This is a genomic window from Amycolatopsis sp. NPDC104587, from assembly GCF_055583645.1.
In genome coordinates this window covers 1-46569 of sequence record NZ_JBVJNO010000029.1, presented here as the reverse complement: position 1 = coordinate 46569, position 46569 = coordinate 1, and the positions used below count along the sequence as shown (strand labels likewise).

General features: G+C 71.9%; 47 protein-coding genes and 1 pseudogene. 31 read left to right on the top strand and 17 right to left on the bottom strand.

Features of this window, described 5'->3' with window-relative positions; genetic code table 11:
• Positions 1-198 precede the first annotated feature (198 nt).
• Positions 199-1512: an MFS transporter gene (locus tag ACZ61C_RS47475; RefSeq protein WP_465314595.1), complete on the top strand. Its 1314-nt coding sequence runs from the start codon at positions 199-201 to the stop codon at positions 1510-1512.
• Positions 1513-1524: 12 nt separating this feature from the next.
• On the opposite strand, the gene ACZ61C_RS47470 is transcribed toward ACZ61C_RS47475, so the two are convergent.
• Positions 1525-2013: a MarR family winged helix-turn-helix transcriptional regulator gene (locus ACZ61C_RS47470; RefSeq protein ID WP_465314594.1), complete on the bottom strand. Its 489-nt coding sequence runs from the start codon at positions 2011-2013 to the stop codon at positions 1525-1527.
• A gap of 62 nt (positions 2014-2075) precedes the next feature.
• Here ACZ61C_RS47470 and ACZ61C_RS47465 point away from each other — a divergent pair, with 62 nt between their 5' ends.
• Positions 2076-2453, top strand: a complete 378-nt coding sequence (locus ACZ61C_RS47465; RefSeq protein ID WP_465314593.1) for a DUF6069 family protein — start codon at positions 2076-2078, stop codon at positions 2451-2453.
• Here ACZ61C_RS47465 and ACZ61C_RS47460 read toward each other — a convergent pair.
• Positions 2450-3091 (bottom strand): TetR/AcrR family transcriptional regulator, encoded by a 642-nt coding sequence (locus tag ACZ61C_RS47460; protein WP_465314592.1) that lies wholly within the window; start codon positions 3089-3091, stop codon positions 2450-2452. The genes ACZ61C_RS47465 and ACZ61C_RS47460 overlap by 4 nt on opposite strands.
• Before the next feature lie 149 nt (positions 3092-3240).
• Here ACZ61C_RS47460 and ACZ61C_RS47455 point away from each other — a divergent pair, with 149 nt between their 5' ends.
• The 3 genes from ACZ61C_RS47455 to ACZ61C_RS47445 all read left to right on the top strand — a co-directional run bounded on the left by ACZ61C_RS47455 (position 3241) and on the right by ACZ61C_RS47445 (position 6032).
• The gene (locus ACZ61C_RS47455) at positions 3241-4473 is read left to right on the top strand and encodes an oxygenase MpaB family protein (RefSeq protein WP_465314591.1); all 1233 of its coding nucleotides are present in this window, start codon (positions 3241-3243) and stop codon (positions 4471-4473) included.
• Positions 4474-4596: 123 nt separating this feature from the next.
• Complete coding sequence (locus ACZ61C_RS47450) at positions 4597-5430, top strand: alpha/beta fold hydrolase (protein WP_465314590.1); 834 nt, start codon at positions 4597-4599, stop codon at positions 5428-5430.
• A gap of 29 nt (positions 5431-5459) precedes the next feature.
• Positions 5460-6032, top strand: a complete 573-nt coding sequence (locus tag ACZ61C_RS47445; RefSeq protein WP_465314589.1) for a TetR/AcrR family transcriptional regulator — start codon at positions 5460-5462, stop codon at positions 6030-6032.
• 6 nt (positions 6033-6038) lie between these two features.
• Here the strand turns inward: ACZ61C_RS47445 and ACZ61C_RS47440 are convergent, their stop codons facing one another.
• The 3 genes from ACZ61C_RS47440 to ACZ61C_RS47430 are packed head-to-tail and all read right to left on the bottom strand — an operon-like array spanning position 6039 to position 9356.
• Positions 6039-7397 carry an MFS transporter gene (locus ACZ61C_RS47440; protein WP_465314588.1) on the bottom strand — a complete coding sequence of 453 codons (1359 nt, stop codon included), beginning with the start codon at positions 7395-7397 and terminating at the stop codon, positions 6039-6041.
• Between the two features lie 28 nt (positions 7398-7425).
• Positions 7426-8334, bottom strand: coding sequence for an amidohydrolase family protein (locus ACZ61C_RS47435; RefSeq protein ID WP_465314587.1), 909 nt, complete (start codon positions 8332-8334; stop codon positions 7426-7428).
• Positions 8331-9356 carry an amidohydrolase family protein gene (locus ACZ61C_RS47430; protein ID WP_465314586.1) on the bottom strand — a complete coding sequence of 342 codons (1026 nt, stop codon included), beginning with the start codon at positions 9354-9356 and terminating at the stop codon, positions 8331-8333. The genes ACZ61C_RS47435 and ACZ61C_RS47430 overlap by 4 nt, the downstream gene beginning before the upstream one ends.
• A 692-nt stretch (positions 9357-10048) precedes the next feature.
• Here ACZ61C_RS47430 and ACZ61C_RS47425 point away from each other — a divergent pair.
• The 9 genes from ACZ61C_RS47425 to ACZ61C_RS47385 all read left to right on the top strand — a co-directional run bounded on the left by ACZ61C_RS47425 (position 10049) and on the right by ACZ61C_RS47385 (position 20977).
• Positions 10049-10495 (top strand): peptidase inhibitor family I36 protein, encoded by a 447-nt coding sequence (locus tag ACZ61C_RS47425; RefSeq protein WP_465314585.1) that lies wholly within the window; start codon positions 10049-10051, stop codon positions 10493-10495.
• 4 nt (positions 10496-10499) lie between these two features.
• On the top strand, positions 10500-11375 hold the full coding sequence (locus ACZ61C_RS47420) for a hypothetical protein (protein WP_465314584.1): 876 nt from the start codon (positions 10500-10502) through the stop codon (positions 11373-11375).
• Between the two features lie 294 nt (positions 11376-11669).
• Positions 11670-12830, top strand: coding sequence for a carbohydrate-binding protein (locus ACZ61C_RS47415; RefSeq protein WP_465314583.1), 1161 nt, complete (start codon positions 11670-11672; stop codon positions 12828-12830).
• 88 nt (positions 12831-12918) lie between these two features.
• Positions 12919-14208: an extracellular solute-binding protein gene (locus ACZ61C_RS47410; RefSeq protein ID WP_465314582.1), complete on the top strand. Its 1290-nt coding sequence runs from the start codon at positions 12919-12921 to the stop codon at positions 14206-14208.
• 72 nt (positions 14209-14280) lie between these two features.
• A complete protein-coding gene (locus ACZ61C_RS47405; RefSeq protein WP_465314596.1) occupies positions 14281-15222 on the top strand; it encodes a carbohydrate ABC transporter permease in 942 nt (313 codons plus the stop codon).
• Positions 15219-16037 (top strand): carbohydrate ABC transporter permease, encoded by an 819-nt coding sequence (locus ACZ61C_RS47400; protein ID WP_465314581.1) that lies wholly within the window; start codon positions 15219-15221, stop codon positions 16035-16037. Before ACZ61C_RS47405 ends, ACZ61C_RS47400 begins: the two co-directional genes overlap by 4 nt.
• Positions 16037-17536 carry a beta-N-acetylhexosaminidase gene (locus tag ACZ61C_RS47395; RefSeq protein WP_465314580.1) on the top strand — a complete coding sequence of 500 codons (1500 nt, stop codon included), beginning with the start codon at positions 16037-16039 and terminating at the stop codon, positions 17534-17536. Before ACZ61C_RS47400 ends, ACZ61C_RS47395 begins: the two co-directional genes overlap by 1 nt.
• 20 nt (positions 17537-17556) lie before the next feature.
• Positions 17557-18288: a GntR family transcriptional regulator gene (locus ACZ61C_RS47390; protein ID WP_465314579.1), complete on the top strand. Its 732-nt coding sequence runs from the start codon at positions 17557-17559 to the stop codon at positions 18286-18288.
• 304 nt (positions 18289-18592) lie between these two features.
• The gene (locus ACZ61C_RS47385) at positions 18593-20977 is read left to right on the top strand and encodes a DUF7617 domain-containing protein (RefSeq protein ID WP_465314578.1); all 2385 of its coding nucleotides are present in this window, start codon (positions 18593-18595) and stop codon (positions 20975-20977) included.
• A 67-nt stretch (positions 20978-21044) separates the two neighbouring features.
• On the opposite strand, the gene ACZ61C_RS47380 is transcribed toward ACZ61C_RS47385, so the two are convergent.
• The 4 genes from ACZ61C_RS47380 to ACZ61C_RS47365 are packed head-to-tail and all read right to left on the bottom strand — an operon-like array spanning position 21045 to position 25550.
• The gene (locus ACZ61C_RS47380; protein WP_465314577.1) at positions 21045-21818 is read right to left on the bottom strand and encodes an MHYT domain-containing protein; all 774 of its coding nucleotides are present in this window, start codon (positions 21816-21818) and stop codon (positions 21045-21047) included.
• A gap of 11 nt (positions 21819-21829) precedes the next feature.
• A complete protein-coding gene (locus ACZ61C_RS47375) occupies positions 21830-22222 on the bottom strand; it encodes a DUF742 domain-containing protein (protein WP_465314576.1) in 393 nt (130 codons plus the stop codon).
• The gene (locus ACZ61C_RS47370; RefSeq protein WP_465314575.1) at positions 22219-22716 is read right to left on the bottom strand and encodes a roadblock/LC7 domain-containing protein; all 498 of its coding nucleotides are present in this window, start codon (positions 22714-22716) and stop codon (positions 22219-22221) included. Before ACZ61C_RS47370 ends, ACZ61C_RS47375 begins: the two co-directional genes overlap by 4 nt.
• The gene (locus ACZ61C_RS47365; RefSeq protein ID WP_465314574.1) at positions 22713-25550 is read right to left on the bottom strand and encodes a sensor histidine kinase; all 2838 of its coding nucleotides are present in this window, start codon (positions 25548-25550) and stop codon (positions 22713-22715) included. Before ACZ61C_RS47365 ends, ACZ61C_RS47370 begins: the two co-directional genes overlap by 4 nt.
• A 482-nt stretch (positions 25551-26032) precedes the next feature.
• On the opposite strand from ACZ61C_RS47365, the gene ACZ61C_RS47360 reads away from it, so the two are divergent.
• Together ACZ61C_RS47360 and ACZ61C_RS47355 are read left to right on the top strand one after the other, a co-directional pair.
• Positions 26033-27295 carry a low temperature requirement protein A gene (locus ACZ61C_RS47360; protein ID WP_465314573.1) on the top strand — a complete coding sequence of 421 codons (1263 nt, stop codon included), beginning with the start codon at positions 26033-26035 and terminating at the stop codon, positions 27293-27295.
• Positions 27296-27347: 52 nt separating this feature from the next.
• Complete coding sequence (locus ACZ61C_RS47355) at positions 27348-27614, top strand: hypothetical protein (RefSeq protein WP_465314572.1); 267 nt, start codon at positions 27348-27350, stop codon at positions 27612-27614.
• A 6-nt stretch (positions 27615-27620) separates the two neighbouring features.
• Here ACZ61C_RS47355 and ACZ61C_RS47350 read toward each other — a convergent pair whose 3' ends face one another.
• Positions 27621-28046: an STAS domain-containing protein gene (locus tag ACZ61C_RS47350; RefSeq protein WP_465314571.1), complete on the bottom strand. Its 426-nt coding sequence runs from the start codon at positions 28044-28046 to the stop codon at positions 27621-27623.
• 365 nt (positions 28047-28411) lie between these two features.
• Between ACZ61C_RS47350 and ACZ61C_RS47345 the strand changes: the two genes are divergently transcribed.
• The 6 genes from ACZ61C_RS47345 to ACZ61C_RS47320 are packed head-to-tail and all read left to right on the top strand — an operon-like array spanning position 28412 to position 34721.
• A complete protein-coding gene (locus tag ACZ61C_RS47345; protein WP_465314570.1) occupies positions 28412-29968 on the top strand; it encodes an acyl-CoA synthetase in 1557 nt (518 codons plus the stop codon).
• Complete coding sequence (locus tag ACZ61C_RS47340; protein ID WP_465314569.1) at positions 29965-30741, top strand: crotonase/enoyl-CoA hydratase family protein; 777 nt, start codon at positions 29965-29967, stop codon at positions 30739-30741. Before ACZ61C_RS47345 ends, ACZ61C_RS47340 begins: the two co-directional genes overlap by 4 nt.
• Complete coding sequence (locus tag ACZ61C_RS47335; RefSeq protein ID WP_465314568.1) at positions 30738-32720, top strand: acetoacetate--CoA ligase; 1983 nt, start codon at positions 30738-30740, stop codon at positions 32718-32720. The genes ACZ61C_RS47340 and ACZ61C_RS47335 overlap by 4 nt, the downstream gene beginning before the upstream one ends.
• On the top strand, positions 32717-33604 hold the full coding sequence (locus ACZ61C_RS47330) for a 3-hydroxyacyl-CoA dehydrogenase NAD-binding domain-containing protein (RefSeq protein WP_465314567.1): 888 nt from the start codon (positions 32717-32719) through the stop codon (positions 33602-33604). The genes ACZ61C_RS47335 and ACZ61C_RS47330 overlap by 4 nt, the downstream gene beginning before the upstream one ends.
• Positions 33605-33617: 13 nt before the next feature.
• Positions 33618-34484 (top strand): 4-hydroxyphenyl-beta-ketoacyl-CoA hydrolase, encoded by an 867-nt coding sequence (couO, locus tag ACZ61C_RS47325; RefSeq protein ID WP_465314566.1) that lies wholly within the window; start codon positions 33618-33620, stop codon positions 34482-34484.
• A 36-nt stretch (positions 34485-34520) separates the two neighbouring features.
• Positions 34521-34721, top strand: coding sequence for a DUF2188 domain-containing protein (locus ACZ61C_RS47320; RefSeq protein WP_465314565.1), 201 nt, complete (start codon positions 34521-34523; stop codon positions 34719-34721).
• On the opposite strand, the gene ACZ61C_RS47315 is transcribed toward ACZ61C_RS47320, so the two are convergent.
• The 4 genes from ACZ61C_RS47315 to ACZ61C_RS47300 all read right to left on the bottom strand — a co-directional run bounded on the left by ACZ61C_RS47315 (position 34712) and on the right by ACZ61C_RS47300 (position 37484).
• Positions 34712-35125, bottom strand: a complete 414-nt coding sequence (locus tag ACZ61C_RS47315; protein WP_465314564.1) for a hypothetical protein — start codon at positions 35123-35125, stop codon at positions 34712-34714. The genes ACZ61C_RS47320 and ACZ61C_RS47315 overlap by 10 nt on opposite strands.
• Positions 35126-35302: 177 nt before the next feature.
• Entirely contained in the window at positions 35303-36025 is a 723-nt protein-coding gene (locus tag ACZ61C_RS47310) for an ATP-binding protein (RefSeq protein ID WP_465314563.1), read from the bottom strand.
• Positions 36026-36364: 339 nt separating this feature from the next.
• Positions 36365-36982 carry a class I SAM-dependent methyltransferase gene (locus ACZ61C_RS47305; RefSeq protein ID WP_465314562.1) on the bottom strand — a complete coding sequence of 206 codons (618 nt, stop codon included), beginning with the start codon at positions 36980-36982 and terminating at the stop codon, positions 36365-36367.
• A 28-nt stretch (positions 36983-37010) separates the two neighbouring features.
• On the bottom strand, positions 37011-37484 hold the full coding sequence (locus ACZ61C_RS47300) for a carboxymuconolactone decarboxylase family protein (protein ID WP_465314561.1): 474 nt from the start codon (positions 37482-37484) through the stop codon (positions 37011-37013).
• A gap of 146 nt (positions 37485-37630) precedes the next feature.
• Between ACZ61C_RS47300 and ACZ61C_RS47295 the strand changes: the two genes are divergently transcribed.
• The gene (locus ACZ61C_RS47295; RefSeq protein ID WP_465314560.1) at positions 37631-38509 is read left to right on the top strand and encodes an RNA polymerase sigma-70 factor; all 879 of its coding nucleotides are present in this window, start codon (positions 37631-37633) and stop codon (positions 38507-38509) included.
• On the opposite strand, the gene ACZ61C_RS47290 is transcribed toward ACZ61C_RS47295, so the two are convergent.
• Positions 38498-39565 carry a WD40 repeat domain-containing protein gene (locus ACZ61C_RS47290; protein WP_465314559.1) on the bottom strand — a complete coding sequence of 356 codons (1068 nt, stop codon included), beginning with the start codon at positions 39563-39565 and terminating at the stop codon, positions 38498-38500. The two genes, ACZ61C_RS47295 and ACZ61C_RS47290, sit on opposite strands and share 12 nt — an antisense overlap.
• A gap of 9 nt (positions 39566-39574) precedes the next feature.
• Positions 39575-39739, bottom strand: a complete 165-nt coding sequence (locus ACZ61C_RS47285) for a hypothetical protein (protein WP_465314558.1) — start codon at positions 39737-39739, stop codon at positions 39575-39577.
• Between the two features lie 9 nt (positions 39740-39748).
• Here ACZ61C_RS47285 and ACZ61C_RS47280 point away from each other — a divergent pair, with 9 nt between their 5' ends.
• From ACZ61C_RS47280 to ACZ61C_RS47265, 4 genes and pseudogenes are all read left to right on the top strand, one after another.
• Entirely contained in the window at positions 39749-39886 is a 138-nt protein-coding gene (locus ACZ61C_RS47280; protein ID WP_465314557.1) for a hypothetical protein, read from the top strand.
• Positions 39883-39987 (top strand): annotated as a pseudogene (locus tag ACZ61C_RS47275) (enoyl-CoA hydratase/isomerase family protein); the annotation flags it as partial. The gene ACZ61C_RS47280 and the pseudogene ACZ61C_RS47275, both read left to right, overlap by 4 nt.
• A gap of 79 nt (positions 39988-40066) precedes the next feature.
• A complete protein-coding gene (locus tag ACZ61C_RS47270) occupies positions 40067-40357 on the top strand; it encodes an enoyl-CoA hydratase/isomerase family protein (RefSeq protein ID WP_465314556.1) in 291 nt (96 codons plus the stop codon).
• Positions 40312-40719, top strand: a complete 408-nt coding sequence (locus tag ACZ61C_RS47265) for a DUF6892 domain-containing protein (protein ID WP_465314555.1) — start codon at positions 40312-40314, stop codon at positions 40717-40719. Before ACZ61C_RS47270 ends, ACZ61C_RS47265 begins: the two co-directional genes overlap by 46 nt.
• 6 nt (positions 40720-40725) lie before the next feature.
• Here the strand turns inward: ACZ61C_RS47265 and ACZ61C_RS47260 are convergent, their stop codons facing one another.
• Positions 40726-41430, bottom strand: a complete 705-nt coding sequence (locus ACZ61C_RS47260; RefSeq protein ID WP_465314554.1) for an alpha/beta fold hydrolase — start codon at positions 41428-41430, stop codon at positions 40726-40728.
• 121 nt (positions 41431-41551) lie between these two features.
• Between ACZ61C_RS47260 and ACZ61C_RS47255 the strand changes: the two genes are divergently transcribed.
• From ACZ61C_RS47255 to ACZ61C_RS47240, 4 genes are all read left to right on the top strand, one after another.
• Positions 41552-42109, top strand: coding sequence for a TetR/AcrR family transcriptional regulator (locus tag ACZ61C_RS47255; RefSeq protein ID WP_465314553.1), 558 nt, complete (start codon positions 41552-41554; stop codon positions 42107-42109).
• Positions 42110-42194: 85 nt separating this feature from the next.
• Positions 42195-44165: a DNA ligase D gene (ligD, locus tag ACZ61C_RS47250; RefSeq protein WP_465314552.1), complete on the top strand. Its 1971-nt coding sequence runs from the start codon at positions 42195-42197 to the stop codon at positions 44163-44165.
• A 286-nt stretch (positions 44166-44451) separates the two neighbouring features.
• On the top strand, positions 44452-45303 hold the full coding sequence (locus ACZ61C_RS47245; protein ID WP_465314551.1) for a geranyl diphosphate 2-C-methyltransferase: 852 nt from the start codon (positions 44452-44454) through the stop codon (positions 45301-45303).
• A gap of 29 nt (positions 45304-45332) precedes the next feature.
• Positions 45333-46448 (top strand): family 2 encapsulin nanocompartment cargo protein terpene cyclase, encoded by a 1116-nt coding sequence (locus ACZ61C_RS47240; RefSeq protein WP_465314550.1) that lies wholly within the window; start codon positions 45333-45335, stop codon positions 46446-46448.
• The last annotated feature ends 121 nt before the right edge of the window (positions 46449-46569 follow it).

Sequence of the window (46569 nt, the reverse complement as noted above, 5' to 3'; positions counted from 1 at the left end):
GATCACCGCCCACGCCTTCTCCGTCAACTCACCCCGACCAACCACGCCGCAATTCAACCGGACCGCAGCTAGATCACTTACAGGACACTCCCTAACCGACCCACAAGATTGTTAACAATCTTGCAGTGAGTCTTGTGTTCAATATCTCAGCCGATGTAGTTTCAGACACCTTCGCACCCCCGGACGAAAGGGACGAAGATGTCCGCAGGAGTCACCGGCGGCCCCGCCGCCGCATCGGTCCGGCTGTCCCTCCGGGTGACCGCGTTGTGCTGGGTCCTCGTCCTGCTCGACGGGCTCGACCTGTTCGCCTACGGGGCGACCCTGCCGGGCGTGCTGGCCGACAAAGACTTCGGCCTGACCCCGGTCAGCGGCGGCACCATCGGCAGCCTGACGACGTTCGGGATGATGCTCGGTGCCCTGACCTCCGGCATCATCACCGACCGCGTCGGCCGCCGGAAGATCATCATCACCGGCGTCACCGTCTTCTCGCTCGCCGCAGCCGCCTGCGCCGCCGCCCCCACGGTCGACTTCTTCGGCGCGGCCCGGTTCGTCGCCGGCCTCGGCCTCGGCGGCCTGCTGCCGTCGGCGATCGCGATGGTCATGGAGTACGCGCCGGCTTGGCGCAAGAACCTCGCCGTCACCACGGTGATGACCGCCCACCAGGCAGGCGGTGCACTGGCCGGCGCGCTCGGCATGACGCTCGTCCAGTCGCTGGGCTGGCGTTCGGTGTACTGGCTCGGCGCGCTGCTGCTCGTCCCGGTCCTCCCGGCGATCGCCTTCCTGCTCCCGGAGTCGCTGACGTTCCTGCTGGCCAAGGGAAAAACCGGACGCGCACAGGCGATCGCGGCCAAGTTCGCGGTGCCGCTCGAGGCGTTCGCGCCGGAGCCGGCCGTCGACCGCCGCGGCGGCCTGCGCGGCCTGTTCACCCCGGCCGTCCGGCTGACGACGCTGCTGTTCTGGATCGCCTCCTTCGCCGGGCTGTTGCTGGTCTACGGCGTCAACACGTGGCTGCCGACGATGATGCGCGGCAACGGCTACAACCTCGGCTCCGCGATCAGCTTCCTGCTGGTGATCAACCTCGGCGGCATCGCGGGCATGCTCGTCGCGGGCCGGCTCGCGGACCGCTTCGGCGCGCGGCCGGTCGCGATCATCTGGTTCGCGCTGACCGCGTGCGGGGTCGGCCTGCTGGCGCTGCGCATGCCGCTCGCCGTGACGTACGTGGTCGTGTTCCTCACCGGCGCCTGGCTGTTCAGCGCGCAGACGCTGATCTACGCGGCGGTGGGCGCCTACTACCCCGCCGACAGCCGGGCCACGGCGCTGGGCTGGGTGTCCGGGGTGGGCCGGCTGGGCGCGGTGTTCGGGCCGTGGCTGGGCGGCGTCCTGGTCGCGAGTGGACTGTCCACTTTGGGCTTCGCCGTCTTCTCGGTCGCCGGTCTGCTTGGCGCGGTGATGGTGGCCCTGGTGCGCCAGAAGGCCCACCGCAGCCACGTCCCGGCAACGCAGAACGCTTGACCGCGCCGAAAACTACTGCCGCAGGAACTTCGTCGGCAACCCGAGCGCCTCGACGACCCGCTCGATGGCGCCCCCGAACTGCTCGAAGTCCTCCCCCAGCGGCTCGACGACCAGCCGGCGCACGTTCGCCACGTGCGCCGGCGCCGACGCGTCGAGGTGCGCGCGCCCGGCGTCAGTCAGTTTCGCCACGGTGAAGCGACGCCCCTGGCCGGTGCGCACCGTCCGCGTCACCCAGCCCCGGTCCTCGAGCCGCGCGACCGCGTGCGAAATCCGCGGGAGCGACCCGTTCGCCATCTCCGCGACTTCGCTCATCCGCAGTGTTTCTTCGGGCACGACCGCCAGGCGGGCCAGGATCATGTACCCGAGCAGCGTGAGGTCGGCGTCGCGCAGAAGCTGGCTTTCCAGCGCCCCGGGCAGGTTGAGCAGGACCTTCGCCAGGTTGACCCACACCCGTTCCTGCCGGCTGTCGAGCCACTCGACCTGCTGTTGTCCGTTGTCCACCGCTTGACTTTAACACGCAACCCAACCTATCTTGGGTTTAACACGCAACCCAAGGAGGAGCGATGACCACCGCTGCCACACCCACCTCGGCCGTCGCCCTCCGGCTCGGCGTCGCCGCGCTGGCGGCCCTCGCCGTGAACACCGCCATCTACCTGGTGGCCGCCGCGCTCGACGACGGCGGCATCGGCATGGGCCTCTCCCCTGCCTCGTACCTGCCGGCCACGGTCGTCGGGGTCCTGCTCGGCGCGGCCGGCTGGACGCTGATCGCCCGGCGCGCGCCGAAGGCCCTGCGCGTGGTCGTGCCCGCGGTGCTCGCCCTCACCTGGATCCCGGACGTCCTGCTCCTGACGGCGGGCGCGACGGCGGCCAACGTCGTCGGGCTGATGCTGATGCACCTCGTCGTCGCGACCGCGGTCGTCACCGCGATGCGCCGCGCCTAGTCCGCTTCCAGCATCGGCACCAGGAACTTCCGGGCCAGCGCCCGCACCTGCTCGTCGTCGTCGAGGTCGACGACGTGGCTCGGCGTCACCAGGAACGACGCCGAAACGCGGGCCATCAGCTCCGCGACGAGCTCCACGTCCACCTCGGCGGAGACGGTTCCCGCGGCCTGCTCGCGGTGGAGCTGACCCGCGACGAACCGCTGCACCGCGGCGAGGGTGTGCCCGCCGTCGCTGATCATCGCCGGCACCAGCACGTCCGGCTCGACCGCCATCAGCCCGCCGATCAGGCGGTTGTTCCGAATCGCGCGCAGCGCGCTGGCGAATCCCAGCACGACCCGGTCGGCGGCGGTCGTGGCCTGCTCGATGTCGACCAGGAACTGGTCGAAGTACCGGCGGAACTCCCGCCGCACGACGCGTTCCACCAACGCGTCCTTGGTGGCGAAGCGCCGGTAGACCGTGATGCGGGAAACCCCGGCGCGCTTGGCGACGTCTTCCATCGTCGAGCGCCGGATCCCCATGCGGCAGAACTGTTCGAAGGCGCCGTCGAGCACGCGCTCGGTCATCTCGTCGTGGTCGCCGGCGGGGCCGACGGCTTCGGCGAGCGCGCGTTCCAGCAGTGATTCCGGGCCCGGTGTCATCCCGCCGGATCGTACCGGTTCCACCGTCACCCCCGTTTGGTCCTGTCCTGCCGGGTCGGCCTGTGCTCTCCTGGTGAAGATACGCGATTACGTCTCGCGTATCACCGTATCATCCAGGATCATCGCAGACTCGAAGAGGAGCTCGGCGCATGGACGGACTCAGTCGGCGGAAGATGTTGATCGCGGGCGGCGGGGCGCTGGGCGCGCTGGCCTCGCTGGGCGCCGCGGCCCCGGTCCGGGCGTTGGCGGACTGGACATGGGGACCGGCCGGCTCGGTCGCGGGCTCGGGCACCGGCGCCGATCCGCGCTGGGTGTGGGACGAGAAAGCGGACCCCCTGGTGGCGTCGATCATCGAGCGGGGTGACGTCGTCCGGGTCAACGCGCTGCTGAGGACGTGGAACCGCAACGACCAGCCGCTGCCGGCGGGACTGCCGGAAGACCTGCGGGCGTTCATCGAGAACGCGCGTCAGCTGCCCGCGTGGGCCGACCGCGCGAAACTGGCCCGGGCGGCCGGTTTCACCCAGACCAAGGGCACCTACCTCCTGCTCGGGTACGGACTGGGCAGCGGGATGATGAGCACCGCCATCCCCGGCGAGGCCCGCGCCGTCTACTACTCCAAGGGCGGCGCGGACATGAAGGACCGCATCGCGAAGACGACCAAGCTCGGCGTCGACCTCCACGAGCTGAACGCCTACCAGCCCGACGGCCACGTCATGGTGACGGCGGTCAAGACGCGGCTGGTGCACGCCGCGGTCCGGCACCTGCTGCCGCAGTCCCCCGGCTGGTCGAGCACCGGCGGTGGGCGGATCCCGATCAGCCAGAACGAAATCCTCGTCACCTGGCACAGCCTGCCGACGTTCGTCATGCGCAAGCTCGCCGCGTGGCGGGTGCCGGTCAGCGCCGCGGAGTCCGCCGCTTTCCTGCACCTGTGGCAGGTCAACGCGCACCTGCTCGGCGTCCTCGACGAGTACATCCCGGCGTCGTGGGAGGCGGCCGAGGCGCAGTCCCGGCAGATCCTCGACCCGGTCATGGGCCCGACGCCGGAAGGCATCTCGCTGGCGGACACGCTCCTCACGATGGCGAGCCAGGCGGCCGGGCCCGGCGCACCCCTGGCCCGGCCCCTGCTCAACGCGCTGACCCGCTACGTGGCCGGCGACCAGGTCGCCGACTGGGTGAAGGTGCCGCGCGAGCCGGTCTGGGACCCGTTGATCCGCAGCGGTTTCCCGCAGTTCGTGGCCCTGCGCGAAAAGCTCGTCCCACTGCCGCTGATCCCGCCGATCGCCTGGACGATCGACGAAGCGGTCCGGCAGCTCCTGATGTTCTACCTGTCCGAAGGGAAACCGGTGAGCATCGAGATCCCGGACACCAACCGGCCCGCGTGACCCACGCACCCGGCGAGCAGGACGACCGCTCGCCGGGTCGCCCTGTTCCCTGCGTCACCTCGCTTGACGCCGTTAAGACGACCGGTCATATTAAATGACATCAGGTCAGGGAAGGACGAGGACATGAGCGAGATCAAGCCCCGGTTCCGCAGCATCGACGGGTTGTCCATCCGCTACGCCGAGAGTGACGGGCCGCGCGAGGCCGAGGCCCTGCTGCTGAGCCCGTGGCCGGAAAGCCTGTTCGCCTACGACGCGAGCTGGGCGCGGCTGGCCGAGCACGCCCACCTGGTCGCCGTGGACCTGCCCGGCTTCGGGCACTCCGAGCTGCGCGAAGACCTGCTGTCGCCCCGCGCGATGGGCGAGTTCGTCGTGCGGATCGCCGACGAGCTCGGGCTGGCGAAGCCGCACGTCGTGGGCCCGGACGTCGGCACCGGCGCCGTCCTGTTCGCCGCCGCCGCGCATCCCGGCCGGTTCCGCAGCGTCACCGTCGGCTCCGGCGGGACGTCGGTTCCGCTGAACCTCGGCGGTGTGCTGGACGAGTGGGTCCGCGCGGAGAACCTGGCGCCCTACCGCGCGCTGGGCCCGAAGGACGTCGTGAAGGTCGCCCTCGACAACATCGAGGGCTACGCGCTGCCGGAGGTCGTGCGCGAGGACTACCTCGCGGCCTACTGGGGGCAGCGGTTCGTCGACCAGATGCCCTACGTCCGGGCCTACCCGGCCGAGCTGCCCGTCCTGGGCGAGCTGCTGCCCGGCATCAAGACGCCGGTCCAGATCCTCGCCGGGAAGAACGATCCCGTGGTGCCGCCGGCCAACGCCGAGTACCTGCACGAGCGGCTGCCCCACAGCCGGCTCGACCTCATCGACGCGGGTCACTTCGCGTGGGAAGAGAACGCGGACGGTTACGCTCGCGCGATCACCGCCTGGTGGCAGGCGAACGCGCCGGTCCCGTCGGCTTGACCGGCGCGGCGGCGGAAGAGGAGATCCGGATGGCCAGGGCCAGCGTGCGCGAACAGATCGTGGACGCCGCGTACGAGCAGTTCCACCGGCACGGCTACAACGCCTGCGGGGTCAAGCTCATCACCGACAGCGCGGGCGTGCCGAAGGGCTCGTTCTACAACCACTTCGCCAGCAAGGAAGCGCTCGCGCTGGTCGTGATGGAGCGCTACGGCGCCACCCGGCGCGTGCCGGAGCTGGCGGACCAGTCCGTCGCGCCGCTGGCCCGGCTGCGCGCCCACTTCGAGTTCCTGGCCGCGGACATCGAGAAGTACGGCTACGAGCGCGGATGTGTGTTCGGGAACTTCAGCACCGAAACCGCCGACCACAGCCCCGCCATCCGCGACGGCCTCTTGACGAGCTTCGAGAGCTGGACGGTCGCCGTGGCCGACGCCATCCGGGAGGCGCAGGCCGACGGGTCCGTGACGACGGCCCAGGACCCGGAGATCCTGGGCCGGTTCCTCGTCAACGCCTGGGAAGGCGCCATCGTCGGCGAACGCACCGCCAAGGACGGCTCGGCCTTCGCCGCGTTCTTCACGACCGTGTTCGGCACGCTCCTGCGCTGAACCGGCTCACGGTGCGGTCGGCACCGCCTCCGAAGCCGCGGGCTTGAGTCGCGCCTGCCGGGTCCGCGGCCCGAAGATCGCCAGCACGACCGCGCCGACCAGCCAGGTCCCGGCGATGAACAGGAACACGCTCTGGTAGCCGCTCCCGTTGTACAGCGCGGCGACCACCAACGGTCCGGCGGCGTTCGACAGCCGGCCGAGGCCGTAGGACACGCCCGTCCCGAGCGACCGGCCCCGCGTGTCGAACAGCTCCGGCGAGTACGCGTACCCGAGCGCCGTGTACCCGCGCTCGAACAGGTTCACCAGGAAGCCGAAGACGACGATCAAGACCGGGTTGAACGTCAGCCCGTAGAACAGCCCGCACAACGCGATGACCGTGCCGAACGCGACCAGGCACCACTTGCGCTCGAACCGGTCGGTGACCAGGGCCGCGAGGTAGGACCCGAGCGGCGCGCCGACCGTCGTGAGGGCGACGTAGAAGACCGACTTCTCGACGCTGAAGCCCTCCTTGGCCAGCAGGGTCGGCGCCCAGCTCGAATAACCGAAGAAGCCGATCGTCTGCGTCACCCAGAGGACGGTCAGCAGCAGCGTCGGGTACAGGTACTTCTTCTGCAGCAGCAACCGCAGCGGCGCCTTGCCCACCGGGGCTTCCTCGATCGGTGGCGCCGGCTCGGGCAGCGGGCCCTTCTCCGCCGCGACCTGCTCCTCGATCTCGCGCAGCACCGCGTCGGCCTTCGCGTGCTCGCCGCGGCTTTCGTACCAGCGCGGGGACTCCTTCAGGTGCCGTGTGAACAGCACGAGCAGGACACCGAGCGCGCCCCACAGGTACACCAGCCGCCACGACCAGGAGTTGATCGGCACCACCGCGCTGGCGATCAGGTTGGTCACCGGCGTGCCGCAGATGCCGATCACGATCGCGTACGCCTGGTACTTGCCGCGGCTCGCCGCCGGGTACAGCTCGCTGACGTAGATGACCGCGACGACCGTCATCGCCGACAGGCCCGCCGACGTCAGGATCCGAAAAACGCCGAGGGACACGATGTCCCACGAGAACACCGCGGCGAAGGAGAAGACGCCGAACCAGACGGTCGTCCACATCAGCGCGTTCTTGCGGCCCCAGCGGTCGGCGAGCTTGCTCGCGATGACGGAGCCGAAGAACATGCCGACGAACGACAACGAGGTGACGTAGGCGACCTGGTCGACCGTCACACCCCAGAGCTTGATCAGCTTCGGCGCCGTGGTGGCGAAGCTGTTGATGTCCGCGAACTCGAAGAAGTAGGCGAACGAGACGGCGAGCAGGGTGATCTTGTGGAACCGCGAGATCGGCAACCGGTTCAGCCGGTTCAGCGCGTTGGCGTGCTGCATTGCATGCCCTTCAAGGGTTTCAGGGGTTTCAGGCGGTTTCGCCGGGCCAGTAGAGGCGCATCGGGTTGTCGACGAGCAGTTTTCGTTGTTGCTCGGCGGTTTCGGCGATCTGCGGGACGTAGTCGACCAGCAGGCCGTCGTCGGGCATGTGGTCCTTCAGGTTCGGGTGCGGCCAGTCGGTGCCCCACAGCACCCGGTCCGGGAACTCGGTCACGACGCGCCGGGCGAACGGGACGACGTCGGTGTAGGCGTGCCGTTCGCCGTCGAGCGCCGGCGGGCCGGTCACCGTGAGCCGCTCGGGACAGCTCACCTTGACCCAGACGTCGTTGCGGTCGACGAACTCCAGGAACCTCGCGAACTCCGGGCCGTCGACGGGTTTCGTGACGTCGGGGCGTCCCATGTGGTCGATCACGAGCGGTGTGGGAAGCTCACCGAAGAAGTCCTCGAGGTCAGACAGGTCGGGGGCCTCGAAGTAGAGGACGACGTGCCAGCCCAGCGGGGCGATCTTCTTCGCGATCGTCGTCAGGTCTTCATGGGGCGAGGCGTCGACGAGCCGTTTGACGAAGTTGAACCGGACACCGCGGACGCCTTGGGCGTCGAGTTCGCGAAGTTCTCTTTCGGCCACTTCGGGCCGGACGGTCGCGATGCCGCGCGCCCGGCCGTCCGCCGCCCGGACGGCGTCGAGCATGGCGGAGTTGTCGGCGCCGTGGCAGGTGGCCTGCACGATGACGTTGCGGGCGACACCGAGGTGGTCGCGCAGGCCGAAGAGCTGGTCCTTGCTCGCGTCGCAGGGCGTGTACTTGCGCTCCGGCGCGAACGGGAACTCCTGCTGTGGGCCGAAGACGTGGCAGTGCGCGTCGACGGCGCCGAACGGCAGCTCGAAATCCGGTGTGGACGGATCGGCGTGCCAGTCCAGCCAGCCGGGAGTCTTGGTCATCGACCTTGTCCCTTCAGGAGGGCGTCCAGCCGTGGGTAGACGGCGCGGGCGTTGTGCTCCCGGATCGCGGCCCAGTCCTCTTCGGACAGTTTCGCGGCTTCGGCGTACCGGCGGGTGTCGTCGAAGTGGTGGCCGGTGCGCGGGTCGACGCTGCGGACGGCGCCGACCATTTCGGACGCGAACAGGATGTTGCGCGCCGGGATGACGTCGAAGAGCAGGTCCGAGCCCGGCTGGTGGTAGACGCAGGTGTCGAAGAAGACGTTGCCCAGCAGGTGCTCTTCGAGCTCCGGCTTGCCCAGCGCCATCGCGAGGCCGCGGAAGCGGCCCCAGTGGTACGGGACCGCGCCGCCGCCGTGCGGGATGACCAGCCGCAGCGTCGGGAATTCGGCGAAGAGGTCACCCTGCACGAGCTGCATGAACGCGGTCGTGTCGGCGTTGAGGTAGTGCGCGCCGGTGGTGTGGAAGGCGGGGTTGACGCTCGTGCTGACGTGCACCATCGCCGGGATGTCGTACTCGACCATCTTTTCGTAGATCGGGTACCAGGACCGGTCGGTGAGCGGCGGGGCCGTCCAGTGGCCGCCGCTCGGGTCGGGGTTGAGGTTCAGCGCGACGGTGCCGTACTCCTCCACGCAGCGGGTCAGCTCGGGGAGGCAGGTGGCGGGGTCGACCCCGGGCGACTGCGGGAGCATCGCGGCGGGGACGAACCGGTCCGGGTAGAGCGTGCTGACGCGGTGGCAGAGCTCGTTGCAGATCGACGCCCACTGCGCCGAGGTCTCGAAGCCGCCGACGTGGTGGGCCATGAACGACGCCCGCGGCGAGAAGATGGTGAGGTCGATGCCGCGCTCGTCCATGAGCCGCAGCTGGTTCGGCTCGACGGTTTCGCGCAGCTCGTCGTCGCTGATCCGCAGGTCGGCCCGGGCGGGCGCGGGGGTGGCCCCGTCGAGGGCGGCGACCTGCTGGTCGCGCCACGCCGCGAGGGCGGGTGGGGCGGTGGTGTAGTGGCCGTGGCAGTCGATGATCACTGGTGTTCCTCGTCGCTCCGCATGCTTGATACTCGCACACTAATCGTTGATGAAATTGTTGACAATATCTGCGACGAGGTAGTGACAGAGGGGTGGGTGGCGGGGGACGGGGGGTGACGATCTTGCGGTGGGGGTGGCAGCGGCGCGGCGGAGACCGGCCGGTTGGGAGCGGAGGCGAATAAGGCCGGGGGCAGGCTGAGCGGGGGCCGCGGCGGCTTGGGCGATCCCCGCCGCAGCCTGGCGGTACCCGCGGCAACTTGCGCGGTCCCGCTCGGCGGCGACCAGCGAGCCTGCGAGGAGCGCCGCGAGGATGGGTGTGAGCCGCGCGCACGCCGCGGCGGAGGCCGGTCGGTCGGGGCCCGGAGGCAAGCAAGACCGAAGACAAGCTGAGCTGAGCCGCGCACGCCGCGGCGGCGGAGACCGGTCGGTCGGACCCCGGAGGCGAGCAAGACCGAAGGCAAGCTGAGCTGAGCCGCGTGCTGCGCTGCGCTGCGCCGCGCGGCGCGCAGCGGCGGGGTGCGGCGCGTGTGGCGTGGCGCGGCGTACGTGGCGCGGTGCTGCGCGGTGCGCCACTGCGCCGATCGAGTGAACCCCACGCCCCCGGATAAACCGTCTCTCCTCCCGGCAGTGAACCGGGCGAGCGGCGGCCGTCCCGGCCGGCCGGAGACGCCACCCCGGCGATTGGGAGACTCATGCGCGCGACACGGGCACTGATCGGCCTCACCACCCTCGTCACCGCCCTCACCGGAACGGCACTCGCGGCTCCGGCCGCCTCCGCCGCGACTCTCCACGACTGCCCCGACCTCTTCTTCTGCTTCTACTTCAACAGCAATTACCAAGGCGCCCACGCCACCTACACCTACTCGGACGGCAACCTCGACAACGAGATCTTCCGGTACGGCGGCACCAACGGCCGCGGCGTGCAGGTGAAGAACAACGCCGCCTCGGTCGTCAACAACGCCGAGTGGACCGCGACCGTCTACTACAACAGCGGCTGCAACGGCAGCGTCGCGTCGCAGTCGTTCGCCGCGTTCAGCGGCGGCAACTTCACCGCGACCATGAAGAACAACAACGCGAGCTTCAAGTGGCCTTCCGGACCGGTGCTCTTCAGCGACTGCGCCCAGCGCGACCAGGACTAGGACGGTGGCCGCGTCCGGTCGCTGCCTGGCCGCCGTCGCGCTGCTCGCCCTCGCCGGTTGCTCCGCGGCACCCGCCACCACACCCGGGTTCGATCTCGGCGCCGCGCTCGCGAAAGTGCCCGCCGACTTCTCGACCGTGCACGGCCTCGACCTCCCCCTCGACCGGTCGCTGCTGACGCCGGTCGAGGAGCTGGAGGTCATCAAGGCGCGCACCACCCTCGTCGAACGATGCCTCGCCGCCCATGGGATCACCCTTGCCCTCGCCCCCGTTGATCCCGTCCGGGACGCCGCCAAGCCGCGGCGGCACGGGCTCGTCGACGCCGGTGAGGCCGCCTCCTACGGCTACCGCGACCCGTCGGTCTTCGCCAAACCGCCCGCCGCGCCGGCCCCGCGACCGTCGCCGGAGGTCGTCGCGGTGATCACCGGTACGGCTACTGGGGACGTCGGTGGCCGGGCCGTTCCGGCCGGCGGCTGTGCCGGTGAGGCCGACCGGACGCTCGCGCCCGACGCGAAGCCCGGCCAGGAGCCGGTCGGGTTCGGGCTGAGCGGCCGCAGCCACGAGATCACCGGGACCACCCAGCCGGTGGCCGCGGCCGCAGCGAAGTGGTCGCAGTGCATGGCCGCGGCCGGGTTCCGCTACGCCGGCCCGGACGCCACCGTCAACGATCCCGCGTTCAGCTCCGGCCGCGCCTCCGCGCACGAGATCGCCGTCGCCACCCAGGACGTGCGGTGCAAGCAGCAGGCCGGGTGGGTCCCGACGTGGGTCGGGGTCGAGCGCGCCGTGCAGGACGTGCTCAGCCGTCCCTACGCCCGAGACCTCGCTCGCGAGCAGCAGCACAAGGAAAAGCAGCTTGCGGTCGCACGCGGGATCAACGGCTGAGTCCACAACGGACAGTCGCATCAGGACTCCGGGCCGCGCGCCCCACCGGTAGGTCGTGACGGCCGGCCCGGACGGGCGCAGCAGGTCGTGCGCGACCCGGCGGCCAAGCCGAACGCCGCCATCGAGGCAGAGCGCGGCCGCCTCCGAGGCCTCCCCCGAGTCGCAGCCCGGCAAAAATTACCAAAGGTAAGTTTCGACGGCTTCTTGACTTTACCAATGGTCAGGAGGAGAGTCCTCGCCACCTGATTCGTCTAGACCAATCGGCGCTCCCCGCATCCCCGTAGGAGGAGACCCATGTCCCGCAGAATCCGGACCACCACCGCCGCCCTGACCAGCCTCGCGACCGTGGCCGCCACCGCCATGGTCCTCTCCGGCGGGGCCGCCGCCAGCCCCGCCGCCGCCGACTGCGGCGTGCTGTTCGACGACTTCCACTACAGCTCCCCCACCGACCCCGCGTTCGGCGGCGCCGGCTGGACCACCCGCAACGACGTCGGCAGCCCCGGCGTGCCCGGCGCGCGGTGGCTCACGAGCAACATCAGCTTCCCGACGGCGAACGGCGAGCGCGTCGCACAGCTGACCGCCACCACCGACGGCAGCGCGGCGGGCACCACGCACGCTGAGCTCTACCAGAACCAGCTGCGCTTCTTCGACGGCACGTACGCCAGCCGGGTCCGCTTCACCGACGCGCCGGACAGCGGCACCGACGGCGACCACGTCAACGAAACGTACTTCACGATCTCGCCGCTGCGCTACGACCGCGACCCGCTCTACAGCGAGCTCGACTTCTCCGAGTACCTGCCCAACGGCGGCTGGGGCGGCTCGCAGGCCAACTACCAAACCAGCTGGTACACCTACTGGAACAACCCGACCTGGGACGGCCTGCGCACGTCCACCGCGCAGAACCGCAGCATGGCCGGCTGGCACGACATCGTCACGCAGGTCTCCGGCGGGCACGTGAAGTACTTCGTCGACGGCGTGCAGACGGCCGACCACACGACCGACGCCCAGGGCAACCCGGTGTACCCGCGGACGCCGATGTCGATCAACTACAACATGTGGTTCATCGACACCGCGGGCCACACGAGCGGGAACAGCGTCTACACCGAACAGGTCGACTGGACGTACTACGCGGGCAACCAGGTCGTCTCGCCGGCCGACGCCGTCGCGAAGGCCGGGCAGTACCGGACCGCCGGGACGTCCCATGTGGACACGGTCAACGGCTGCACCACGCCGACCACCCCGCCGACGACCCCGACCACCCCCACGACACCAACCACGCCGACCACCCCGACCCAGCCCGCCAACTGCTCGACGGCGGCGGAGTGGGACTGGGGCACGGTGTACCTCGGCGGGCAGCGGGTGAAGCACAACGCCCACCTGTGGCAGGCCAACTGGTGGACGCAGGGCTCCGAGCCGGGCCTCACCGCGCAGTGGGCCGACCTCGGCCACTGCTGACCCCGCGGACCGGCCGCGGCCCGGGCGCCAGGGACCAGCCCGGGCCGCGGCCACCTCCCCACCACCTCTCACTCCCCCGGGAACCTCAATGCGCAGACGCATCCTCGCCGCCGCACTGGCCGTCACCGCTGTGACCGCCGGCGCCTGTGGCACCGACTCCGCTCCCGCCGCGCAGAACGCGCCGGACGGGAAAGGCGGCCAGCTGACCGTCTGGCTGATGAACGGCGACCTGAGCGACAAGGCCACCGCGGCGATCAACGCCGCCTTCGAGAAGGCCACCGGCGCCAAGGTCACCGTGCAGATCCAGGAATGGGACAACATCAACACGAAGATCAGCACGGCGCTCGCCCAGGACACCACCCCGGACGTCATCGAGATCGGCAACACCGACGTTCCGCTCTTCGCCGCCAACGGGGCGCTCGCCGACCTCACTTCCCGCAAGGACGAGCTCGCCGCCGGCCAGACCTGGCTGCCCGGGCTCGCCGGACCGGCCACTGTGGACGGCAAGGTCTACGCCGCACCCCTCTTCGCCGGCAACCGGGCCGTCATCTACGACAAGCAGGTCTGGGCCGACGCCGGCGTCACGGCCGCGCCGAAGACCTTCGCCGAGCTGACCGCCGCCCTCGACAAGGTCAAGGCGAAGCACCCGGCCGCGGACTATTCGACCTTCCATTTCCCCGGCAAGTACTGGTACGGCGCCCTCCAGTTCGTCTGGGACGCCGGCGGGCAGCTCGCCACCGAGAAGGACGGGAAGTGGGCCGGCGCGCTCGAAAGCCCCGAGGCGCTCAAGGGCCTGCAGGCGTGGAAGGACTTCCAGGCCGCCTACTCCTCCCCCGCGTCCCGCAACGTCGACACGAAGGCGCCGGACCAGGCCGCGATCTTCTCCGCCGGCGGCGCGGGCGCCATCCTCGACACGAGCGTCAACACCGTGGTCAAGAACAAGCCCGAGCTGAAGGACCGCCTCGGCACCTTCCCGTTCCCCAGCGCCACCCCCGGGAAGACGCAGCCGGTGTTCCTCGGCGGGTCCGACCTGGCCGTCGCGGCCAAGAGCCGCAACTCCGACCTCGCTCTCGCCTACCTCAAGGCGGCGGCCGACCCGGCCGTGCAGCGTGAGGCGATCGTCGGCATCGACGGCTGGACGCCGATCTCGACCCAGCTGATCGACGAGGTCACCGCCACCCTGCCGCCGGTGAACGCCGCCTTCGCCACCGCGGCGAAGTCCAGTGTCGCGACCCCCGCCGCCCCCGGCTGGGCGACCATCGAGAGCGACAAGTCCATCAACACCTTCTTCGCCGACATCGCGACCGGACGCCGGCCGATCGCCGACGCCGCCCGGGACTTCGACGCCCACCTGACCGAGGCCCTCAACGCCCACTGACCGGCGGGGTGGCCCGGCCGACTGCCGTCCCCCACCGGGCCGCCCCGCCCCTTCGCGAAGGAGTTCCCGTTGGTGGTCCTCGAGAAAGCCCGCGTGACCGTCCGAAGCAGACCGGCCGCGCCCCGCCGTAGCCGGTCGCTGCTGCCCTACGGCCTGCTGCTGCCCGCGACCGCGCTGCTCGGGCTCGTCCTGGGCTATCCCCTGGTCCGGCTCGTGGTCATCTCGCTGCAGGACTACGGCCTGCGGTCGCTGTTCACCGGCACCACCACCTTCGCCGGCTGGGACAACTACGCCGAAGTGCTCGGGGACGACCAGCTGCTCCCGGTCCTCACGCGCAGCGTCGGGTTCTGCGCGGCGCTCGTCACCGGCACGCTCGTGATCGGCTTCTTCGTCGCACTCCTGTTGCAGCGGCTGGGAAAGGGCATGCGCACGGCCGTCACGATGTGCCTGATCGCGGCTTGGGCGCTGCCGAACGTGGCGTCCACCCTGGTCTGGCAGTGGCTCTTCCAGCCCGGCTACGGCGTGGTGAACTGGCTGCTCACCCAGACCGGTCTCGGCGACTTCACCCAGCGCGACTGGACGACCACCCCGGCATCGGCGTTCACACTCGTCTGGCTGCTCGTCGTGTGGCAGTCGGTCCCGTTCGTCGCCCTCACGCTGTATGCGGGCCTGGCCCAGATCCCGCGCTCCTACTACGAAGCGGCCGCGCTCGACGGCGCCCGGCCGTGGCGCGTCCACCGCACGATCACGTTCCCTTTCCTGCGCCCGATCTTCGGCCTGGTCACGATCCTCTCGGTGATCTGGGACTTCACCGTGTTCAACCAGATCTGGATCCTCACCCAGGGCGGCCCGAACGACGGCACCACGACACTGGGCATCTGGACCTTCACCCGCGCCTTCAGCCGCAACGACTTCGGCCAGGGCGCGGCGATCGCCGTCGTCTCGGTCCTGCTGCTGGTCGCGATGACCGCGATGTACGTGCGGCGGCTCGTCCGCTCCGGGGAGGACCTGTGATCCGCCGTGCCGGTCGCAACACCGTGGCCGCTCTCTTCTGTCTCGTGTGGATCTTCCCGGTCTACTGGATGGTGCTCACCGCGTTCAAGCCCGCGGGCGCCATCCTCAGCCTCACCCCGGACTTCCTGCCCTTCGACATCACCCTGGCCAACTTCGCCGACGCCCTCGCCAAGCCGGGTTTCGTGCAGGACCTCGTCAACAGCGTCGTGGTCGTCGTCGCGGTGGTCGCGCTGTCCATCGTGGTCGCCTTCCTGGCCGCGACGGCGTTGACGCGCTTCCGGTTCTTCGGGCGCCGCAGCTTCCTCATCGGTGTGCTGGTGCTGCAGATGGTGCCGGTGCCCGCCCTGGTGATCCCGCTGTTCCTCGGCCTCAAGAGCGCCCACCTGCTCGACACGCTCTTCGGGCTGATCCTCACGTATGTGGCCCTCGTGCTGCCATTCACGATCTGGACGTTGCGCGGGTTCCTGCACGGCATCCCGGTCGAACTGGAGGAGGCGGCGATGGTCGACGGCGCGACGCGGGCCCGGGTGATGCGGTCGGTGCTGCTGCCGCTCGTGCTGCCCGGGCTGATCGCGACGAGCGTGTTCGCGTTCATCACCGCGTGGAACGACTTCCTGTTCGCCTACGTGATCATGAAGGACAGCTCGGGCTACACGCTGCCGGTCTGGCTGGTGTCGTTCAGCACCAGCACCGGGACCGACTACGGCGGCCTCATCGCCGCGTCGACGCTGTTCGCGCTGCCCGTCGTCGTCTTCTTCGCGCTCGTGCAGCGCCACCTGGTCGAGGGCATGACCGCGGGCGCGGTGAAGGGCTGATGATCATCCCCCGCCCCGTGCGGCTCGTCCGCCGCCCCGGCTCCTTCCTGCCCGCCGGTGGCCTGCGGGTGCTCGCGAGCGACGGCGCCGAGGACGCGGGCCGCCTGCTGGCCGGCTACCTGCGCCGGCCGACCCTCCCCAGTGGACCTTCGATCCGCGTGAACCTGGTGCCGGACAACGGGTTCGGCCCGGAGGAGTACGAGCTCGACGTCACGCCGGTGGGCGCGCTGCTCACCGCGGCCACCGAAGCGGGGCTGCGCAACGGCGTGCAGACCATCCGGCAGCTGGTGCCGCTGCACGGGCCGCCGCGGCTGCCCTGCGTGCACGTCCGCGACGCGCCCCGGCTGCCCTGGCGCGGGGTGCTGCTCGACGTCGCCCGGCACTACCTGCCGACGGAGTTCCTGCGTGAGTTCGTCGACCTGCTGGCGTTGCACAAGTACAACGTCCTGCACCTGCACCTCACCGACGACCAGGGCTGGCGGATCGAGATCGACGGCAGGCCGCGGCTGACCGAGATCGGCGCGTGGCGCAGCGAGTCGATGGTCGGCGCGGCCGGCAGCGGGGTCTTCGACGGTGTCCCGCACGGCGGTTTCTACACCCGGCGCGAGCTGCGCGACCTCGTCGCCTTCGCCGCCGACCGGGGGGTGGAGGTCGTGCCGGAGATCGACCTGCCCGGGCACGTGCGCGCCGCGCTGGCCGCCTACCCCGAGCTGGGCAACCGGCCCGACGTGCGGCTGCCGGTGTGGACGGAGTGGGGCATCAGCCCGGACATCCTCGGCGTCCACGACGGCGCGCTCGCCTTCTGCCGCGAGGTGTTCACGCAGGTCGCGGACGTCTTCCCGGCCCGGCACCTGCACATCGGCGGGGACGAGTGCCCCACGACGCAATGGGAGACGGACCCGGCGGCGCTCGAGCGGGCGGCGCGGCTCGGGCTGAGCGACACCGCCGAGCTGCACCCGTGGTTCCTCGGTGAGCTGCACCGCGTGCTCGCGGACCTGGGGCGTCAGGCGGTGTGCTGGGACGAGACCGGGCACGCGGCGGGCCGGCTCCCGCCGGAGCTGGTCGTCACCGCCTGGCGCGACGCCGCGCACGGCGCGCTCGCCGTGGCCCGCGGCCACCAGGTCGTCATGGCGCCGCACACGTCGACGTACTTCGACTACCGGCAGAGCGAGGACCCCGGTGAGCCCCCGCGCGAGCCCGTGACGACCCTCGAAGACGTCTACCGCTTCGACCCCCTCGAAGGCGGGCTGCCGGTCAGCGACGGGACCGGGCCCGGGGTCCTGGGCACGCAGGCGCAGCTGTGGACCGAGCACGCGCCGACCCCCGACCACGTGCGTCACCTGGCGTTCCCGCGGCTGTGCGCGCTGGCGGAACGGGCGTGGTCGCCACCCGAACACGGTTATGCTGAGTTCCACCAGCGCCTCACCGCCCACCTCGAGCGGCTGCGTGCCCTGGACGCCCTGCCGAAGGAGCGGGTCCGGTTCGCCGGCGCGCTATGACTATCCGGGAAGACGGTGCCTTGACCGCTGAGCCATCCGGCGCTTCGCCCACCGTGAAGCGCGACCGCGTCCGGCGGCACCTGCTCAAGGTGATCGAGAACGCCGGCCCCGGCACCGGGCTGGCGTCGGAACGGGACCTGGCCGCCGAGCTGGGCGTCTCGCGCCCGACCGTGCGCGCGGCCATCGACGAGCTGACCCGCACCGGGCTGCTGGTGCGCCAGCGCGGCCGCGGCACGTTCACCAGCCCGCAGAAGGTCACCCAGGAGCTGGCGACGGTGCTGGCCGTCCCGCCCGCGGAAGGACACTGGACCAGCCGGGTCGTCGCGTTCGGCACCACGCCGGCGTCGCGATCCTTGGCCGCGGACCTGGAGCGGGAGCCGGGGACGCCGGTGCTGCGCGTCACCCGGGTCCGGCACGTCGACGACGAGCCGATCGCGATCGAGCAGCTCGCGCTGCCCGCGTCGCTGGTGCCCGGGCTGTCGCCGGTGGAGCTGGAGACGGGCAACTTCTACCGGCTGCTGCGGGAGCGGTTCGGGATCGCCGTGCAGGACGCCGTGCAGACCATCGAGCCCGCCGTCACCAACCCGGAACAGGCGGAGCTGCTCGAAATCGCCGTGTACGCCCCGATCCTGCACATCGAACGGCTGACGCGCGACACGACGGGCCGCGTGGTCGAGCTGACCCGTTCGGTCTACCGCGGCGACCGCTACCGCATCACGTCCAAACTTCGCTTCGACGCCGAATCGGGCTGAAACGCTCCACGCGATCATATCCGGAAAATAATTCTTCATCCGGTCGCGGATCCGGGAGTTCTTAGCCTCCACTCATTACCCGAACGAGTGAACCGGGGCCGACATCCGGGTGACCATCCCCCGGAACCGGCCCGAAACGGCGGATCTCCGCCATTTCGGCGTGATAACAAACTGCGCTGTTGGCTTCGCCTTTCTGGCGCCCGAGTGAGAGCACTTCAACCGCCCGGCAACCGCGGCCTAGGCTTTTCCCTCGGCCGGGAAAACGTTTCCCGGAACTCCACCGCGAAGGAATCGAGGACCATTCATGCGAAGACGCATGCTGGGGGCGGTCCTGCCCCTGGTGCTCGTGACGGCCACCGCCGCCCCGCTGCCCGCCACCGCCGACCCCGCGCCCGCCGCGGTCTCGGCGCTGACGAAGTCCGTGCAGGGCACCGGATCCCCGGCCGCCCACGGCGCCACCCCGAACTGGGTCGTCGGCTACGAGGACCACGCCACCGGGACCGGCGCGGCCGCCATCACCGACGCGGTCGGCGCGGGTCAGGCCTTCCAGCCCGGTTCCCTGCACGCGCCGCCGGGCTGGACGCCGTCGTGGTCCACCGACGGCAGCACCTTCGCCGGAACCGAACCCGCTACCGGCGTCACCGCCGTTCGGGCGACGAACCCGGACGCCGGCCCCGACGCGACGTCGTTGTCCGCCGCGCTCACCCCGCCCGTGCAGGCGGTGACGACCGCGACCGGCGGCGACGGCTTCTCGCCGATCCTCTACCGCACCCCGGGCGGCGTCCTGCAGGCCTGGAACATCTACCACCACCTCGGCGCGACGTCGCCGAAGGTCGTCTGCACCAATCTCGCCACCGGGCAGCGCTGCCCCGGCGGCACCTGGCCGAAGGTGCTCAACACCGCGCCGGGCCCGCTCGGCACGCTGGGCGCCGGCGACATCGCCAGCACCATGGTCGAGCAGTACGTGCACGACCCCGCCACGCCCGCGAAGGTCTACTACCCGGCCGTCACGGCCGCGTCGGTCGGCGTCGGCTGCCTCGACATGGCGGCCGCGGCCAACTGCGGGTACTGGGCGCTGGCCCCCACCGGCGGGTCACCGCCGGTGAACAGCATCGGCGGGTTCGTGCAGAGCGGCCCCAACCTCTACGGCATCGTCAGCAGCGGCGCGGTCGTCTGCTGGACCATCGCCTCCCAGAGCGCCTGCGGCGGCCAGCCGTACGCGCCGATCGTGCCGGCCGCCAACCAACCGTACGTCTACGGCGCGCCGGCCCTGGTGGCGGGCAAGGTGTTCGCGTCGACGTCGAGCCCGGGCACCGCGCAGCAGCCGTCGCTGGGCTGCTTCGACCCGTCGACGGCCACGGCGTGCGCCAACTGGGCGTCGTCGAGGCCGACGGGACCGGCCGGGAACTACGACTACAACGCCTACACGGCCTTCAACACGGCCGGCGACGCGGTCGGCGCGTGCGCGTCGACGACCGGCGGCACGAACGTCACGACCTGCTACGCGCTCGACGGGTCGACGCTGGCGGCGCCGGCCGGCCCGGCTTCGCTGACGGGTGGGGTCTACGTCTTCCCGCCGGAGGTCGTCACCGACCCGAACGGCCACGTCCGCAGCTACCTGCCCATCTGGAACGGCGGCTACGCGGGCGCGACGCTGTGCCACGACTGGACGACCGCGTCGGCGTGCGCGGGCCTGCCGGCCGTGATCACGCACGGCGTGGCCACGCGGGACTACGGGTACACGTTCGACCCGCCGTCGGGCTGCCTCATCGGCCTCGGCGACGCGGGCGTGCTGTTCTCGATGGACCCGGCGACGGGAGCGACGCCGTGTGTCCGGTCGGGCGGCCAGGTGACGCTGCGCCCGGGCGACTTCTACTGCGACGGCGGTTCACACGTCCAGGGCTACACGGCGGCGCGGCTGACCGGCGTCGACCCGGCGAACGTCGACTTCGCGGCGTCCCGGGTCACGGTGGTGGACCAGGCGAACGCGGTGGTGCCGACCCCGGGCTTCGCCCCGGACGGCTCGGTCGACCTGACCGGCGTGTCGGTGGCGGCGCACCCGTCGATCACCGTGACGACAACACTGGTGCTGCACAACGGAACCGGCTTCAGCGGCCGCCTGGTGGTCGACTACGCGGGTGACGCGCCGCAGCTGTGCTTCCGCACGACGATCGCGGCGGACTGCGCGGTGACGTCGGTGGCGAACACGGCGACCGGCACGGATTCGACGGGTTCGTTCACGTCGAACACGGTGACCCTGCCGGTGGCGCCGGGCTCCTCGTGCACGCCGAACGTCAAGGTGGAGAAGGAGATCTGCACGTCTGCGTCGGCGTCGAAGTGCGGACCGGGTGGCACCGGGCCGTGGGCGAAGCAGGCGGGGGTGGGTCTGCTGGGCCTGCTGAACGCGACGGCGTACTGGCGGATCACGGTGACGAACCTCGGGCCGGTCGGGATCACGTCGGCCCAGGTCGTCGACAGCGTGGAGCCGTCCTGCCAGACGGGTCCGTTCACGCTGGCGGCGGCGCAGTCGAAGCAGGTGTACTGCTCGACGTACGCGTTGCTGAGCCTGTTCCCGATCACCAACCAGGCGAAGGTGAGTTACGTGCCGGTGAACGTTCCCCCGGGGACTCCGCCGTCGCACACGGGATGGTCGTCGGCGAAGGCGTGTTCGCTGCTGTGCATCCTGTAGGGGGTTGAGGTGGCGGCCCGCGGGAAGTTCCCCCGCGGGCCGTTCACCGACGCGATCCGCGACCAGCTCACACCGTGACGGGTTCTTCCGCCGAACCCACCGGATCCGCCGCGGTCTCCGGGGACACCGCCGGCGCCATCAGCACCGCGCACAGCGGGACCGCCATCGCGATCGCCGCCACGACGAACACCGGGAACAGGAACGAGAACACCTCCACGCCCGCCGGGTCCGGGGCGCTCATGTCCATGGTCATGCGGACCGCCGCCATGCCCGTGTAGTGCATGCCCGTGACCGCCGCGGCCATGACGAAACCGGCCAGCAGCCGCAGGGACAGGCGGTCGAGGAACACCGCGAACCACAGGGCCGCCGTCGCCGCCACGACCGCGATCACCACCGACAGCGCCACCAGGAAACCGTCGTAGCCGAAGTCGCCCTTCACGCGCAGGGCGGACATTCCCGTGTAGTGCATGACATTCACGGCCAGTCCCGTGATCACGCCACCGAGGGCCAGCCGCCACCAGCCGAACTTCGCGCGGCCGCCCACCACCAGCAGGCCGGCGAACACCGCCGCCACCGACAGCAACGCCGAGAGCACCGTGCGGAAGACGTCGTAGCGCACCGGCATGCCCGGGGTGCTGAAGCCGAGCATCGCCACGAAGTGCATCAGCCAGATGCCGACCCCGCCGATCGAGATCGCCGCCAGCACCAGCCAGCGGATGCGGTGCCGCTCGTTCGCCGCGTGGCGCGCCTGCACCGCGCACGCGAGGCCGAGCGCGCAGCCGACCACCGACGTCAGGTAGGCGAGCACGAGCAGCCAGTGCCCGAGCGCGAAGTGCTCCATGGTGAGTCCTTTCAGAGGTCGCGCAGGCCGTGCAGCACGCGCTCCATCAGGTCGTGGCGGTCACCCCAGCTGGACGTGTCCGACAGCGTGTCGCGGACGATCACCAGCCGTTCCTCCATCAGGTCCGAGACGAGCACGCGGACCACGCCGAGCGGCAGCCCCAGCAGCGCGGCGATCTCCATCAGCGACCGCGGCCGGACGCACAGCTCGGTGACCTGCGCGAACGCGCTCGACGACTGGTAGGCGAGCTCCGCGCGGCCGGCCGCCGTGGTCTCGACGAGCGCTTCGACCGCGATCTCCACCGACGGCGCCGTCCGGCCTTCGGTCCAGGCGTAGGGGCGGGCCAGCGCCGGGCTGCGGCGCGGCTCCCCTTCGTCCGGGCCGGGCGGCGCGTACCCGGTCACCGCCGGTCCTGGGCCACCGGCATCTCGCGCGCGGGCACGTCGACCTTCTGCCCCACCCGCTCGACCAGCATGGTCATCTCGTAGCCGACCAGCCCGATGTCGCAGCCGGTCGAGGCGAGGACGACCAGGTTCGAGCCGTCGCCCACGCTCATCAGCAACAGGAAGCCCTGCTCCATCTCGATCACCGACTGCACCACCCGGCCGGCGGTGAACAGCTCCGCGGTGCCCAGCGACAGGCTCGACAGCCCGGCCGCGATGGCCGCCAGCTGGTCGGCGCGCTCGCGGGGCAGGGTGTCGTCGGCCGCCACGAGCAGCCCGTCGGCCGACACCAGCACCGCGTGCGCGACCCCCGAGACGTCCTGGACGAACCCGTTGACCAGCCAGTTCAGCGTCGCCGTCCGCTCGGGCGGCGGCGGTGAGGGGAAGGCCAGCGTTCCGCTGTGGCTCCGCGCCGACGCCTCGCGTCGCGGATGCACGTCGGGAAGTTCCGTCATCGGGGTTCCACTCCGTCCTCTCCGGATTCTTCGGCGCGGGCCGAGGTCTGCTGCCGGGCCGCGCGCATGCCCTGGTAGTGCCGGGACAAGCTGTTGCGGACGGCGGTGGCGTCGCGGAACGCCCCGCTCGCCTGCGCCCGCGCGCGGGGCAGGGCCGCCCCGGGCGCGAGCTGGGCGCCGGGCCGCCGGGTGGGCAGGCCGGCGTCGGTCAGTTGCTGGACCGCGGGCTTGAGAGCGTTTTCCGCGGCCTGGCGCGCCTGCTCGGCGGGGCCGCCCCAGTCCGAGACGCGCGCGGCGGGCAGTTCGGCGTTCGCCGCGTGTTTCGCCGCACCGGGTTCCGCGGAGGCGGACCGGTTCGGCGGCGCCACGGGCCGCTGGATCGAGGTCGGCCAGTCGGCGCCCGGGATCCCGCCGGGCTCGGCCACACCGGAAAGCTCGGACGATCCGGCGGCGACCGGGAGTACGCCGGAGTCGCCGGGGTTCGGCTGGGCGGTCGGGGAAACTGCGGCCGGGTCGGCCAGATCTCCCGCGACGCCGGGCTCGGCCGACGAGGACCGGTCGGCGCCCGATGCGGCGGCAGAGTCGGCGGCGGCTTGGCGTCGAGCCGCGACGGCTCGATCCGCACCGGAGTCTCCCGGCGGGCGACCAGCAGAAGCAGCTCGATCCGCGCCCGCGGCCGCCCGGTCCGCGCCCGCGTCTCGCGCTCCATGCCCGTTCTTCGACGATCCTTCCGCCGAACCATCCGGCTCGCCCTCGAAGTCCGCCGCGGCGTGCCCGTTCGCGGGCGGCCACTCCACCGGGCTGCGCCGCAGCACCGGCTTCGCGCCCGGCTCGGTGAACCAGCTCGTCACGACCTGCTCGAAGATCGGCGTCGACGCCTGGGCCGGCACCACCGGGGGCCGCGCGTGTCCGTTGCGGTGCGCGGACTCCAGCGCGAGCCGGCTGCCGCCGATCGGGCGGGCCAGGTCGGCGATCACCAGCGCACCCGGCACGTGGACGCTCGCCGTGACCCCCTGGTGCCGCGTGCCCGGGCCGGTCGCGCGCAGGCGCACCGTCACGCCGTGCAGCGCGGCGAGCCGGCCGACCACGAACAGGCCCATCCGGCGGGTCGTCTCCGGGCCGACCGTCGCCGCCGCGGCGAGGCGGGTGTTGACCGACTCGAGCTCGGCGGCCGTCATGCCGAGGCCCTGGTCGACGACCTCGATCAGCAGGCCGCCGTCGGCGCCGCGGTCGGCGGTGAGCGCCACCTTGTGCTCCGGCGGGGAGAACCGCGTCGCGTTCTCCAGCAGCTCGGCGAGGATGTGGACGACGTCGGCGGCCGCTTCCGGCTGCACCGAGCTGCGCGGCGCGTTGCCGAGCGCGACGCGCCGGTAGTCCTTGACCTCCGAGGTCGCCGCCCGCAGCAGGTCGCGCGTGGGCACCGGCTCGCGGCCGCGCCGGACCGGGCGGCCGCCGGCCAGCACGTGCAGGTTCTCGCCGTTGCGGCGCAGCCGGGTGGCGATGTGGTCGACCCGGAACAGCTCGTCGAGCCGGTGCGGGTCCTGCTCCCCCGCCTCGAGGTCCTCGATGATCGTCAGCTGCTGCTCGACCAGCGACTGGCTCCGCCGCGACAGCGTCATGAACATCTCGCTGACCTGCTTGCGGAGGTCGGCCTGCTCGACGGCGAGCCGGACGGCCTGGCGGTGCATGTCGTCGAAGGCGTGGGCCAGCTGCCCGATCTCCTCCTCGGTCCGGATGCCGACCGCGGGCACCGCGCGCCAGTCGACCTCGGTGCCGTCCCGGACCTGGCGGACGGTCTCCGGCAGCTGTTCGTGCGCCGCGCGCAGGGCCGCCGCGCGCAGCCGGCGCACCGGCGTGACGAGCGACCGCACCACCAGCAGCGCGATGGCGAGCGCACCGAGCAGGGCGCCGAGGACCAGGGCCGTGTCCCGCAGGGAGTCCGCGCGGGCGTCGTCCGCCGCCAGGGAGACGTTCGAAGACAGCTTCGCCGTGACGTCGTTCAGCACGGCCGTGACGCCGGTGGCCTCGGCGGTGATCGAGGGCAGGGACGACGCGAGCGTGCCGTTCCCCGGGTTCTGGGCGGCGTCGAGCCGGCCGTCGGCGGAGCTCGTCGCCGCGGTGAACCGGGCCAGCAGGTCGCCCGTCAGCTGGTGCTCGGCCTGTTCGCGGAGCACCTCCTGCTCGGCCTCGGTCTGCACGACGGCCGGGCGCAGCGAAGCGTCGTCCGGGCTGGCCTGCGCCGCCCGCGCGTAGGTTTCTTCGGTGGCGAGCTCGCCTCGCAGGTGCACCAGCAGCCGGGCGGTTTCCGTGCCGACGGCGGTCTCGCTCCCGACGTCGGCCGGGATGAGCGCGGGCACGAGGTCGCCGAGGGTGGCGATGACGTCGTTGTAGCCAGCGGCCTTGGTGCGGACGTCGGCGACGCCGGCCCCGGCCGCCCGGATCCCGGCGAGCTTGCCCAGCACCGTGTTCAGCGTCCGGCCGGCGTCACCCGGCAGCGGCGCGAAACTCGTGTCGCGCTGGATCGCGGCCACCTTCGCGTCCACGGTGGCGGTGAGCGTGGCCGGCGCGCCGGCCGGCACGGCGACCGCGGCGACCATCTCCTGGCCCAGCGAACCGGTCAGGTCGATCGTGTCGCGCAGCACCGGCAACCGGTCACGGGCGGCGGTGAGCTCGGTGGCGCGGTCGAGCTCACCTTGGATCCGGACCTCCGCGAGCGCCACGGCGACCAGCACGGGCAACAGCAGGACGACGCTGATCTTGGTGCGGACGTTCCAGTTGGCCGGCCACCACGCGGCGTCCGCCGCGCGGCGGACCGTGGACCTGCTTTCGTGCATGGCGGAACCGCTCGATTCCCAGCCGCGCGGCTGACTTCGAACTCGGACAGGACGAGGAGACCCCAAGCCGACCAAGGACGTCCGAGCGAACCGGGCACCGGCTCCCGAACCGGTGGAATCGCCTCTCTCCCGAGCCGGGGAAGACGTGGCGTTGATCGAGCCGACCAGCAGAGAACATCACGCCCGGCGCCCTTGTCAACCCTGAGCATCGGCGTTTCGAAGGGCCGGTATTGAATTCTTTCCCCGGCTCACGCATTGTGTTCCGACGGTCGCTGCTTGCACATCGTACAAGAGTGTTTTCCCAGCTCCAGGGCCTACTGGGCAGTAAACGACGAGGGTCGGCAGAATTACCCACAGAAGCTGCCGCGACCGGACAGGAGAAGCTTCAGTGGCGAAGTCCGCCATTGTTCGAATGGTGTGTTATTAATTCCCGCGCCGCCCGGGTGAGCCCGCCGGCGCGCCGGACGGCAGAATCGACCGCTGTGACGAACGGGACGGATGGGGTGGAGACCGACACGGCCGGGCACGGCAAGCGGGTCGGGTGGGTCGAGCTGTACTTCGACCTCGTGTTCGTGTTCGCGGTGGGTCAGGTGGCGCACGGCATCGTCGCCGAGCCGCACCCGGCGCGGGTCGGCGCGGCGCTGGGCCTGTTCGCGACGTTGTGGTGGACGTGGATCGGCTTCGCCGTGCTCTACAACCGCCGCGGTGACGACAGGAGCGCCGTCGACCGGCTGTTCGTGCTCGCCGGCACCATCCCGTGCGCGATCGCCGCGACCCAGGCCCACCACGTCTTCGACGGGCACCCGGCGGTCTTCGCGGCGGCCATGGCCGGGGTGCGGCTGATCCTGGCGGCCGCGCACCGGTGGCCGGCCCGCCCCGGGCTCGACCAGCGCCGGATCAGCTGGGGTTACACGTTTTCGGCCGTCCTGTTCGGCGTCTCGACGCTCCTCCCGCAGCCGTGGGTCTACGTCCTGTGGGGGTTCACCCTGCTGCAGGAGGCGGGGTTCCTGCTGCTGGGCGGCCGACCCGAACGCCGGCGCGGCGAACCCCGCGAGCGGCCGACGCGGGCGGCGCGGATGCGGGAGATGTTCGCCCCGCCGCGCGACCCGGGCTTCGCGGTCGACTCGGCCCACCTCGCCGAGCGCTTCGGGCTCTTCATGATCCTGCTGCTCGGCGAGCTGGTGATCACCGTCGGCACGGCGGCGCTCGAGCGCCCGGCCGACGACACCGGCTACTGGCTCGCCATGGCGGGCGGGCTGGTCCTGGCCGGCGCGCTGTGGTGGGTGTACTTCACCTCGGCCGCGGAGTTCAACGAACGCATGCTCGACGTCTCCGGCGGCAACCCCGCGCTCGCGTACTCGCTCTACGCGACCGGCCACCTGGCGCCCGCCTTCGCGCTCGTGCTCGTCGCGGCCGGGGTGAACCTGTCGCTGCACGAGTCCCCGCCGCACGCCGCGTCGTGGTTCACCACCATCGGGCTGACGATCTACCTGGGCGGCACCGGGGTCTTCACGGCGGGCCCCCGGCGCTGGTACCTGGGCGTGGCGCGGATCGTGGCGCTCGCGGCGACGGTGTGCCTCGCTCTCCTGGACCGGGTGCTGCCGGCGCCCGCGGTGGTCGCGGTGATCGCCGTCTGGGGGGTCGGCGCCGCCGCCGCGTCGTCGGCGATCCGGCACCGGGCGCTCGACCGTTTCGGCGAGAACCCGCTGGAGTTCCTGCAGCGCCTTGCCGAAGGGCGCCACTGACGCCCCGGCGCCGTCAGGGCAGGCCGGTGAGGTCGGCCGGCAGGGCCATGTGGTGGGTGAAGTACTCGGCCCGCGCCTGGATGAGGTCGTCGAGCCGGCCGAAGACGGCCGCGATGGGGCGAGCGCGAGGACGACTTCGGCCGCCGGGGCCACGATGCCCGCCGTCGCCCTGCGCCTCGCCGAGCTCTTCACCCCGGCGGCGCGGGAGATGGTCGAGGTGCAGTACCAGCTACGCGGCCCGTTTGGCATCGAGCCGACGCCGACCGACGACGCGCTCCGCGAGACGATCGACGGCCTGCGTGAACCGGTGACCTGCTGACCGGGGTCAGCTCTGGCTGGGGATCTCCGTCGCGCGCTCCCAGCCGGACGGCAGCCGGCTGAGCTTGAGCGCGTGGTCGAGCCCGCTGGCCGCGAGAGCGCGTCGGACGATGCGGTTGTCCCCGAGGACGATCCGCAGCGTGGCGTTCTCCCGGACGGTCCGGGCCTGGATGTCCCCGAGGACGGCGAGCCCGTCGCCGTCGAGGAAGTCGACCGCGGAGAGGTCGAGCACCAGAACCGGGAACCGGCGGTGCGCCCACGTGCTCAGCGCCGAGCGGAGCTGGTGAGCGCTGTCTTCGTCGAGGGCGCCGCGGATCCGGATCATCACCGCGCCGAAGTACGGGCGGATCACTTCGATGTCGAACGCACTGCGCGGCACGCGCGGCGACGGCGTTACGGGGATCGCCGTCGCGGGGGGCTGGACGACTAACATCAATACACGCCTTCATTCTCTGATGACGTGACGAGCGGGCCGCATCGGCCCACTCGAACGCTGGCAAGTCGGAGGGGGAGCGGCTTTCGGAGCCCAGCCGCCACTTCGCAGCCTAGCCTTTGATCCAAACGGCGCAACCCCGCCAACGGCCGAACCCGGCACGCCCGCACGCGGCCCGCCCGGCCCTGCGCCAAACCACCCGGCCGGGTGAACTCCAGCGTCCCTTGACAGCGACGCCGGCCTTGCGCATCCTGACACGTATCAGGGTTCCTTATATCCAGTCTTCCGGAGCTCCGCCGCGACCGCGAAGGAACTCCCGGTGTGGCAACAGGAACCCTGTCACCGGCGTGAAGGAGGCGACTGCCGTGACCCGCTCCCCCGGCCCGGCCGACTTCGGCCTGGGCAGCTGGCCCGCGCGGCGGGCCCGGATCTCCCCCGGCCGCACCGCACTCGTCGGACCGGACCGCACGTTGACGTACGCCGGGCTCGCCGACCGCGTCGAGCGGCTGGCCGGCGCGCTCGCCCGGCTCGGCGTCCGCCCCGGCGACCGCGTGGCCTACCTCGGGGTCAACGCCCTGACCGTGTTCGAGACGCTCTTCGCCACCGCGCGCTGCGGCGCCCTGTTCGTCCCGCTCAACTACCGGCTCTCCGGCACGGAAGTCCGGTACATGCTCGACGACAGCGGCGCCTCGGTGCTCGTGCACAGCCCGGACACCGACCCGCTCGTGCGCGACGCCGGCCCGCTGCCGGAGACCGTGCGGCACGTCCTGGCGACGGGCCCGGCGGGCGGGCTGGACTTCGAGGCGGAGCTCGCGGCGGGCGGGACCCCGCCGTCGGCCGGGGTCCGGCTGGAGGATCCCTGCCTGCTGCTCTACACCTCCGGCACCACCGGACGGCCGAAGGCGGCGGTGCTCACCCACGGGAACCTCACCTGGAACACCGTCAACCAGCTCGCCCACCTCGACGTCCTGGGCACCGACAAAGCGCTGTGCATCGCGCCGCTGTTCCACTGCGTCGGGCTGGGCCAGATCACGCTGCCCACACTGTTCAAGGGCGGCAGCGTCGAGCCGGTCGCGAAGTTCGAGCCCGGCGCGATCCTCCGCCGGATCGGCGAAGCCGGGATCACGAGCTTCTCCGCCGTCCCCACGATGCTGGAAATGCTGTGCCGGCACGAAGACTGGGACCGCACGGAGCTCGGCTCGCTGACCTGTGTGCTCTACGGCGGGTCGCCGGTCGCCGAACGCGTCGCCCGTGCCTGGCTCGACCGCGGGGTCAGGCTCCTGCAGGGCTACGGCATGACCGAAGCCGCGCCGGGCGTCTCCATGGCCACCCACGAAGGCACGCTCGACCACCCGGTCGCCGCCGGGGTGCCGCACTTCTTCACCGACGTGGCCGCGCTCGGCCCGGACGGCACGCCGGAACCGCTGGGCGGCTCGCCCGCCGAGCTGCTGGTGCGCGGCCCGCACGTCTTCGGCGGCTACTGGAGCCGGCCCGAGGAGTCGGCCGCGAGCTTCGCCGGCGACGAATGGTTCCGCAGCGGTGACGTCGTCCGCGTCGACGAGGACGGCTGGGCCCACGTCGTCGACCGGGTCAAGGACCTGATCATCTCCGGCGGGGAGAACGTCTACCCCGCCGAGGTGGAGGCGGCCGCGCTCCGGCTCGACGAGGTCGACGCGTGCGCCGTCGTCGGGGTGGCCGACGAACGCTGGGGCGAGGTCGGCGCCGCCTACGTCGTCCTGCGGCCCGGCGCGCGGCTGGACGCGCCGGCGTTCCGCGCCCACCTCGAGCGGCACCTCGCCCGCTTCAAGGTCCCGAAGCACGTGCAGTTCACCGAGGCGCTGCCGCGCAACGCCACCGGCAAGATCCGCCGCGTGGAACTGCGCGCCCGCGCCGCCGAAACCTTCCCGAACGGACCCGCATGACCACCGCTCTCCTGCCCCCTTCCCTGCGCCTGGAGCTGAAGGACGACGTCGCCGTGCTGTGGCTCTCGCGCCCGGCGAAGCGCAACGCGCTCGACGACGCCACCGTCCTCGGCCTCGAAGCGTTCTTCGGCGCGCCGCCGCCAGGCGTCAAGGCCGTGGTGCTCGCCGCGGACGGTGACCACTTCTCCGCCGGGCTCGACCTTTCCGAGCTGACCGAACGGGACGTCTTCGAGGGCCTGGAGCACTCGATGATGTGGCACCGCGCCTTCGAGCGGCTCGAACGCGGGCGCGTCCCGGTGGTCGCCGTGCTCCGCGGCGCGGTGGTCGGCGGCGGGCTGGAACTGGCGGCGGCCGCGCACATCCGCGTCGCCGAGCCGTCGGCGTTCTACGCGCTGCCGGAGGGCCAGCGCGGCCTGTTCGTCGGCGGCGGCGCGTCGGTGCGGGTGCCGCGGCTGATCGGCGCGCACCGGATGGCCGACCTGATGCTCACCGGCCGGGTCCTCGACGCCGACGAAGGCCACGCCGCCGGGTTGTCGCACTACCGCGTCGACGACGGCTTCGAGCACGCGCTCGGCCTGGCCCGGCGGATCGCCGCGAACTCGCCGGTCACGAACTTCGCCGTGCTGCAGGCGCTGCCCCGCATCGCCGAGGCCAACCCGGCCGAGGGCTACCTGATGGAGTCGCTGATGGCCGCCGTCGCCGGCGGCAGCGGCGAGGCGAAGGAACGGATGCGGGCATTCCTGGACGGCCGCGGCGGGAAGGTGGGCCGATGATCCTGCGCCCGGTCGCCCCCGACGTCCGCGAGACCACCGAGATCGGCCGCTACCTGAGCTGGCTCGCCGCCCGCGGCCACGCCTTCGACGACTACGCCGCGCTGCACCACTGGTCGGTGACCGACCTCGACGGCTTCTGGACGTCGATCAAGGACTTCTTCGGCGTCCGCTTCCACTCCGCCGCGTCGAGCGTCCTGCCGGACCGGCGGATGCCCGGCGCCGAGTGGTTCCCCGGCGCCACCCTCAACTACGCCGAGCACGCGCTCGGCGGTCCTGCCGACGAAGTCGCCGTCATCGCGTATTCGCAGACCCGGGACCGCGTCGAGCTGACGTGGGGGCAGCTGCGCGACCAGGTCGCGCGGGCCCGCGCCGGGCTGATCCGGCTCGGCGTCGGCCGCGGCGACCGGGTCGTGGCGTACCTGCCGAACATTCCCGAAACCGTCGTCGCCCATCTCGCGGTCGCCAGCGTGGGCGCGGTCTGGGCCTCCTGCGCGCCCGAGTTCGGCGCCCGCTCGGTGGTCGACCGGTTCGGCCAGATCGAACCGCGGGTCCTGCTGACCGTGGCCGGCTACCGCTACGGGAGCAAAGACGTCGACCGCCGCGCGGAGGTCGCCGAGATCCGCGCCGGTCTGCCCACCGTCGAGCACGTCGTCCACGTCCCCTACGGCGACCACGACCTCCCGGGCACGCTCGCCTGGCGCGACCTGCTCACCGAGAGCAGTGACATCCGGGCCTTCGGCCCGAGCCGGGGGCTCCGCCACCCAGAACCCCCGAAGGCGTGCGTGCCCGGGTTCGAGCCGGTCGGCTTCGCGCACCCGCTGTGCGTGCTGTTCTCCTCCGGCACCACCGGCAAGCCGAAGGCGATCGTGCACGGCCACGGCGGGATCCTGCTGGAGCACCTGAAAAATCACGGCCTGAGCTGGGACCTGCGCCCGGGCGACCGGATGCTGTGGTTCTCCACCACCGCCTGGATGATGTGGAACGCGCTCGTGTCGGGGCTGCTCACCGGCGCGTCGGTCGTGCTCGTCGACGGCCACCCGCTGCACCCGGACCTGGCCTGGCAGTGGCGGCTCGCCGCCGAGACCCGCGCGACGCTGATGGGCGCGAGCCCGGGCTTCCTGATGGCGTGCCGGAAAGCGGGCCTCGACCCGGCCGCGTCGTACGACCTGACCGCGCTCCGGCAGATCGGCGCGGCGGGCAGCCCGCTGCCCGCCGAGGGATACCACTGGGTGCGGGAGGTCTTCGGACCGGACGTGCTGCTCAACGTCGGCAGCGGCGGCACGGACGTGTGCGGCGGGATCGTCCAGGGCGGCCCGCTGCAACCGGTGCTGGCCGGCGAGATCTCCGGGCCTTGCCTCGGCGTCGCCGCGAAGGCGTTCGACGAGCACGGCGCCGAACTGACCGGGGAGCTCGGCGAGCTGGTCATCACCGCCCCGATGCCGTCCATGCCGGTCGGGTTCTGGGGCGACACCACCGGTTCGCGGTATCGCGAAACGTACTTCGACGCCTATCCCGGTGTCTGGCGCCACGGCGACTGGATCCGGTTCTCCCCCGGCGGCAGTTGTGTCATCACCGGCCGCTCGGACGCCACCCTCAACCGCGGCGGCGTCCGGCTCGGCACCGCGGAGTTCTACGCCGTCGTCGAGGAGCTGCCGGAGATCGACGACTCGCTCGTCGTGCACCTCGAAGACCCCGCGGGCGGCCACGGCGACCTGCGGCTCTACGTCGTGCTCCGGGACGGCGCGGTCCTCGGCGATCCCTTGCGCCGCAAGATCGTCACGGCGTTGCGCGGCGCGCTGTCGCCCCGGCACGTGCCGGACACGATCACCGCCGTCCCGGTGGTCCCCCGCAACCGCACCGGGAAGAAGCTGGAGCTGCCGGTGAAGAAACTGCTGCTCGGCGCCCGGGCCGAGGACGTCGTCGGCCGGGACGTGCTGGCCGATCCCGCCGCCCTCGACCCGTTCGGGGCGCTCTCGTGAGCACCGTCGCGGTGGTCGGCACCGGTGTCATCGGCGTGAGCTGGGCGAGGCTGTTCCTCGCGCACGGCCTCGACGTCGTCGCGACCGATCCGGCGCCCGATGCCGAAGAGCGGCTGCGCAGTGCGCTCGAAGGCGCGGATCGGCTGCGGTTCACCGCCGACGCCGGTGAAGCGGCCGCAGCCGCGGACTTCGTGCAGGAAAACGGTCCTGAGCGCGAAGACGTCAAGCATGCGCTGTTCGCCGTCCTCGACGAAGCCGCGCGGCCGGACGTGGTCCTGGCGAGCAGCTCGTCCGGGCTGCTGCCGAGCGTGATCGCGCGCGGCTGCCCGCGCCATCCCGAGCGGGTCGTGGTCGGGCACCCGTTCAACCCGCCTCACCTCATCCCGCTCGTCGAGGTCGTGCCGGGCCGCGAGACCGCGCCCGAGGTCGTCGACCGGGCCGTGGAGTTCTACACCTCGGTCGGGAAGCGGCCGATCCGGTTGGCACGCGAGCTGCCCGGGCACGTCGCGAACCGGCTCCAGGCCGCCCTGTGGCAGGAGGCCTACTCGCTGGTCGAACGCGGGGTCGCGACGGTCGCCGACATCGACACGGCGATCGCGTACGGGCCCGGCCTGCGCTGGGCCGTGCTCGGCCCGTTCCTGAACCAGCACCTCTCCGGCGGCGCGGGCGGGCTGGCGCACGTCCTGCGCCACCTCGGGCCGCCCACCGAAGAGTGGTGGCGCGACCTCGGCCGCGTCCACCTGACCCCGGAGCTCGCCGAGACGCTCGTCGCCGGGGTCGACGCCGAGCTGGCCGGCGCCGACGAACGTTCCCTCGTCGCCGCGCGCGACGCCGTCCTCGACCACCTGCTGGCCGCCAAGGCCGCGCAGCCCGACCTGCCCTGAAGCCGGAGCTCCCATGGACCTTTCCGCACTGACCGCCATCGACGTCCACACCCACGTCGAACAGGACGGCCACGGCTGCTTCGCGCTCGACCAGGACCTGCTGGACGCGTCCGCGAAGTACTTCCACGCCGGCCAGGACCGCACGCCGACGGTCGCCACGATCGCCGAGCACTACCGGGCCCGGAAGATGGCCGCGGTCGTCTTCACGGTGGAAGCGCCGGCCGCGACCGGGCACCCCGCGCTGTCGAGCGAGGAGATCGCCGACGCGGCCGCCGAGCACCCGGACGTGCTCATCCCGTTCGGCTCGGTCGACCCGCACGCCGGGAAGGCCGCCGTGCACCGTGCGCGGCGGCTGGTCACCGAGCACGGCGTGCGCGGGTTCAAGTTCCACCCGAGCCTGCAGGCGTTCGAACCGAACGACGTCCGCCACTACCCGCTGTACGAAGCGATCGCCGGGCTCGGTGTGCCGGCGCTGTTCCACACCGGGCAGACCGGGATCGGCGCGGGCCTGCCCGGCGGGCACGGCATCAAGCTGCGGTACTCGAACCCGATGCTGCTCGACGACGTCGCCGCCGACTTCCCGGAGCTGACGATCATCCTGGCGCACCCCTCGGTGCCGTGGCAGGACGAAGCGATCTCGGTCGCGACGCACAAGGCGAACGTCTACATCGACCTGTCCGGCTGGTCGCCGAAGTACTTCCCGCCGCAGCTGGTCCGCGCCGCGAACACGCTGCTGAAGCGGAAAGTGCTGTTCGGCTCCGACTTCCCGGTGATCACCCCGGACCGGTGGCTCGCCGACTTCGCCGCGCTCGAGATGAAGGACGAGGTGCGGCCGCTGATCCTCAAGGACAACGCCGTCCGGGTGCTCGGGCTGGCCTGAACGTTTGCCCGGTCCGTCCGCGGGCATCCGGGCGGTATGGCCGAAGGCGACGTGCACACCTACTTCGAAGACGGGCTCTGGAAGAACCGCGTCGAGGGTGGCGTGCGCGCGTCCAACACCTCGCCGCGGCGCACCGACGCCGTGCTGTCCGGCCGGCTGATCGCGAAGAAGCGGCGGGTCGGGCACGTGGTCCACACCCCGGAGGGCGACGTCGAGACCGAGCGCAACTACCGCTGAACCTCGACGCTGCCGGCGAGCCACGCCCCGCGCCGGGCCGGCACGGTGATCTCCTCGAAGTCGTCTTCCGGCGGCAGGAGGACCAGGAGCACCCGGCCCGCGCTCCGGGCGAGCTCGGTCCACGCCGCCGGGGGCCGGCCGGCGGTCACGGACCGGTCGTGCGCCAGCACCGTCGCCGTCTCCGGGTCCCCGCTGAGCTCGAGGCGGCACTGGACGCTGAACGGCCAGAGCCCGCTGCGCCACTCCCACGGCGCGGGCAGCGTGAGGCCGGCCGGGACGAGCAGCCGGAAGAGGTTCAGGTGGTCGAACGGGTCGTCCGGCTGCAGGAAGAGCGCCGGGTGGGTCACCTGGCCGTCATAGGTCAGCAGTTCGAACAGCGCTCGGCACGGCAGCGGGTGGGCCATGGCGGTCTCCTCCGGCGAAGAGGACCGGATACCCGCCGTCGGCGCCGACAACCGGATTCCACTGTGGACAAAAATCCGCTCCCGCTCGGCGAAGGCTGGGGGTTACCTGCGAGCGGAAGCGGACATCCGTTACAACGCGCGGAAAGCGGTGGTGTTCCCGGACGTGACGCAGGTCCCTCACCCGCGGGCCAGCACGGCCCAGACGGTCTTGCCGCCCGACCAGGCGCGGCTGCTCCCCCACGTCCGGGAGACCTTCGTGACCATCCGCAGGCCCAGCCCCGTCTCGATCAGGTCGAGCCCCTCGCGCAGCACGGCCGGGCGCGTGCTTTCGTCGGCCACCTCGACACTCAGCCGTCCGCACCGCAGGTCGAGCCGCAGCCGCGGCACCGAATCGGTGTGCCGCAGGGCGTTCTCGACGAGCTCGGTCGCGACCAGCTCGGTGTCTTCGGCCAGCTCGGGCACCCGCCACTCGGCGCAGGTCGCCCGCACGAACCGGCGGGCGCGCGCCGAGGCGAACGGCGACCGGGCGACCAGCCTCGCGGCCAGCCGCCGCACGGGCCGGGCCAGCGCGGCTTCCGCCGTGGGGACGTCCGGGTGGACGAGCAGGCGCCGGTCCAGCGCCGCCCGGTGTTCCGGGCGTCCGGTGACGACGGCGACGGGGACGGCCGGCCAGTCCCCGACCCGCAGCGCCACGAGCAGGAACACCCCCGCCGGCTCGGGGTCGGGGATGTCGAGGTCGCGGATGTCGATCAGCAAGCCGTCGGCCGCCTCGGCCGCGATCTTCAGCAGGCCGTCGCGGACCTGCGGGTAGGTGGTCCGGTCGAGCACCCCCGTGACCGAGGCCGTCGTCGTCGCGCCGTGGTGGGGAACGACCCGCACCGAACTCCGCCGGGCAAGCATCGGTGACCAACCTCCTCGTGGCCGGAAAACCCGGCCACCCGGTCGAATATCCGGTTCGGAACCGCTCAAACACGGTCGTTTCGGCGGTGCCGGCGTGGGGTATCCACTGGGACAAAGGCGATCGCGACTTATGACGACGTTGCCGCGCTGCTCGATGGCTTGGACGAGAGCCCGTTGGCGAAGCTGTTCAGCTGACGCGTCACAAACGTAGGTATCACGTGGCGTGTTCCGTGAATGGGCGTTCTTGTGTCCCGGCGGAGGCGGTTCCCGCCGTGCTGAGCCGACCTTGGATCGGGTGCTCCGATGCGTGCCGGCAGGCGTCGTATCGGCAGCGGCGGCTCAGCCGGCCTTCCGGGCCACCAGCCGCTCGACCAGCCCCAGCTTGAACCGCTCCCGCCGCTCCACCGGCAGCCCCATCGCCTCGACCAGCTTCAGCGGCCGCCGGCGGAAGTGCTCGCCTGCCAGCGGCACGCTTGCCAGCTCCACCAGCCACTGCATCACCCGGACCGGCCAGACCGAAGACACCACGTGGTCGACCAAAACGAGCCGCCCGTCCGGGCGCAGGACGCGCGTCATCTCCGCCACCGCCGTCGCCGGGTCCGGGATCGCGCACAGGCCGAACGTGCACAGCACCGTGTCGAACGACGCGTCCGGGAACGGGAGCTCGTGCGCACTCCCCTCCCGCAGCGTCACCGGGCGATCGAGCCCGGCCGCCCGCGAACGGGCCAGCGCCAGCATTCCCGCGCTGAGGTCGAGGCCGGTGAGCTTCACCTCGGCCGGGTAGAACGGCAGGTTCAGCCCCGTGCCGACGGCGACCTCCAGCACCTCGCCCGAGGCCTGCGCGCAGGCCCATTCCCGTGAGTCGCCGAAGAGGCGGCGGTCCCAGACGCCCATCTCCGCGTCGTAGCTGCCGGACTTGCGGTCCCAGTACCGCCGCCACCGCTCGGCCTTCGCCATGCCCCCAGCCAACCACGCCGGGGAGCCGTCAGCCGAACATGCCGAGCTCGTACGAGCCGCCCTGCTGGTGCAGGATCACGCCGAGCCGGTTGGCCGCGTTCATCTGGGCGACCAGCGCGACCAGCGCCGCGGTCCGGTCGTCGTCGAAGTGCTTGCGCACCCGCGCCCAGGTGTCGTCGGAGACGCCGGGGGCGGCGTCGGCGATGCGGGTGCCCTCCTCGGCGAGCGCCAGCGCGGCCCGCTCGTCCTCGGTGAACACCGTGGCCTCGCGCCAGGCGGCGACCAGGTTGATCCGGACCGCCGGCTCACCGGCGCCGGCGAGCTCCTTCGTGTGGACGTCGACGCACCAGCCGCAGCCGTTGATCTGGCTGACGCGCAGCGACACCAGCTCCTGGACGACCTTCGGCAGCGACGACTGGACGATCGCCTGGCTCGCCGTGCCGAACCGCTTGGCGAACTTGAGGCCGATCTCGTTGTCGGTCAGGGTGAAACGGGGTTCCATGGTTCGTCCTCATTCATCGGGAACTCGACGACCACGAGATGCCGGGCCACCCCGGTTCCGTGACAGTGACGCCCGTCACCGTCACACCGCGCGCGCCGCCGGCATCTGGTGGGAAACTCCGCGGCGACCCGAAGAGGAGCCACCCCATGGCCGACCCCGCCACCGACGCGTTCCTCGCGCACCGCAACCTGCTCTTCACCGTCGCCTACCAGCTGCTCGGCTCGGCCGCCGACGCCGAGGACGTCCTGCAGGAGACCTGGCTGCGCTGGACGGGCGTGACCCTCGCCGACGTGCGCGACCAGCGCGCCTACCTCGTCCAGATCACCACTCGCCAGGCACTGATGCGGCTGCGGACGCTCGGCCGCCGCAAGGAGTCCTACGTCGGCCCGTGGCTGCCCGAGCCGCTGCTGACCGCGCCCGACGTCGCCGAGGACGTCGAGCTGGCCGACAGCGTGTCGATGGCGATGCTGCTGGTGCTCGAGACGCTCACGCCGGCCGAACGGGCGGTTTTTGTGCTGCGTGAGGTGTTCGACCTGGCCTACGAGGAAATCGCCGCGACCGTCGGCAAGAGTCCGGCCGCGGTCCGCCAGATCGCCCACCGGGCCCGCTCGCACGTTGCGGCGCGCCGGCCGCGCGGCGCCGTCTCCCCGGCCGCGACCCGGGACGCGCTCGCGGCGTTCCAGCACGCGGTGGAGACCGGCGACCTGCGGCAGCTGCTCGGCATCCTCGCGCCGGACGTCGTGTTCCTCGGTGACGGCGGGGGCATCGTGCCGGCGGTGCTGCAGCCGGTCGTCGGGGCGGACGAGGTCGCGCGTGCGCTGACCGCGGGCGTCCGCAACTTCGCCGCCGGCTCGCTGCGGGCGGCCGACGTCAACGGTTACCCGGCGCTGATCCTCCGCCTCGACGGCGCGGTCGACACCGTGCTGGCCGTGCGCCTCGACGAAGGGCTCATCACCGGGCTGTACGCCGTGCGCAACCCCGAGAAGCTGTCACGGCTGGAAGCGGAGACGACACTACGGCGCTGACCGCGCGTCGAGCGCCGCCCGCAGCCGCAGCCAGGTCGGTTCCGGGTCGAGCGCAGCCGGCACCTGCTCGAGGTCGTCCTCATCGGACACCTCGGTGGTCGCTGTCAGGAACTCGGCCACCACCGCGGCACCGGGATCGGGCTCGGCGGCCTTGCCGAGCACCACCAGCTCGTCTCCCGCGACGGCGACCAGCCCGCCCGTCCCGGTGGCGGCCAGGGCGGTCACCGGCGAGCCGGACACGGTGTGCTCGACGGTCGTCCCACCGTCGAGGTCGATCCCGAGGAGCGTCCCGTCCGCCGCGCCGATCCACAGCGCGCCGGCGCCGAACGCGACCGCCCGCCGCGGGCCGGGATCCGTCGCCAGGACCCGGCGCAGCGACGGGAACTCGAACACCTGGAGCAGGTCCTCGTAGGCGTTGCCGGTGATCGCGAGGTACCGCCCGTCCGGGCTGAACATCGGCGGCCCGTAACCGTCGACGTCGAGGATCAGCGCCCGGCTGCGAACCCCCGACCCCGCACCGGGCTCGGCGAACACGACGAGGGTGGCACCCTGGTCACTGCGGAGCGTGGCCAGCAGTCCCCCGGCGGGGTGTGCTGCCACCCCGGTGTCCCACCGAGGCCCGGCGGTGAGCGCGCCGGACCCGAGGTCGAGGACGTCGGACCGGTTCCAGGCGGTCGGCTCCTCGCTCGACGACGGCGACGCCCACAGCGCACGGCCGTCCGGCGCGAACGCCAGGCTGTGGTACGCCGAGGAGTCCACAGTGGACATCCCGGCCGGGGTCCACCGCCGGGTGCCCTCCTCGTTCGCCACCACCAGCACGGGTTCGCCGGGATGCCAGGCTGCCGCAGGGGCCCGCCAGTGCCGTTCCCACGGCTTGGCGGCGTCGTAGGCGGCGGTGTCGGCGCCGATCGTGGCGAGCACACCGCCCTCGTAGTCGAGAACGTGCACCGCCGGGCGGTCGTCGTCGAGGCAGGCGAGCAGGGGCAGCCGCGGGTGGGCCAGCACTCGTTCGACCGGGTGCCCGGCCGGAACGCGAGCCGTCGTCTCGAGGGTCACCCCGCCAACCTAGCGGTGTTTCTCCTTGAGGCCCTTCGCTTTCACGCCCACCAGGACGCTGCTGCCGTCGAAGGCCGGCGCCGGCATCGCGGCCGCGGCCACCAGCCAGCTCACCGCCGCGTGCCACCGCCGCTCCAGCGTGCGGTCGGAGTGGCGGCCCACCGCCAGCATCACGACGCCGCGATGGGCGTCGACACCGGGATCGACCCCGACCTCCTCACTAAGGCTTCGGCCGCCTGCGAAGACGCCCTCGGCCGCCCGCTGCACAGCATGGTCGCCCGCGCCGGCTTCGCGTTGGCACCGAACCAGGAGAACCCGTGACCGTCATCGTCGAGGACCGCGGACCCGTCCGCGTCCTGACCCTGGACGCCGACCGCGAGGTGCGCGCGGTGGTGCTCACCGGCGCCGGCCGCGGCTTCTGCGCCGGAGCCGACCTCAGCGAGTTCTCCTCCCTCACGCCCGAGCACGCGGCGCGGCGGTCGGCGCCGGGCCGGCGCGGACATGGTCGTCGCCGGGACCGACCTGAAGTTCGGCTATCCCGAGCTCAAGCACTCGATCGTCCCGGCGCTCGTGATGACCGGGCTCGTCCGGCACTTCGGCCGCAAGCCGGCGTTCGAGCTGGTCAGCACCGGACACCTCCTCACCGCCACCGAGGCCTTCGAGCACGGCCTGGTCAACCGCGTCGTTCCGCCGGACGACGTGCTGCCCGCCGCCTCGCGGTGCGGTGACTGCGTTACCTTGCGGGCGTGTTCCAAGACTTCAACTTCAAGCTGGTCGTCGTCGACAAGCTGATGTACCAGGACAAGATGCTGACCCCGGCGTTCCGCTTCGCCGACCTGGTCCCCGGCGGCGACCCCTGGCTGCACGCCTACCACCGGGGGCTCGCCTACCAGGTGCAACCCGAGGCCCGCGAGTACTTCGAGGCCCTCGAGATCAGCCCCGCGCTGCTGGCCACGATCGACGAGCTGATCCTCGACGGCGGCCTCTCGGTGTACCAGGAATGCAGCCCGGTCTGGGACGGCGAGGACGACCTGTTCGACATCACGTCGCTGGCCGACCTCGCCCTGCTCCCCCACCTGCGCCGGGTGGTCAACTCGGAGTTCCTGGGGCCGCTCCGCGCCGAGCTGGCGTCGCACGGCGTCGAAGCGGCCTAGGAGCGCTCACTCCGTGGCGGTCGCCGCCGCCACGATGACCTCCGCGACCACCTCCGGCTGGGACACCGCCACCGCGTGGGAGGCGTCGATGTGCCGGACCGTCGAGGACGCGCGCTCGGCCATGAACTCCTGGGCCTGGGCCGGGATCGCGTTGTCCTGGTTGGCCACCAGCGTCCACGAGGGCAGCTTCGTCCACGCCGGGGTGCCTTCGAACGGGGCGGCCAGAGCCTGCTGCGCGACCGGGCGCTGGGTCACCGCCAGGACCGCCGCGGTGGCCGCGGGGACGTCGGCGGCGAAGACATCGGCGAAGTCGGCCGGCTTGATGGACAGCTCGGGCTCGCCCTTGTGGACCAGGACGTCCGTGGTCTCCGGGCCGAGCTTGGCGCCCGGGTAGCGGCCGGACAGCTCGAAGACGCTCTCGCCCGCGTCGGGCTGGAACGCGGCGATGTAGACCAGCGCCCGGACGTTCGGCGTCTCGGTCGCCGCCCGCGTGATCAGCGCGCCGCCGTAGGAGTGGCCGGCCAGGACGACCGGGCCTTCGACACCCTTGACGACGTCGGCGACGTACGCGGCGTCGGACTCCACGCCGCGCAGCGGGTTGGCCACCGCGACCACGGGATAGCCCTGTTCCTGCAGCCTCGAAACGACGCCGGTCCAACTGGAGGAGTCGGCGAACGCGCCGTGGACCAGGACGACGGTGGGCTTGCTCATGGCTGGCTCCTTAGAGAGAATGATCGGTCTTTCTGCTAGCTACTCTGGCGCGCCGGTCTCCCGGACGCAATGTGACGAAGCCGATCTGGCAGAACGATCAGTCTTTCTCTATGCTCGCGGGATGAAGTCCGGCGAGGTGCACCCGAAGGACCGGCTGCTCGCGACCGCGTCCCGGCTGTTCTACGCCGAAGGCATCCACGCGGTGGGAGTCGAGCGCCTGGTGTCGGAGGCGTCGGTCACGCGGGCGACGTTCTACCGGCACTACCCGACCAAGGACGACCTGGTGGCGGTCTACCTGACGGCGACGAGCCGTCAGATCCGCGCGGCTGTCGAAGCGGTGAGCGCGGGCAAGCCGCCGCGGGAGGCGCTGGCCGCGACACTGGGCGTCGTCGGCGACGCGACGTGCGGACAAGACTTCCGCGGCTGCCAGTTCCTCAACGCGGCGGCGGAGTTCCCCGACCCGGACCACCAGGTCCGCCGGGTGATCGACGACCACCGCACGTGGTTCTTCGGCGTGCTCCACGACCGGGCGGCGGCCGCGGGCCACCCGGACCCCGACCACGCGGCCCGCGTGCTGGTCCTGTTGCGGGACGGCGCTTTGCACGGCGGCGAGCTGGACGACGCGGAGACGGTGCGCGCGACGTTGCACCGAGCGGTGGAGGACCTGCTCCCCGCCTGAGCCAGGGGGTATCAAGCCTTCCGACCTGCGTGAACCCGGCGAAACTAGGCCGAACGGGTTACCTTGGGCGCGGAGGAGGTCGCGCATGGCTGAGCACGAGGTCCCGGCCTGGGTCGAGCCGATGCTGGCCAAGGCCGACGGCGGCCGGCTCCGCAGCGGCCCGGAGTGGGCCTACGAGTACAAACTGGACGGCTACCGCGCGGCCATGCGGATCGGCCCGGCCGGCACGACCGTGCTCACCAGCCGCAACAACATCGACTTCACCGCCGAGTTCGCCGACCTCGCCGGCGTCCTCGCCCCCGCGCTCGACGGCCAGGCCGCCTACCTCGACGGCGAAGTCGTCGTCTACGGCGAAGACGGCCGGATCGACTTCGAGCTCATGCAGGAACGCCGTGGCCGGTACGTCCGGCACCAGAGCGCCACCGTGGCCAAGCCGTTCGACGACCTCCCCGTCCGGTTCCTCGCCTTCGACCTGCTCCGGCTCGGCGACCGCGACCTGCTCAAGGCGCCCTACGACGAGCGCCGCAAGCTGCTGGAAAGCCTGCCGATGCCCGATCCGTACCGCGTGTCCGTCGTCCGCGCGGTGACCTTCGACGAGCTCGACGCCGACCGCCGCACCCCCGCCGACTTCCTCGCCCACGCCGCGTCCGCCGGCTACGAAGGGGTCGTCGCGAAGCTGCGCAGCTCGGCCTACGTGCCCGGGCAGCGGCCGGACTCCTGGCTCAAGCACCCGCTGATCCGGACGCAGGAGGTCATCGTCTGCGGCTGGCGGCCCGGCCAGCGCAGCTTCACCGGCACGCTCGGCGGCCTGCTGCTCGGCGCGCACGACCCGGACTCCGGCGACCTGGTGTACATCGGCGACGTCGGCACCGGTTTTTCCCAGGCCGCGCGCGCCGATCTCGTCGAGCGGCTGGCACCCCTCGAACGCCGGACCCACCCGTTCGTCACGACGCCGCCGCGCGAAGACACCGTCCGCGCCCGCTGGGTCGAGCCGCGGCTGGTCGGGGAGATCGTCTTCCGGCAGTTCACCCGCGCCGGGCGCGTGCGCCACACCGCCTGGCGCGGCCTGCGGGCCGACAAGAAGCCCGACGACGTCCTCGCGCCGCGGGCGGTCCCCGTCGCCGACCCGCCACCCCCACCGCCCGAGCCGGCCGGTCAGCGGATCACCGTGCAGGCGGGCAACCGCCGGCTGACGCTGTCCAACTTGGACAAGGTGCTCTACCCCGCCGACGGGTACACCAAGGGCGAGGTGATCAACTACTACTCCCGCGTCGCGCCCGTCCTGCTGCCGCACCTCGCCGGGCGGCCGGTGACGTTCATCCGCTACCCCCACGGCGTCGGCGGCGAGAAGTGGTTCGAGAAGAACGTCCCGAACGGCGCGCCCGGGTGGCTGCGCACGGTGCGCCTGCCGAGCACCGGCTCCCGCGGCAGCGGCGGCACGATCGACTACGCGCTGCTGGAGGAGCTGCCGGCGCTGGTGTGGGCGGCGAACATGGCCGCACTCGAACTCCACGTTCCACAATGGACGGTCGTCGGCGCCGAAAGGCAGCCGCCGGACCGCCTGGTGTTCGACCTCGATCCCGGCCCGGGCACCACGATCGTCGACTGCGCCCGCGTCGCCGAACGGCTGCACGACGTCCTCGTCGCGGACGGGCTCACGCCGTACGCGAAAACGTCCGGCTCCAAGGGAATGCAGCTGTACTGCGGCGTCCGCACCGACGATCCCGCGGCGCCGTCCGCGTACGCCAAGAAGCTCGCCCAGCGGCTGGCGCGGGAGACGCCCGAGACGGTCACCGCGGTGATGGCCAAGGCGCAGCGGAGCGGCCGGGTGTTCATCGACTGGAGCCAGAACAACCCGGCCAAGACGACCGTCGCGCCGTACTCGCTCCGCGGGCGCGACCACCCGACGGTGTCGACGCCGATCACGTGGGACGAGGTCCGCGCCTGCCGTCACGTGCTGCGCCTGACGTTCACCGCGGACGAGGTCCTCGACCGCGTCGGCGAGCTCGGTGACCTGCTGGTGGGCCTGGACGAGCACCGCGCGCCGCTGCCTTAGCCGCTCGGGCGGGAGGCTGCCCCGGCGAACCTCGGAGTCACCTGACACCGGCTGTCGCGGGCCGTCCCCCGTCCGGGGTGCGGACGATCCCGATCGTGGGGCCGGTGCGGGTGACGGACCACCGCGCGCACGGTCGCCGCTGGGCCAGACGGGCAAGGCCCGCGGAGCGCGAGTGAAGCTCCTTGTCCAGCGGAAACACTCCTCGCTAGCGTCGACGGCGAGGGGACGACACCGGGGTGCCCGGCGATCCCCTTGCCTGCCAAGGAAAAGGACGAGGAGCTCGCTGATGACCGCTACCGACCAGCCCGTGACCCGCACCGCGTACCAGCAGTCGGTCGCCGACTACTGGAACGCGGAAAAGGATCCGGTGAACCTCCGGCTGGGCGACGTCGACGGTCTCTACCACCACCACTACGGGCTCGGCGACTACGACCCGGCCGTGCTCGAAGCGCCGGAGGCCACGCGCGACCAGGCGATCATCGCGGAGATGCACCGGCTCGAAACGGCGCAGGCCGACGTCCTGCTCGACCACCTCGGCCGGGTCGCGCCGTCGGACCGGCTGCTCGACGCCGGGTGCGGCCGCGGCGGCTCGAGCGTGATGGCCCACCAGCGTTTCGGCTGCCAGGTCGACGGGATCTCCATCTCCGAGCAGCAGGTGCGGTTCGCGAACGAGCACGTCCGGCAGCGCGGGATCGACGGCTCGGTGCGCTACCACCTGCGGAACATGCTCGACACCGGCTTCGAGTCCGGGATCTTCCAGGGCATCTGGAACAACGAGAGCACGATGTACGTCGACCTGCACGAGCTGTTCGCCGAGCACGCGCGGCAGCTCAAGCCGGGCGGCCGGTACGTGACCATCACCGGGTGCTACAACGACGTCACCGGCGGCCGGTCGCGCGCGGTGAGCCAGATCGACCAGCACTACATCTGCAACATCCACGCCCGCGGCGACTACTTCAAGGCGTTGTCCGACAACGGTTTCGTCCCGATCAACGTCGTCGACCTGACGGCGGCCACGATCCCGTACTGGGAGCTGCGGGAGCGGTCCTCGGTCGCCACCGGCGTCGAGAAGCCGTTCCTGACCGCCTATCGCGAAGGCAGCTTCCACTACCTGCTCATCGCCGCCGACCGCGTCTGAGGCAGGGGGCGGTCACGAGGGAGACGACCATGACCGGAACCGCACCCGCGTGTCCACAGTGGACCACCGGCGGGGCCGCGGGGCTGCTGGCGGGACCGTTCGGCCTCGGGACGTCGGCGGCGCGGATCGCGACGCAGTTCGCGCCCGCGCCCGGGCAGGATCCCGCGTACGCGTACCTGCCGTGGGGTGACGGCAGCGCGTCGCCGTTGTACTGCCCAGTGGTGGGCCGCGTCGACGACGGTCTCGCCGGCGAGGTCGACCGGCGGCTGGTCGCGTGGGCCGCGGACTGCGGCTTCACGGGGGCGGGCCTGGACCAGATCGCCGGCGCCGGGTTCGGCCGGCTGGTGATGCTCGCCCACCCCGACTGCGACGACCCCGACCGCCTGCTCGTCGCCGCGCAGCTGAACGCGGTCTGGTGGGCGGCCGACGACTACTACGCCGACGACAGCACGCTGGGCGCGGCGCCGACCGAACTGCCGCCACGCCTGGCGCTCGTCATGGCGGCCATGGACCCCGTCGCGCCTGCCGGGGAGTTCTCGGCGCCCCTCGACGAAGCCCTGCGGGCGGACCCGATCCTCGTCGGGCTCCACTCGGCGGTCGGGCACCTGGGCCGGCACGGCTCCCCCGTGCTGGTGCAGCGGGTCTGCTACGCGACGTTCTCGATGTTCGTCAGCTGGGACGCCTACGCGGCGTGGCGCCACACCGGCCGTTACCCGCCCGCGTGGGAGTACCTGGCGGCCCGCCAGCACGACAGCTTCTACACCTCGATGACGCTCGTCGACGCCGTCGGCGGGTACGAGCTGGCCGCGCCGTTCTACTACGACCCGCGCGTGCGGGAGGCGATGATGCGGGCCGGGACGGCGTCGGTGCTGGTCAACGACCTGCATTCGGTGGCGAAAGACGCCGCCGACGAGAAGCCGGTCTGCAACATGGTGCTGCAGATCGCCGCGGACCGGGGCTGCCCGGTCGAGGAGGCGGTCGAGGCGACCGTCGAGCTGCACAACAAGATCGTCCACGAGTTCGAGGACGGCCACCGGGAGCTGATGGCCGTCCCGTCGCCGGAGCTGCAGCGGTTCCTCGTGGGTGTGCGTTCCTGGATGGGCGGCGGCTTCACCTGGCACGCCACCAATCCCCGTTACCAGTGACCCGTTCCGACCGAAGCAACTGATTGGGTGGTTCTCGCTGTGACTGTCACCGACCCGGTGGAGACCGAACAGGCGCCGTTGAGCCTCGGACGGGCCGCGGCCCGCACCCTGGCCACCACGA

Excerpts from the sequence above, each read along its gene's own strand:
- ACZ61C_RS47475 (WP_465314595.1), top strand. The coding sequence starts at position 199 with ATGTCCGCAGGAGTCACCGGCGGCCCCGCCGCCGCATCGGTCCGGCTG.
- ACZ61C_RS47465 (WP_465314593.1), top strand. The coding sequence starts at position 2,076 with ATGACCACCGCTGCCACACCCACCTCGGCCGTCGCCCTCCGGCTCGGC.
- ACZ61C_RS47460 (WP_465314592.1), bottom strand. The coding sequence starts at position 3,091 with ATGACACCGGGCCCGGAATCACTGCTGGAACGCGCGCTCGCCGAAGCC.
- ACZ61C_RS47455 (WP_465314591.1), top strand. The coding sequence starts at position 3,241 with ATGGACGGACTCAGTCGGCGGAAGATGTTGATCGCGGGCGGCGGGGCG.
- ACZ61C_RS47450 (WP_465314590.1), top strand. The coding sequence starts at position 4,597 with ATGAGCGAGATCAAGCCCCGGTTCCGCAGCATCGACGGGTTGTCCATC.
- ACZ61C_RS47445 (WP_465314589.1), top strand. The coding sequence starts at position 5,460 with ATGGCCAGGGCCAGCGTGCGCGAACAGATCGTGGACGCCGCGTACGAG.
- ACZ61C_RS47440 (WP_465314588.1), bottom strand. The coding sequence starts at position 7,397 with ATGCAGCACGCCAACGCGCTGAACCGGCTGAACCGGTTGCCGATCTCG.
- ACZ61C_RS47435 (WP_465314587.1), bottom strand. The coding sequence starts at position 8,334 with ATGACCAAGACTCCCGGCTGGCTGGACTGGCACGCCGATCCGTCCACA.
- ACZ61C_RS47425 (WP_465314585.1), top strand. The coding sequence starts at position 10,049 with ATGCGCGCGACACGGGCACTGATCGGCCTCACCACCCTCGTCACCGCC.
- ACZ61C_RS47415 (WP_465314583.1), top strand. The coding sequence starts at position 11,670 with ATGTCCCGCAGAATCCGGACCACCACCGCCGCCCTGACCAGCCTCGCG.
- ACZ61C_RS47410 (WP_465314582.1), top strand. The coding sequence starts at position 12,919 with ATGCGCAGACGCATCCTCGCCGCCGCACTGGCCGTCACCGCTGTGACC.
- ACZ61C_RS47395 (WP_465314580.1), top strand. The coding sequence starts at position 16,037 with ATGATCATCCCCCGCCCCGTGCGGCTCGTCCGCCGCCCCGGCTCCTTC.
- ACZ61C_RS47385 (WP_465314578.1), top strand. The coding sequence starts at position 18,593 with ATGCGAAGACGCATGCTGGGGGCGGTCCTGCCCCTGGTGCTCGTGACG.
- ACZ61C_RS47380 (WP_465314577.1), bottom strand. The coding sequence starts at position 21,818 with ATGGAGCACTTCGCGCTCGGGCACTGGCTGCTCGTGCTCGCCTACCTG.
- ACZ61C_RS47370 (WP_465314575.1), bottom strand. The coding sequence starts at position 22,716 with ATGACGGAACTTCCCGACGTGCATCCGCGACGCGAGGCGTCGGCGCGG.
- ACZ61C_RS47365 (WP_465314574.1), bottom strand. The coding sequence starts at position 25,550 with ATGCACGAAAGCAGGTCCACGGTCCGCCGCGCGGCGGACGCCGCGTGG.
- ACZ61C_RS47350 (WP_465314571.1), bottom strand. The coding sequence starts at position 28,046 with ATGTTAGTCGTCCAGCCCCCCGCGACGGCGATCCCCGTAACGCCGTCG.
- ACZ61C_RS47340 (WP_465314569.1), top strand. The coding sequence starts at position 29,965 with ATGACCACCGCTCTCCTGCCCCCTTCCCTGCGCCTGGAGCTGAAGGAC.
- ACZ61C_RS47335 (WP_465314568.1), top strand. The coding sequence starts at position 30,738 with ATGATCCTGCGCCCGGTCGCCCCCGACGTCCGCGAGACCACCGAGATC.
- couO (WP_465314566.1), top strand. The coding sequence starts at position 33,618 with ATGGACCTTTCCGCACTGACCGCCATCGACGTCCACACCCACGTCGAA.
- ACZ61C_RS47320 (WP_465314565.1), top strand. The coding sequence starts at position 34,521 with ATGGCCGAAGGCGACGTGCACACCTACTTCGAAGACGGGCTCTGGAAG.
- ACZ61C_RS47315 (WP_465314564.1), bottom strand. The coding sequence starts at position 35,125 with ATGGCCCACCCGCTGCCGTGCCGAGCGCTGTTCGAACTGCTGACCTAT.
- ACZ61C_RS47310 (WP_465314563.1), bottom strand. The coding sequence starts at position 36,025 with ATGCTTGCCCGGCGGAGTTCGGTGCGGGTCGTTCCCCACCACGGCGCG.
- ACZ61C_RS47305 (WP_465314562.1), bottom strand. The coding sequence starts at position 36,982 with ATGGCGAAGGCCGAGCGGTGGCGGCGGTACTGGGACCGCAAGTCCGGC.
- ACZ61C_RS47300 (WP_465314561.1), bottom strand. The coding sequence starts at position 37,484 with ATGGAACCCCGTTTCACCCTGACCGACAACGAGATCGGCCTCAAGTTC.
- ACZ61C_RS47295 (WP_465314560.1), top strand. The coding sequence starts at position 37,631 with ATGGCCGACCCCGCCACCGACGCGTTCCTCGCGCACCGCAACCTGCTC.
- ACZ61C_RS47280 (WP_465314557.1), top strand. The coding sequence starts at position 39,749 with ATGGGCGTCGACACCGGGATCGACCCCGACCTCCTCACTAAGGCTTCG.
- ACZ61C_RS47270 (WP_465314556.1), top strand. The coding sequence starts at position 40,067 with ATGGTCGTCGCCGGGACCGACCTGAAGTTCGGCTATCCCGAGCTCAAG.
- ACZ61C_RS47260 (WP_465314554.1), bottom strand. The coding sequence starts at position 41,430 with ATGAGCAAGCCCACCGTCGTCCTGGTCCACGGCGCGTTCGCCGACTCC.
- ACZ61C_RS47255 (WP_465314553.1), top strand. The coding sequence starts at position 41,552 with ATGAAGTCCGGCGAGGTGCACCCGAAGGACCGGCTGCTCGCGACCGCG.
- ligD (WP_465314552.1), top strand. The coding sequence starts at position 42,195 with ATGGCTGAGCACGAGGTCCCGGCCTGGGTCGAGCCGATGCTGGCCAAG.
- ACZ61C_RS47245 (WP_465314551.1), top strand. The coding sequence starts at position 44,452 with ATGACCGCTACCGACCAGCCCGTGACCCGCACCGCGTACCAGCAGTCG.
- ACZ61C_RS47240 (WP_465314550.1), top strand. The coding sequence starts at position 45,333 with ATGACCGGAACCGCACCCGCGTGTCCACAGTGGACCACCGGCGGGGCC.